The organism is Pseudomonas sp. MWU13-2105 (assembly GCF_023242315.1).
Lineage (GTDB): Bacteria > Pseudomonadota > Gammaproteobacteria > Pseudomonadales > Pseudomonadaceae > Aquipseudomonas.
Genome location: NZ_JALLIY010000008.1, coordinates 1 through 56,523, shown reverse-complemented (window position 1 = coordinate 56,523; position 56,523 = coordinate 1). Strand labels below are relative to the sequence as shown.

General features: G+C 61.1%; 53 protein-coding genes, 1 tRNA gene and 1 pseudogene. 12 read left to right on the top strand and 43 right to left on the bottom strand.

The features are described 5' to 3' along the window. Positions 1–55: 55 nt before the first annotated feature. The 5 genes from lon to cmoB all read left to right on the top strand — a co-directional run bounded on the left by lon (position 56) and on the right by cmoB (position 5,664). Positions 56–2,488 carry an endopeptidase La gene (lon, locus tag M5B96_RS13230; RefSeq protein WP_248797128.1) on the top strand — a complete coding sequence of 811 codons (2,433 nt, stop codon included), beginning with the start codon at positions 56–58 and terminating at the stop codon, positions 2,486–2,488. A gap of 176 nt (positions 2,489–2,664) precedes the next feature. Further along, the gene (locus M5B96_RS13225) at positions 2,665–3,057 is read left to right on the top strand and encodes a protease inhibitor I42 family protein (RefSeq protein WP_248797127.1); all 393 of its coding nucleotides are present in this window, start codon (positions 2,665–2,667) and stop codon (positions 3,055–3,057) included. A 1-nt stretch (position 3,058) separates the two neighbouring features. Further along, positions 3,059–3,694: a lysoplasmalogenase gene (locus M5B96_RS13220; RefSeq protein WP_248797126.1), complete on the top strand. Its 636-nt coding sequence runs from the start codon at positions 3,059–3,061 to the stop codon at positions 3,692–3,694. Between the two features lie 240 nt (positions 3,695–3,934). After that, entirely contained in the window at positions 3,935–4,711 is a 777-nt protein-coding gene (gene cmoA / locus M5B96_RS13215) for a carboxy-S-adenosyl-L-methionine synthase CmoA (RefSeq protein WP_248797316.1), read from the top strand. Then, positions 4,708–5,664 carry a tRNA 5-methoxyuridine(34)/uridine 5-oxyacetic acid(34) synthase CmoB gene (cmoB, locus tag M5B96_RS13210; RefSeq protein WP_248797125.1) on the top strand — a complete coding sequence of 319 codons (957 nt, stop codon included), beginning with the start codon at positions 4,708–4,710 and terminating at the stop codon, positions 5,662–5,664. The genes cmoA and cmoB overlap by 4 nt, the downstream gene beginning before the upstream one ends. 12 nt (positions 5,665–5,676) lie before the next feature. Here cmoB and tadA read toward each other — a convergent pair whose 3' ends face one another. The 7 genes from tadA to treP form a co-directional block, all read right to left on the bottom strand. Then, positions 5,677–6,168, bottom strand: a complete 492-nt coding sequence (tadA, locus tag M5B96_RS13205) for a tRNA adenosine(34) deaminase TadA (RefSeq protein WP_248797124.1) — start codon at positions 6,166–6,168, stop codon at positions 5,677–5,679. Further along, positions 6,168–7,544, bottom strand: coding sequence for a multicopper oxidase family protein (locus tag M5B96_RS13200; protein ID WP_248797123.1), 1,377 nt, complete (start codon positions 7,542–7,544; stop codon positions 6,168–6,170). Before M5B96_RS13200 ends, tadA begins: the two co-directional genes overlap by 1 nt. A gap of 88 nt (positions 7,545–7,632) precedes the next feature. After that, positions 7,633–7,923, bottom strand: a complete 291-nt coding sequence (locus M5B96_RS13195) for a PTS transporter subunit EIIB (protein WP_248797122.1) — start codon at positions 7,921–7,923, stop codon at positions 7,633–7,635. A gap of 2 nt (positions 7,924–7,925) precedes the next feature. Beyond that, positions 7,926–10,463, bottom strand: coding sequence for a phosphoenolpyruvate--protein phosphotransferase (ptsP, locus tag M5B96_RS13190; RefSeq protein ID WP_248797121.1), 2,538 nt, complete (start codon positions 10,461–10,463; stop codon positions 7,926–7,928). Between the two features lie 63 nt (positions 10,464–10,526). Next, positions 10,527–11,750 (bottom strand): maltoporin, encoded by a 1,224-nt coding sequence (locus M5B96_RS13185; protein ID WP_248797120.1) that lies wholly within the window; start codon positions 11,748–11,750, stop codon positions 10,527–10,529. Positions 11,751–11,850: 100 nt separating this feature from the next. Next, entirely contained in the window at positions 11,851–13,500 is a 1,650-nt protein-coding gene (gene treC, locus M5B96_RS13180) for an alpha,alpha-phosphotrehalase (protein WP_248797119.1), read from the bottom strand. Positions 13,501–13,582: 82 nt separating this feature from the next. Further along, positions 13,583–15,025, bottom strand: a complete 1,443-nt coding sequence (gene treP, locus M5B96_RS13175) for a PTS system trehalose-specific EIIBC component (RefSeq protein WP_248797118.1) — start codon at positions 15,023–15,025, stop codon at positions 13,583–13,585. Between the two features lie 225 nt (positions 15,026–15,250). Here treP and treR point away from each other — a divergent pair, with 225 nt between their 5' ends. After that, positions 15,251–15,955 (top strand): trehalose operon repressor, encoded by a 705-nt coding sequence (gene treR / locus M5B96_RS13170; RefSeq protein WP_248797117.1) that lies wholly within the window; start codon positions 15,251–15,253, stop codon positions 15,953–15,955. A 19-nt stretch (positions 15,956–15,974) separates the two neighbouring features. Here the strand turns inward: treR and M5B96_RS13165 are convergent, their stop codons facing one another. The 6 genes and pseudogenes from M5B96_RS13165 to M5B96_RS13140 all read right to left on the bottom strand — a co-directional run bounded on the left by M5B96_RS13165 (position 15,975) and on the right by M5B96_RS13140 (position 21,655). After that, positions 15,975–16,493: a helix-turn-helix transcriptional regulator gene (locus M5B96_RS13165; protein WP_248797116.1), complete on the bottom strand. Its 519-nt coding sequence runs from the start codon at positions 16,491–16,493 to the stop codon at positions 15,975–15,977. Between the two features lie 4 nt (positions 16,494–16,497). Next, positions 16,498–16,781: pseudogene (locus M5B96_RS13160) on the bottom strand (hypothetical protein). 268 nt (positions 16,782–17,049) lie between these two features. Next, positions 17,050–18,627 (bottom strand): glutamine-hydrolyzing GMP synthase, encoded by a 1,578-nt coding sequence (guaA, locus tag M5B96_RS13155; protein WP_248797115.1) that lies wholly within the window; start codon positions 18,625–18,627, stop codon positions 17,050–17,052. A 105-nt stretch (positions 18,628–18,732) separates the two neighbouring features. Further along, positions 18,733–20,202: an IMP dehydrogenase gene (gene guaB, locus M5B96_RS13150; protein ID WP_248797114.1), complete on the bottom strand. Its 1,470-nt coding sequence runs from the start codon at positions 20,200–20,202 to the stop codon at positions 18,733–18,735. 82 nt (positions 20,203–20,284) lie between these two features. Beyond that, positions 20,285–20,833, bottom strand: coding sequence for a sugar ABC transporter ATPase (locus M5B96_RS13145; protein ID WP_103498528.1), 549 nt, complete (start codon positions 20,831–20,833; stop codon positions 20,285–20,287). Positions 20,834–20,887: 54 nt separating this feature from the next. Next, entirely contained in the window at positions 20,888–21,655 is a 768-nt protein-coding gene (locus M5B96_RS13140) for a sulfite exporter TauE/SafE family protein (protein ID WP_248797113.1), read from the bottom strand. Positions 21,656–21,755: 100 nt separating this feature from the next. Here M5B96_RS13140 and M5B96_RS13135 point away from each other — a divergent pair, with 100 nt between their 5' ends. The 4 genes from M5B96_RS13135 (at position 21,756) to leuA (ending at position 27,199) form a co-directional block, all read left to right on the top strand. Then, positions 21,756–22,655 (top strand): LysR family transcriptional regulator, encoded by a 900-nt coding sequence (locus M5B96_RS13135; protein WP_248797112.1) that lies wholly within the window; start codon positions 21,756–21,758, stop codon positions 22,653–22,655. Between the two features lie 187 nt (positions 22,656–22,842). Beyond that, positions 22,843–24,222, top strand: a complete 1,380-nt coding sequence (xseA, locus tag M5B96_RS13130; protein ID WP_248797111.1) for an exodeoxyribonuclease VII large subunit — start codon at positions 22,843–22,845, stop codon at positions 24,220–24,222. 19 nt (positions 24,223–24,241) lie between these two features. Then, positions 24,242–25,063, top strand: a complete 822-nt coding sequence (locus M5B96_RS13125) for a peptidoglycan DD-metalloendopeptidase family protein (RefSeq protein ID WP_248797110.1) — start codon at positions 24,242–24,244, stop codon at positions 25,061–25,063. Between the two features lie 453 nt (positions 25,064–25,516). Continuing rightward, entirely contained in the window at positions 25,517–27,199 is a 1,683-nt protein-coding gene (leuA, locus tag M5B96_RS13120) for a 2-isopropylmalate synthase (RefSeq protein ID WP_248797109.1), read from the top strand. Positions 27,200–27,304: 105 nt separating this feature from the next. Here the strand turns inward: leuA and M5B96_RS13115 are convergent, their stop codons facing one another. The 21 genes from M5B96_RS13115 to trmJ form a co-directional block, all read right to left on the bottom strand. Next, positions 27,305–28,099: an amidohydrolase gene (locus M5B96_RS13115; protein WP_248797108.1), complete on the bottom strand. Its 795-nt coding sequence runs from the start codon at positions 28,097–28,099 to the stop codon at positions 27,305–27,307. Then, complete coding sequence (locus tag M5B96_RS13110; protein WP_248797107.1) at positions 28,087–29,235, bottom strand: pyridoxal phosphate-dependent aminotransferase; 1,149 nt, start codon at positions 29,233–29,235, stop codon at positions 28,087–28,089. The genes M5B96_RS13115 and M5B96_RS13110 overlap by 13 nt, the downstream gene beginning before the upstream one ends. A gap of 112 nt (positions 29,236–29,347) precedes the next feature. Further along, complete coding sequence (gene der / locus M5B96_RS13105) at positions 29,348–30,823, bottom strand: ribosome biogenesis GTPase Der (RefSeq protein ID WP_248797106.1); 1,476 nt, start codon at positions 30,821–30,823, stop codon at positions 29,348–29,350. Positions 30,824–31,104: 281 nt separating this feature from the next. After that, positions 31,105–32,256, bottom strand: coding sequence for an outer membrane protein assembly factor BamB (bamB, locus tag M5B96_RS13100; protein ID WP_248797105.1), 1,152 nt, complete (start codon positions 32,254–32,256; stop codon positions 31,105–31,107). Further along, entirely contained in the window at positions 32,249–32,890 is a 642-nt protein-coding gene (locus M5B96_RS13095) for a tetratricopeptide repeat protein (protein WP_248797104.1), read from the bottom strand. Before M5B96_RS13095 ends, bamB begins: the two co-directional genes overlap by 8 nt. Positions 32,891–32,930: 40 nt before the next feature. Beyond that, positions 32,931–34,220 (bottom strand): histidine--tRNA ligase, encoded by a 1,290-nt coding sequence (hisS, locus tag M5B96_RS13090; protein WP_248797103.1) that lies wholly within the window; start codon positions 34,218–34,220, stop codon positions 32,931–32,933. A gap of 22 nt (positions 34,221–34,242) precedes the next feature. Beyond that, positions 34,243–35,352: a flavodoxin-dependent (E)-4-hydroxy-3-methylbut-2-enyl-diphosphate synthase gene (gene ispG / locus M5B96_RS13085; protein ID WP_248797102.1), complete on the bottom strand. Its 1,110-nt coding sequence runs from the start codon at positions 35,350–35,352 to the stop codon at positions 34,243–34,245. Between the two features lie 3 nt (positions 35,353–35,355). After that, a complete protein-coding gene (locus M5B96_RS13080; RefSeq protein WP_248797101.1) occupies positions 35,356–36,342 on the bottom strand; it encodes a helix-turn-helix domain-containing protein in 987 nt (328 codons plus the stop codon). Next, the gene (gene pilW, locus M5B96_RS13075; RefSeq protein ID WP_248797100.1) at positions 36,339–37,100 is read right to left on the bottom strand and encodes a type IV pilus biogenesis/stability protein PilW; all 762 of its coding nucleotides are present in this window, start codon (positions 37,098–37,100) and stop codon (positions 36,339–36,341) included. Before pilW ends, M5B96_RS13080 begins: the two co-directional genes overlap by 4 nt. A gap of 12 nt (positions 37,101–37,112) precedes the next feature. Continuing rightward, positions 37,113–38,261 carry a 23S rRNA (adenine(2503)-C(2))-methyltransferase RlmN gene (rlmN, locus tag M5B96_RS13070; RefSeq protein WP_248797099.1) on the bottom strand — a complete coding sequence of 383 codons (1,149 nt, stop codon included), beginning with the start codon at positions 38,259–38,261 and terminating at the stop codon, positions 37,113–37,115. 28 nt (positions 38,262–38,289) lie between these two features. Beyond that, complete coding sequence (gene ndk / locus M5B96_RS13065; protein WP_191486007.1) at positions 38,290–38,715, bottom strand: nucleoside-diphosphate kinase; 426 nt, start codon at positions 38,713–38,715, stop codon at positions 38,290–38,292. Between the two features lie 88 nt (positions 38,716–38,803). Continuing rightward, entirely contained in the window at positions 38,804–39,004 is a 201-nt protein-coding gene (iscX, locus tag M5B96_RS13060; protein ID WP_248797098.1) for a Fe-S cluster assembly protein IscX, read from the bottom strand. Positions 39,005–39,018: 14 nt separating this feature from the next. Next, complete coding sequence (gene fdx, locus M5B96_RS13055) at positions 39,019–39,360, bottom strand: ISC system 2Fe-2S type ferredoxin (RefSeq protein ID WP_248797097.1); 342 nt, start codon at positions 39,358–39,360, stop codon at positions 39,019–39,021. Between the two features lie 2 nt (positions 39,361–39,362). After that, positions 39,363–41,225 (bottom strand): Fe-S protein assembly chaperone HscA, encoded by a 1,863-nt coding sequence (gene hscA / locus M5B96_RS13050; RefSeq protein ID WP_248797096.1) that lies wholly within the window; start codon positions 41,223–41,225, stop codon positions 39,363–39,365. Positions 41,226–41,276: 51 nt separating this feature from the next. Continuing rightward, complete coding sequence (gene hscB / locus M5B96_RS13045) at positions 41,277–41,798, bottom strand: co-chaperone HscB (RefSeq protein ID WP_248797095.1); 522 nt, start codon at positions 41,796–41,798, stop codon at positions 41,277–41,279. Between the two features lie 8 nt (positions 41,799–41,806). After that, a complete protein-coding gene (gene iscA / locus M5B96_RS13040; RefSeq protein WP_010565230.1) occupies positions 41,807–42,130 on the bottom strand; it encodes an iron-sulfur cluster assembly protein IscA in 324 nt (107 codons plus the stop codon). 45 nt (positions 42,131–42,175) lie between these two features. Further along, the gene (gene iscU, locus M5B96_RS13035) at positions 42,176–42,562 is read right to left on the bottom strand and encodes a Fe-S cluster assembly scaffold IscU (protein WP_007929523.1); all 387 of its coding nucleotides are present in this window, start codon (positions 42,560–42,562) and stop codon (positions 42,176–42,178) included. A gap of 99 nt (positions 42,563–42,661) precedes the next feature. Next, entirely contained in the window at positions 42,662–43,876 is a 1,215-nt protein-coding gene (locus M5B96_RS13030) for an IscS subfamily cysteine desulfurase (RefSeq protein ID WP_248797094.1), read from the bottom strand. 50 nt (positions 43,877–43,926) lie between these two features. After that, positions 43,927–44,418 (bottom strand): Fe-S cluster assembly transcriptional regulator IscR, encoded by a 492-nt coding sequence (gene iscR, locus M5B96_RS13025; protein WP_248797093.1) that lies wholly within the window; start codon positions 44,416–44,418, stop codon positions 43,927–43,929. Positions 44,419–44,628: 210 nt separating this feature from the next. Then, a complete protein-coding gene (gene cysE / locus M5B96_RS13020; RefSeq protein ID WP_248797092.1) occupies positions 44,629–45,405 on the bottom strand; it encodes a serine O-acetyltransferase in 777 nt (258 codons plus the stop codon). After that, complete coding sequence (trmJ, locus tag M5B96_RS13015) at positions 45,405–46,178, bottom strand: tRNA (cytosine(32)/uridine(32)-2'-O)-methyltransferase TrmJ (protein WP_248797091.1); 774 nt, start codon at positions 46,176–46,178, stop codon at positions 45,405–45,407. Before trmJ ends, cysE begins: the two co-directional genes overlap by 1 nt. Before the next feature lie 144 nt (positions 46,179–46,322). Between trmJ and suhB the strand changes: the two genes are divergently transcribed. Continuing rightward, entirely contained in the window at positions 46,323–47,138 is an 816-nt protein-coding gene (suhB, locus tag M5B96_RS13010) for an inositol-phosphate phosphatase (protein WP_191486016.1), read from the top strand. 70 nt (positions 47,139–47,208) lie between these two features. Here suhB and M5B96_RS13005 read toward each other — a convergent pair whose 3' ends face one another. The 6 genes from M5B96_RS13005 to queA form a co-directional block, all read right to left on the bottom strand. Then, on the bottom strand, positions 47,209–47,775 hold the full coding sequence (locus M5B96_RS13005; protein WP_248797090.1) for a glycine zipper 2TM domain-containing protein: 567 nt from the start codon (positions 47,773–47,775) through the stop codon (positions 47,209–47,211). Between the two features lie 120 nt (positions 47,776–47,895). Then, positions 47,896–48,810 carry a protein translocase subunit SecF gene (gene secF / locus M5B96_RS13000; RefSeq protein ID WP_248797089.1) on the bottom strand — a complete coding sequence of 305 codons (915 nt, stop codon included), beginning with the start codon at positions 48,808–48,810 and terminating at the stop codon, positions 47,896–47,898. Positions 48,811–48,819: 9 nt separating this feature from the next. Continuing rightward, the gene (secD, locus tag M5B96_RS12995; RefSeq protein WP_248797088.1) at positions 48,820–50,688 is read right to left on the bottom strand and encodes a protein translocase subunit SecD; all 1,869 of its coding nucleotides are present in this window, start codon (positions 50,686–50,688) and stop codon (positions 48,820–48,822) included. Between the two features lie 62 nt (positions 50,689–50,750). Then, positions 50,751–51,092 (bottom strand): preprotein translocase subunit YajC, encoded by a 342-nt coding sequence (gene yajC / locus M5B96_RS12990; RefSeq protein WP_248797087.1) that lies wholly within the window; start codon positions 51,090–51,092, stop codon positions 50,751–50,753. A 36-nt stretch (positions 51,093–51,128) separates the two neighbouring features. Beyond that, complete coding sequence (tgt, locus tag M5B96_RS12985) at positions 51,129–52,244, bottom strand: tRNA guanosine(34) transglycosylase Tgt (RefSeq protein WP_248797315.1); 1,116 nt, start codon at positions 52,242–52,244, stop codon at positions 51,129–51,131. Positions 52,245–52,258: 14 nt separating this feature from the next. Beyond that, positions 52,259–53,323 (bottom strand): tRNA preQ1(34) S-adenosylmethionine ribosyltransferase-isomerase QueA, encoded by a 1,065-nt coding sequence (gene queA, locus M5B96_RS12980; protein ID WP_248797086.1) that lies wholly within the window; start codon positions 53,321–53,323, stop codon positions 52,259–52,261. Between the two features lie 108 nt (positions 53,324–53,431). On the opposite strand from queA, the gene M5B96_RS12975 reads away from it, so the two are divergent. Then, a tRNA-Leu gene (locus tag M5B96_RS12975) sits at positions 53,432–53,516 on the top strand. Between the two features lie 165 nt (positions 53,517–53,681). Here M5B96_RS12975 and M5B96_RS12970 read toward each other — a convergent pair. The 3 genes from M5B96_RS12970 to M5B96_RS12960 all read right to left on the bottom strand — a co-directional run bounded on the left by M5B96_RS12970 (position 53,682) and on the right by M5B96_RS12960 (position 56,470). Beyond that, the gene (locus M5B96_RS12970; protein WP_248797085.1) at positions 53,682–53,960 is read right to left on the bottom strand and encodes a DUF3077 domain-containing protein; all 279 of its coding nucleotides are present in this window, start codon (positions 53,958–53,960) and stop codon (positions 53,682–53,684) included. Between the two features lie 600 nt (positions 53,961–54,560). Continuing rightward, positions 54,561–55,445 (bottom strand): SIR2 family protein, encoded by an 885-nt coding sequence (locus M5B96_RS12965; RefSeq protein WP_248797084.1) that lies wholly within the window; start codon positions 55,443–55,445, stop codon positions 54,561–54,563. Beyond that, on the bottom strand, positions 55,442–56,470 hold the full coding sequence (locus tag M5B96_RS12960) for a ParA family protein (RefSeq protein ID WP_263859565.1): 1,029 nt from the start codon (positions 56,468–56,470) through the stop codon (positions 55,442–55,444). Before M5B96_RS12960 ends, M5B96_RS12965 begins: the two co-directional genes overlap by 4 nt. Positions 56,471–56,523 lie beyond the last annotated feature (53 nt).

Genomic DNA, 56,523 nt, shown 5'->3' with positions numbered 1-56,523 from the left:
AAACAACAAGCGGCTCGCCCCATCTAACTGGCATATCCCATTGTGCAGGTGCCCCATGAGCGAGCAGCAGGAATTCCCTGAACATCCGACCCTAGAGGCCGACACCGAACACACCGTTGACGACGCCCACGCCACAAGCGCCTCCGGCACCGGCCTGGCACTGCCCGGACAGAACCTGCCGGACAAGGTCTATATCATCCCGATCCACAACCGCCCGTTCTTCCCGGCCCAGGTGCTGCCGGTGATCGTCAATGAAGAACCCTGGGCCGAAACCCTGGAACTGGTGAGCAAGTCCGACCACCACTCCCTGGCGCTGTTCTTCATGGACGCGCCCAACGAAGACACCCGCCATTTCGACACCAAGGCCCTGCCCGAGTACGGCACCCTGGTGAAGGTCCACCATGCCAGTCGCGAAGGCGGCAAATTGCAGTTTGTCGCCCAGGGCCTGACCCGGGTGCGCATTCGTACCTGGCTCAAGCACCATCGCCCGCCGTACCTGGTGGAAGTCGAATACCCGCACCAGCCAAGCGATCCGACCGACGAGGTCAAGGCCTACGGCATGGCGCTGATCAATGCGATCAAGGAGCTGTTGCCGCTCAATCCGCTGTACAGCGAAGAACTGAAGAACTATCTCAACCGCTTCAGCCCCAACGACCCGTCGCCGCTGACCGACTTCGCCGCCGCCCTCACGTCGGCCACCGGCAACGAGTTGCAGGAAGTGCTCGACTGCGTGCCGATACTCAAGCGCATGGAAAAAGTCCTGCCGATGCTGCGCAAGGAAGTCGAAGTCGCGCGGCTGCAAAAGGAAATTTCCGCCGAGGTGAATCGCAAGATCGGCGAGCACCAGCGCGAGTTCTTCCTCAAGGAGCAACTCAAGGTCATCCAGCAGGAGCTTGGCCTGACCAAGGACGACCGCAGCGCCGATATCGAACAGTTCGAGCAGCGCTTGCAGGGCAAGGTCCTGCCGGCCCAGGCGCAGAAGCGCATCAGCGAGGAAATGAACAAGCTGTCGATCCTCGAGACCGGTTCGCCGGAGTACGCCGTCACCCGCAACTACCTGGAATGGGCCACCGCCCTGCCCTGGGGCGTGTATGGCGAAGACAAGCTCGACCTCCAGCATGCGCGCAAGGTGCTCGACCAGCATCATGCCGGCCTGGATGACATCAAGGCGCGGATCCTCGAATTCCTCGCGGTGGGTGCCTACAAAGGCGAGATCAGCGGTTCCATCGTCCTGCTGGTAGGGCCGCCGGGCGTGGGCAAGACCAGCGTCGGCAAATCCATCGCCGAATCCCTCGGCCGGCCGTTCTATCGTTTCAGCGTCGGCGGCATGCGCGACGAGGCGGAGATCAAGGGCCATCGCCGCACCTACATCGGCGCCCAACCGGGCAAGCTGGTGCAGGCCTTGAAAGAGGTCGAGGTGATGAACCCGGTGATCATGCTCGACGAGATCGACAAGATGGGCCAGAGCTTCCAGGGCGACCCGGCATCGGCGCTGCTGGAAACCCTCGACCCGGAACAGAACGTGGATTTCCTCGACCACTACCTGGACCTGCGCCTGGACCTGTCGAAAGTCCTGTTCATCTGCACCGCCAACACCCTGGACTCGATCCCCGGACCGTTGCTGGACCGGATGGAAGTGATTCGCCTGTCGGGCTATATCACCGAGGAAAAACTCGCCATCGCCAAGCGCCACCTGTGGCCGAAGCAATTGGAAAAGGCCGGCGTCAACAAAAACCGCCTGAGCATCAGCGACGGTGCCTTGCGCGCGGTGATCGACGGTTACGCCCGGGAAGCCGGGGTCCGTCAGTTGGAGAAACAACTGGGCAAACTGGTGCGCAAGGCGGTGGTCAAGTTGCTGGATGCGCCGGACACGGCGATCAAGATCGGCAACAAGGACCTTGAGGCCTCGCTGGGCATGCCGGTGTTCCGCAACGAGCAGGTGCTCTCCGGCGTCGGCGTGATCACCGGCCTGGCCTGGACCAGCATGGGCGGCGCCACCTTGCCGATCGAGGCGACCCGCATCCATACGCTCAACCGGGGGTTCAAGCTCACCGGGCAGTTGGGTGACGTGATGAAGGAATCGGCGGAGATCGCCTACAGCTACATCAGCTCGCACCTGAAGCAGTTTGGTGGCGATCCGGAGTTTTTCGATAAAGCCTTCGTGCATCTGCATGTGCCGGAGGGCGCCACGCCGAAAGACGGCCCCAGCGCCGGGGTGACCATGGCCAGTGCGCTGCTGTCCCTGGCACGCAACCAGCCGCCGAAAAAAGGCGTGGCCATGACCGGCGAACTGACCTTGACCGGGCATGTGCTGCCGATTGGCGGGGTGCGCGAAAAGGTGATTGCGGCGCGGCGGCAGAAGCTCTTCGAACTGATCCTGCCGGAAGCCAACCGGGGGCATTTCGAGGAATTGCCGGATTACTTGAAGGAGGGTATCACGGTGCATTTCGCCAAGCGCTTTTCAGATGCGGCGAAGATTCTGTTCTAAACAATGGGAGCGGGGATTTCCCACGAAGCTTTTGGTGGCCTGGAGATCCCCTTCGCGGGCGAGCTCCGCTCCTACAAGGTATGCGTTCGACTTAATAGAGCATCAAACTCCAGGCATTAGTGCAACGCCAGCTCCACAGGTTATGCTCGGTCATCGCTGTAATAACTGGAGACACTATGACCCCGACTCGCCTGCTGCTGCCGTTAAGCCTCGCCTTGCTCGCCGCCTGTGCCCAGCAACCGCGCCAGAACGTGACGCTGGAAAAACAAAGTGACTGCCCGATGCAACTCAAGACCGGGCAGAACATGATTCTCAGCCTGCCCAGCAACCCCACCACCGGCTACCGCTGGGCCATCCAGGACTCGGCCGGCGGCGTGCTGAAAAGCCTCGGCCCTGAGGTCTACCACAACCCCGACGACAGTGGCCTGGTGGGCAGCGGTGGACAATCGAGCTGGCGCTTCCAGGCCTTCGCCGCCGGCACCGGGCGCTTGCGCCTGACCTACCAGCAACCCTGGGAACCGGAAGCGACGCCGGCACAAAGTTTCGACTGCCCGATCACGGTGAACTGAGATGCCCTGGCTGATCCTCGCCCTGATGGGGGCTGCCGCGTTCCTCTACGGCGTGAGCATCGAGCTGCCGATGCTGTGCCTGCTGACCAAGCCGGTGCCGGTGCTGGTCCTGCTCGGCTGGCTGCACGATGCGCCGGTGACCGAGTATCGCCGCTGGATCGGCCTGGGTTTGATCTTTTCCCTGCTGGGGGATGTGCTGTTGGCCTGGCCGGGCGACCTGTTCGTGTTCGGCCTGGGCGCCTTCCTCGTGGCGCACCTGGCGTACCTCAAGGCCTACCTGGGCGACTGCCGTCGGCTGGCGCCATTGCCGTTGTTGCTGGCGCTGCTGATCGGCGCCGGGTTGCTCGGCATCCTGATGTCCAAGGGTCTGGGTGACCTGCTGATCCCGGTCACGGTGTATGCACTGGCCATCAGCGCCATGCTCTGGCGCGCCCTGGCCCGCCTGGGCACCGATGTACCCAAGCGCTCCGCGCTGTTGGCGGCTGTCGGCGCACTGACCTTCGCCTTCTCCGACAGCCTGATCGGCATCGATCGTTTCGTGGTCAAGTTCGCCGCCGCGCCCTACCTGATCATCGTTGCCTACTGGCTGGGACAGTGGGGCATCGCGGCCTCGGCTTTCAGCCAGAAGCCACGCTGAACCCGGCCTATAAAAGTGTGTTGCGACGACTTTGCAACAGGCAGGGCGACGCGCGCTCTGGGACGCGAAGCGTCAGTGTGGGAGCGGAGCTTGCCCACGAAGCTTTTGGCGGCCTCAAGGCCCCCTTCACGAGCAAGCTCTACGAGCACATGGAGGGTGTTCGGCCTTAACTGGATAGCATTACGACCGCCTTGGCGTTTTATCCGACAAGGCGCGCATCGCGGCGCCAACTTGGCTAAAATGCCGGCCTTTTCAGCATCCGCCGGAACCGCCGTGAGCAAAGAACCCGATCGCCTTTTCGCCCAGCCCCTGGCCCAGGTGCCGGACTTCGCCTTCAACGAAGACGTGGTGCGGGTCTTCCCGGACATGATCAAGCGCTCGGTGCCCGGCTACCCGACCATTGTCGAGAACCTCGGCGTGCTGGCGGCGCAGTTCGCCCAGCCGCACAGCGTACTCTACGACCTCGGCAGTTCCCTCGGCGCGGTGACCCAGGCCTTGCGCCGTCACGTGCGCAGCGACGGTTGCAAGGTCATCGCGGTGGATAACTCCGCGGCCATGGTCGAACGCTGCCGCCAGTACCTCAACGGCCAGGACTCGATGTTCCAGGAGCTGCTGCCGGTGGAGGTGATCGAGGGCGATATCCTCGCCCTGGAATTCCAGCCGGCCTCGGTGGTGGCGCTGAACTTCACCCTGCAATTCATCGCCCCGGAACAGCGCCGGGCCTTGCTCGGACGCATCCGCCAGGCCTTGCTGCCGGGTGGCGCGCTGATCCTCTCGGAGAAGCTGCGCTTCAATGACCTCGAAGAACACGCGCTGCTCACCGATCTGCACGTCGCCTTCAAGCGCGCCAATGGCTACAGCGAACTGGAAATTGCCCAGAAGCGCAGCGCCATCGAAAACGTCATGAAACCCGACAGCCTCGAAGAACACCGCGAACGCCTGCTGGCCGCGGGCTTCTCGAAAGTCGTGCCCTGGTTCCAATGCCTTAACTTTGCCTCGTTGATTGCCCTGCCATGATTGATCTGTCCCCCCTCGCCCGCCACCTGGCGGGCAGCCCTCTGGCCGAATGGGCCAATGGTCTGCAAGCACAACTCGATGCCCGCATGAAAAAGGGTCATGGCGACCTGGAACGTTGGCAGAGTGCGCTCGATGCGCTACCGAAGATCCAGCCGACACAAGTCGATCTGCTCAATGGCCTGACTCTGGACACTGACTGCGACGACGCCACCCGCGCGCAGATGCGCACGGCGCTGATGGGCTTGTGCCCGTGGCGCAAGGGCCCGTTCGATCTGTTCGGCGTGCATGTCGACACCGAATGGCGCTCGGACTGGAAATGGTCGCGGGTCGCCCCGCACCTGGACCTCAAGGGCAAGCGCATTCTCGATGTCGGTTGCGGCAACGGCTACTACATGTGGCGCATGCTCGGGGCCGGCGCGGACACGGTGATCGGCGTCGATCCGAATTGGCTGTTCTTCTGTCAGTTCCAGGCGGTGCAGCGTTATTTGTCAGCGCCGTCGGCCTGGCACCTGCCGTTCCCCTTCGAGGACCTGCCGGCCGAGCTGGAAGGTTTCGACACGGTGTTTTCCATGGGTGTGTTCTACCATCGGCGCTCGCCCATCGAGCATTTGCTGGCGCTCAAGGACTGCCTGGTCAAGGGTGGCGAACTGGTGCTGGAAACCCTGGTGGTGGAAGGTGACGAACATCAGGTGCTGATGCCGGAGGACCGCTACGCGCAGATGCGCAATGTCTGGTTCCTGCCGTCGGTGCCGGCGCTGGAGCGCTGGTTGCGCCGCGCCGGATTCAGCGATGTGCGCTGTGTCGATGTGAGCGTGACCACGGTGCGGGAACAGCGCGGGACCGAATGGATGAAGTACCAATCGTTGAGTGACTTCCTCGATCCGGAGGATCACAGCAAGACCATCGAAGGGCTGCCGGCGCCGATGCGGGCGGTGATGGTCGCCCGCAAGTAAGGCAGGCCCGACTCAGGACTTGCTTCTGCGGGCCTTGAAGAACTCGCTGAGAATCGCCCCGCACTCCTCGGCCAGCACCCCACCTTCGAACAACACCCGGTGATTGAGAAAGTCCTGGGTAAAGAACTGCCCCTGGCTCTGCACTATCCCGGCCTTGGGCTCCAGCGCGCCATAGACCACCCGTGCAATCCGCGAATGCACGATCAACCCGGCGCACATGCTGCACGGCTCCAGGGTCACATACAACGTGCTGCCCGGCAGCCGATAGTTGTCGAGCGCCTGGGCGGCGGCACGGATGGCGACCATCTCGGCATGAGCGCTCGGATCGCTGCCACTGATCGGGCAATTGAAGCCACGCCCGATGATCTCGCCGTCCCGCACCAGCACCGCGCCCACCGGCACCTCGCCCAGCAACGCGCCCTGGGCGGCCAGCGCCAGGGCTTCACGCATGAAGTCCTGGTCGCGACTGCGGTCGATGATCGGCGCGGGGCGTATCTGACGCATCAAGCCACCTCGATGGCGGCCATCAGGCCGGTTTCCATATGGTCGATCACATGGCAATGGAACATCCACACCCCCGGGTTATCCGCGACCAGCGCCACCCGTGCCCGCTCATTCTTGCCCAGCAGGTAGGTGTCGGTGAAGTACGGCATGATCGCCTTGCGGTTCGAGGCGATGACCTTGAAGCTCATGCCGTGCAAGTGGATCGGATGTTGATACTGGGTCATGTTTTTCAATTCAAAAATATAGCTCTTGCCCTTCACCAGCTTGGCGATGGGCCGGTCGGCGCAGGTCTTGTCGGTGATGTCCCAGGCCTTGCCGTTGATCTGCCAGAGGCTCGGCGGGCGGCCATTATCGACGTTCACGGAAACCGAGCCAACCCATTCGAAATTGAAGTTGAGCTTTTGCGCATTGGCCAGGTCCGGCTCGGCCACCGGGTTGGCCGGCAAGGCCTTCGGCCAGTCCCCCGGCGTGTCGCTGGCGGCCACGGAGCGCAAGGTCGCCAGGCGCACGGGGCCGTTGCGCAGGGACAATTCCTCACCGGCCGGTGGCGCCTTGATCGCCAGGCAGATGCGCATCCCCGGCCCCAGCCAGTATTCCTTGCCCAGCGGCCGCGGCTCGACCGGATTGCCATCCAGTGCATAGATCCGCGCTTCGACACCGGGGATATTGAGGCGATAGGTCAGGGTGTTGTCGAGGTTGAGCAGACGCACCCGGGTAATCTGCCCGGCCGGCAACTCGACCACCGCCTGCGGCACGCCATTGACGGTCGACAGGCGCCCCGCCGTCCCGCCACGAGCGGCTTCACGGGGAATGCTGAACGGCACGAAGGCCCCCTCATCATCGACGTGCCAGCTTTTCAGGCTCAAGGTGCGTTCGTGCTGGAAACCGGTGGGCTCGCGTTCTTCGACGATCAACGGACCGACCAGGCCACGACCCAGTTCCTCGCTGCTGTTGACGTGAGGGTGATACCAATAGCTGCCAGCATCCGGGACGCGGAACCTGTAGTCGAAATACTCGCCGGGCAACACCGGTAGTTGCGACACGTAGGGCACGCCGTCCATTTCCAGCGGCAGGCGGATACCGTGCCAATGAATAGTGGTAGCCACCGGCAACTGATTGATAAAGCGTACCCGCAACCACTCGCCCTGGCGCACCCGCAACTCGGTGCCCGGCGCCGACGGGCCGAAGGCCCAGGCCGGGGTTTGATGTCCGGCCACCAGCTCGACGTCAAGGGGCGCGGCGATCAGCTCATAGTCATGGCCGGCATCGGCGTCGGCCATTTTCCCCAACCAGTAACGCGATGCACCGCCGGCGCCAACGCCGACCACTGCAAGACCGGCCAGTCCACCGAGTATCTGTCGACGGGTAAAGGACATGAACGCAACCACCTCACCTATTCAGCCGCGCACCAGGACGCGCAAAAGGCGAATACGATACACCCGCAGTTGCGAAACGCTAAGGAAATCAGTCCAGACCCAGCAACAAATGGGTCACGCCACCGGCCAGGATCATCACCCCGGCGACACCCGCCGCCCGCAGCGCCGACTGATCGACCCGGGTGCTGTCATTCAATGCCACGCGCAGGCGCGTCAGTGCCACGCGCTGGTGAGACTTGAGATTGCCCGCGCCGCCCAGGGCCGCGACGATCTCCGCGGGCAAGGCCGCCTCTGCGGTGGCAACCGGCGCACTCGGTTGATCCGCCACCAGGTCCGGTGTCAGGGCTTTCCAGAACGCCCGCTGAAATTTCTCGAACATGTTCAGTTCTCCAGGACCCGCGGCTGCAGCGCCGTGGTGTGTTGATGAGCGAGCAAGGCTTCACGCACCTGCCCGGCGTTTTCCAAGCCAAGAATCCGTTGCGCCAGCAGCTGGCACTCGGTCAACTCGACCTCGCGCACCGCGGCCTTGATCGCCGGAATCAGCGGCACGCTGACCGACAGTTCGTCCACGCCCAGGCCCAGCAGCACCGGCACCGCCAGCGCCTCGGAGGCCAGCGCGCCACACACGCTGACCGGCTTGCCATGGGCATGGGCGGCTTTCACGGTGGTGGCGATCAAGCGCAATACCGCCGGGTGCAGGCTGTCGGCCTGGCTCGCCAGTTGCGGGTGGTCGCGGTCCATGGCCAGGGTGTACTGGGTCAGGTCATTGGTGCCGATGGAAAAGAAGTCCACCTCGGGGGCGAACAGGTCGGCCATCAAGGCCGCCGCCGGCACTTCGATCATGATCCCCAGTTTCGGCAGGGCCTTGAGCCCCAGCGCCAGGGCTTCATCCTCGAGAAACTGCCGTGCCTGCCGCAACTCGGACAGTTGGGTGATCATCGGCAGCATGATGTGCAGTTGAGTCAGCCCGGCACAGGCGAGAATCCCGCGCAATTGCTGGCGCAACAGCTCCGGGCGTTGCAGGCACAGGCGAATCCCGCGCATGCCGAGGAAGGGGTTGGCTTCAGTCTCCATCGGCACGTAGGCCAGGGGCTTGTCGCCACCGACGTCGAGGGTGCGGACCACCAGGTTGCGCTGTAGCCCCAGCGCGCGGGCAATGGCCGAATAGGTCGCCGCCTGCTCCTCGACACTCGGCGCGCTCTGGCGCTCCAGATAGAGAAACTCGGAACGCAGCAGGCCGACCCCTTCGCCGCCCAGGGTCAGGGACTGCTCCACCTCTTGCAAAGAGGCGACGTTGGCGGTGACCTCGAAATGATGACCGTCACGGGTGCGCGCCGCCTCGGATGCCTGCTCCGTCTCGCGCTGGTGACGCTGGCGTTGCTCCTGGCGCTTGACCAGCAGGCGTTGCACATCCGCCTCTTCCGGCATCAGGTGCAGGCGCCCGAGGTCGGCATCGAGCAACACCTGGGTACCGGCGGGCACCTTCAGGACCTCGGCGGGCAAACCGCAGAGTGCCGGCAAACCGAATGCCCGGGCCAGGATCGCCACATGGCTGGTCGCCCCACCACCGACGGTGACGAAGCCGAGGACCCGACGGGTATCGAGTGCGGCCGTTTGCGACGGGGTCAGTTGCTCGGCAATCAGGATCGCGTCGTCCGGCATCTCGGTGACCCGCTCCTCGACCCCGAGAATCAGCCGCAGCACGCGCTGGCCGACGTCCTTCAAATCCAGCGCGCGCTCCGCCAGCAAGCTGCTGCCCAGGCGTTCGAACAGCGCGCAGGTGTCCTCGGTGACCTGGCGCCAGGCGAACGCCGCGCTTTTACCCTGGGCGAGCAGAACCCGGGCCTGCTCCAGCAGGCTCGGGTCTTCCAGCAATTCCTGATGCGCGCGGAAAATCTGCGCCTGGGCGCTGCCCTCGGTGTTGTCCCGCAGCCGCCGCAAGGCCTGGGTCGCTTCGTCCAGAGCCCGTTCGAGCGATGCGCGCTCATGGGGCTCGTCGGAACCGAATTCCGGAACTTCCAGCCGCTGTTCGGCCACCTGCACCACCCGACCGAACGCCGAACCCGGCGAAGCACAAACGCCGCGCAACAGGGTCGGCGAAGACGCCTCGACCACCACGGGAATATCGATCACCGCCGCAGGCTCGACCGACTCACCACACCCCTCGGCCAGCAAGGCCGCCAGCGCGTCGATGGCGGCCTGGGCATCCTCGCCCACCGCACTGACCTGCAACACATCGCCACGCACCGTCTGCAAGGCCATGATCGCCACCAGGGACTTGGCATTCGCGCTGTCCTGGCGCCGATGCACCACGATGCTCGCGGCAAAACCCTTGGCCGCCTGGGCCAGCACCGCCGCCGGGCGGGCGTGCAGGCCGTTGGCGTTGGGCAAGGTCACGGGGCTTGAGAACAACGCCTCGCCTTCCTCTTCCACCACCGGGCCCGCCGATGCGCCGTTGTGCTTGATCCGCAACAGTGGAGCGCCGCTTTCAATCAAACCACTGGCCGGTGCCAGCCGGGCAAATGTCTCGCCACTGACCACCAACACCAGGGTCAGCAGGCTGCGGGCGTGCAAGGCGATGTAGTCGACATCGAACTCGATCAACGCCTGTCCGGCCGTCACCCGCTCACCTTCGCGGACCAGGGCGGTGAAGCCCTTGCCCTGAAGCTGCACGGTGTCCAGGCCGATATGCATCAGCACCTGCACACCCTGGTCATCGGTAATGCTGATGGCATGGCCGCTGGCCTGGACATTGCTCACCACCCCGGCCAACGGTGCGCAGAGCACCGAAGACGTCGGGTCGATGCACAGGCCGTCGCCGATCATGCGACTGGAGAACACCGGATCAGGCACCTGATCCAGTTCGATCAGCACCCCGGACAGGGGCGCGAGCAGTTCCAGGGAAGGGGTTGCGGTCATGACATCACCTTTATCATTGTTCTTTGAAGCGCCGGCGCGGCGAAGGCCACGCCAGCATAGGACTTATTCCCACCAATACTCGACCTGCACACCGAAATTGGAGCCATGCAGCGCGCTGCCGAAACTACCGGTATCGGACAACGCCGACCCCGCATCGAACTGATTGGCCGCACGCTGGGCCGCCGCGTTCCAACTGGCATAGGTGTAGTAGAGGCGTATCTCGGGCCGAGTCCAGAAATCCGGACCTCTGGGTGACCAGGTAGGGGCGAAGGTAAACTTGCTGAGTTTGCGGGTGCCGCCCGGCGCCTCGATCTGGTCATGGCCCAGTTCGGTCACCAACTTGAACTGCTCGGTAATGGCGTAGGTCGGACGTACCCCCAGGGAGATCCAGTTCTGGCCCTGGCCGTCGGGACGAATATCCTTCTGGTACACGGCCTCGATCTGCCCGCCGAATTGTCGGGTGATCTGCCAGTCGAAAAACTCGACCGCGCGGTAGCTCTTGTTGCTGGTGTCCAGGGTCGGATCGCCGGTGTAGCCCAGCCCGGTACCCGGTCCCTCGCCGTATTGCAGGGCGAACTTGTTCTTGCCGCCGAGGAAGTTCTTCTGCACATGCTGCGCGGTGATGGCCCAACCCTGATGGGTGTCGCGGCGATTCGGTGCATCGAGGTAACTGGCACCGAGCTCCACTTCGCCATCGGTATTGCTCTTGAAGCCGGCGACGTTGAAGTCGTGACGATTGATATAGTCCTTCTGGTACAGGTTGTCCTTGCGCGAGAAGGCATAGCTGTATTTCAGGTCGCCGATCTTCACATTCTCGATACCACCGCCCGTGGCGCTCTGGTTCCAGTAGTAGAAGTCGGAGATATGGATGTCGTTACGCTTGTAGTAACGCCGCCCGGCCCACACCGAGCCGCCATTGAGCGAGGGCAGGTTCGACCACTTGGCGAACATCTGCGGCATCCGCACCGTGCCGTTGTCACCGTCGAAACTGGGATTGTGATCGTACTTGTTGTACAGCGACGCCATCCCGTCGACGCTGACCACCGACCCGTCATCGAGTTTCAGCACGTCCTGGCGCAACTCAAGTTCCCCGTACTGTTCACACTCGTTACCCAGGCGATACTTGGATTGCGCACCAGGCAAATGGAAACAGCTTTGCGAGCCGCCGCCGGTCGAACCGCCCAGGCCGCTACGCAAGTAACCGGCGAACTCCAGGGCCTGGGCCGAGAAGGGCAACCCCAGGCATACGCAAGACACCACAAGACCGCGATTTATTGTTGTTTTCATTGGCTCCCCCATTATTTTTATTGTGTAGTGCTTGTTGATTATCGGGCGCGGCTCTCCCGCGCACGATTTGATGCGAACGGCATTTAATGAATGAAACGTCTTACTTTTCTGACAGGTGCAATACAAAAGATTCGTAAGGTTTCAGCGACAGATATCGGCTACGCGGCATATCGTCGATGTAGTTGCCGATCACCAGACGCTGGCTCTGGCCGTCGATGAAAACGCCTTCGGGCAACGCCACTTCGCAAGGCTCGGCATAGAAGTTGTTCACCACCAACAGTCGCTCGCCCTGCCCTTCCCGCACATAGGCCCAGACCCGTGGATGATCGGGCAACAACTGGCGGTAGACGCCGTCCACCATCAGCGCTTCGCTGCGCCGTAAACCGACCAGGGCGCGGTAGTGATGCAGCACCGAGCCGGCATCGTCGAACTGCTTGTCGACGTTGATCCAGGCCGCATTCGGCGGCACATCGATCCAGGGTTGGGCAGTGCTGAAACCGGCATTCGGCTGTGCATTCCATTGCATCGGCGTGCGACTGTTGTCGCGGGATTTCTGCATGATCGCCGCCATGCTCCGGGCTTCGGACTCGCCGGCCTCGCGCTTGAGCCGGTAGATGTTGAGGGTCTCGACATCGCGGTACTGCTCGATGGACTCGAAACCCGGATTGGTCATGCCCAGCTCTTCGCCTTGATAGATGTACGGCGTGCCCTGGAGGAAATGCAACGCGGTGGCGAGCATCTTCGCCGACACGTCCCGGTATTCACCGTCATGACCGAAGCGCGAGACCACCCGCGGCTGGTCGTGGTTACACCAGAACAGCGCATTCCAGCCACCACCGGCCTGCATGCCGGTCTGCCAGTCGGAGAGGATGCGCTTGAGTTCGAGGAAATCGAAATCGGCGCGAACCCATTTTTCCATGTTCGGATAATCGACCTTCAGGTGATGGAAATTGAAGGTCATCGACAGCTCGCGGGACTGCGGATGCGAATAGCGGATGCAGTGCGCAAGGCTGGTGGAGGACATTTCGCCGACGTTGATCAGGTCATGGCCTTCGAAGACTTCGCGATGCATTTCCTGCAGGTAGTCATGCACGTTCGGACCGTCGGTGTAGAAGCGACGGCCGTCGCTGGCATCCTCGGGGAAGTCGGCGGGCTTGGAGATCAGGTTGATCACGTCCAGGCGGAAACCGCCGACGCCCTTGTCGCGCCAGAAGCGCATCATCTTGAACACTTCCTGGCGCACCTGGGGATTGTCCCAGTTCAGGTCGGCCTGGGTGTGGTCGAACAGGTGCAGGTAATACTGTCCGGTCTGGGCTTCGTACTCCCAGGCATTGCCGCCGAACTTCGACTCCCAGTTGTTCGGCTGGTCGCGCCAGATGTAGAAGTCCCGGTACGGGTTGTCGAGGCTGCTGCGGGCCTGGCGGAACCATTCGTGCTCGATGGAGGTGTGGTTGACCACGATATCGAGCATCAGCGTTATGCCACGCTTGCCGGCTTCGGCGATCAGCAGGTCGCAGTCGGCCATGGTCCCGTAGCTCGGGTCGATGGCGTAGTAGTCGCTGATGTCGTAGCCGTTGTCACGCTGCGGCGAACGCAGGAACGGCGTGATCCACAGGCAATCGACGCCCAGCCACTTGAGGTAGTCGAGCTTGTCGACCACCCCCAGCAGATCGCCGGTGGCCTGGCCTGAGTGGCTGTAGAAACTTTTCGGATAGATCTGGTAGATCACCGAACGCTGCCAGTCTTGCATGGGGATTCCTTGGTAGTGCCAGTGGTAGCCGTGTTGTGTTTTGCGGCGCCAGCGCGAGCACCCTCGCGCTGACGCTGCCGGATCAGGCGACGCGGTAGCCGGGCCGGACGATTTTCAGGCTCAACCCGCAGGTCAGCACGAACGGCACGACCATGGCGATGACCATGCCGACGATGAACATCGGGATGTATTGCGGAATGATCGAGATGAAGCCCGGCAAGCCGCCGACGCCGATGGCCGAGGCCTGGATCTTGTTCAGCGAGAGGAAGATGCTGCCCAGCGCCGAACCGATCAGCGCGGCATAGAACGGAAACTTGTAACGCAGGTTGACGCCGAACATCGCAGGCTCAGTGATGCCGAAGTAGGCGGAAATCGCCGAGGTCGACGCCATGCTGCGGTCCCGCGCATTGCGGCTCATGTAGAACACCGCCAGTGCCGCGCTGCCCTGGGCCAGGTTGGACATGACGATCATCGGCCAGATAAAGGTGCCGCCCTGGGTAGCGATCAGTTGCAGGTCCACCGCGAGGAACATGTGGTGCATGCCGGTGATCACCAAGGGCGCATAGAGCAGGCCGAAGATCGCGCCGCCCAGCGCCGGCGCCACGTTGAACAGCATGACCACACCTTCGGTGATCAGGATACCCAGGTGACGGGTCACCGGACCGATGACCGCCAGGGCCAGCACGCCAGTGACAACGATGGTGGTAATAGGCACCACCAGCAACTGGATGGCATTCGGCACCCGCGCCCGCAGCCATTTCTCGATGACGCTCATGACATAGGCGGCCATCAGGATCGGCAGGATCTGCCCCTGGTAGCCGACCTTCTCAATCCGGAACCAGCCGAAGATATCGAAGTACGGCAGGCTCTGGCCGTCCAGGCCGGCGACCGCCTTGCCGTAGTTCCAGGCATTGAGCAGGTCGGGGTGCACCAGCATCAGGCCGAGCACGATGCCGAGGATTTCACTGCCGCCAAAACGCTTGGCCGCCGACCAGCCCACCAGGGCCGGAAGGAACACGAAGGAAGTGTTGGCCATCAGGTTGATCAGGCTCCACACGCCGTCCAGCGACGGATAGGCCTCGAGCAAGGTCTTGCCGTCGATGAACATGCCCTTGGCGCCCATGAGGTTGTTCACCCCCATCAGCAGGCCGGCAATGATCAGCGCCGGCAGGATCGGCATGAACACATCGGAGAACACCCGCACCAGACGCTGTACCGCGTTGATCTTGTCGGCGCTCTTCTGCTTGACGTCGGCGATGGTCGAGGCGGCCAGCCCGGTGATTTCGCGCAGGGCGGCGTAGACACGCTCAACCTCCCCCGGACCGATGACGATCTGGAACAAACCGCCGGTAAAGAAAGTGCCTTTCACCAGGTCGATATTGGCCAGCGCGGCCTTGTCGACCAGGCTCGGGTCCTTGAGGGCCAGGCGCAGACGGGTGACACAGTGAGCGGCCTGCTCGAGGTTTTCAGCGCCACCGAGGCCTTGCAGCAGCTCGCGGGCGATATTCGGATAGTCGTGGCTCATGCTTTTCTTCCACTGTTTCTTGTTATTGGAGGGTGTTGGCAGCACACAGGAATGAAAAATACTCGTCTGTACGAGTTAAAGCAACAACTCGTACAGACGAGTTTGAGGGTTATCGGTAAAAGATCCGACAAATGGACAAAATTTCGACCTGCCCTTAAGGTTCAGGATCCCAGACATCGCGTCGGCTACCCTGTTGGCGAGTACTTTCGATCCAGAGCGACCAGCATGAGCAAATACAACCAGATCTACAGTGATCTGCTTGCCAGCATTACCACAGAGCAATTGGAAAAAGGCGCCCGGTTGCCGTCGGAAACCGAGCTGATGGACAGCTACCAGGCCAGCCGCGGCACCGTGCGCAAGGCCATCGAGCAATTGCAGGAGCGCGGTTTCGCGCAGAAGATCCATGGCAAGGGCACCTTCGTGCTGTCCCGCAGCCCGATCGAGTTTCAATTGGGCGGCATCGTCAGCTTCCAGGAAGCCCACTCCAGCCTTGGCAGCAATATCGGCACCGAAGTGGTGGAGTTCAGCGAGATCCCCCTTGAGGGCTCGCTCCAGGAGCGCCTGGATGCCGAGCCGGGCAGCCCGGTGATTCGCATCAAGCGGGTGCGGCGCATCGACGGCAAGCGGATCATCCTCGACATCAACTATTTCGTCGCCGACCGGATCCCCGGCCTGACCCGGGAGATCGCCGAACAGTCGATCTATGCCTATATCGAGAAAACCCTGCAACTGAGCATCAGCTTTGCCCAGCGCACCATCGAGGCGGCCCGCTGCAGCCGCGACGACCTGCTGCACCTGGATCTGGACGGGGCCAGCCATGTGATCGTGGTGAAGAACCAGACGTTCCTGCAGGATGGTCGGCAATTCGAATACACCGAGTCGCGGCACACCCTGGACAAGTTCTACTTTTCGGATGTGGCAAGGCGCTGAGCCGCTGGCACCAGCCGACTCACAGCACCAGCGCCAGCCACTCGGGATTGACCACGCCGAGCTTGCTGGTGGCTTTCGTGAGATTGATATCCTGGGCAGCCTGCGCGGTTTCAATCATTCGGGGCTCAAGGTCATAGCCGCGGCCTTCGAGCCAGCCCAGGACTTCCGCCAGGTGCCAGACGGAAGCGCTGCCTTCGTGGACCGCCAACGGGAATGACGCACCGTGCCCCAGCATGAGCTTGCGCATGTTCTGCCGCGAAACACCGACGATCTCGGCGATATCCGAAAGGCCGACCAGATCAGGTACAACTTCGATAAGGCGAGCATCGGGGATGGCGCGCTTGACGTCCTGCAAGGCACTGAGCAATGCCTGGGCGGCGCTGTCGGCATCCCGGGAGAACTTCAGCGCCAGCCTTCCAGGGATTCCGCAGCCGATCAGCGAATCATCGCAACCGCACTCGAACAAGCGCTCAATCAATACATCCGGATCGTTGTTCTGCTCCGATAGCTGGTACCTCAGGGTGAATTCATACTCCATGGTTCTACTCCTTGGGAGAAGCGATCAGGGGATCGCCGTTAGCGTGGTTGATGACACAATCATCAACCACCCGCTGCAAATTGCGGGCATGACTGATCAGGTCTCGCGGCGTACTCCATATGCTGGTGATACAGTGATCCTGGCAACGGCACAGCCCACAGTTAAGCGGGCAGTACATCCTGCCCCAGGCATGCGAACCACCGACTTTGATTCGCCAGCCAAATTAAATTCCTCTGCATGACGCAGTACGCTCTCGATCTCCTTGATCGGGTGTCTTGTTCTAGCCATCCATAGCCTCCAGTCTTGCGCCATGCGCAAAGGTTGTCAATCGACAACCAATTCCGTTTATTTACGAAAAATGACTCGATCAGCACCTCGATCCGGTGCTGGCTTATTGAGTGTAGGGAGACAAAAAACCTCGGTAGATCAATGTGTTTTCGGGGTATTTCGAGGGTAGGTGAGGTAACTTTTCCTAGGATCTGAAACGACAAAGGCGGTCGATACCGAGGTATCGACCGCCTTTGCTTCAACGCTTGAGGCTTACATCACGCGGGAATCATTCCCACTCGATCGTCGCCGGCGGCTTGCTCGACACGTCGTAGGTGACGCGGGAGATGCCTTCGATCTCGTTGATGATCCGGCCGCTGACGGTTTCCAGCAGCTCGTACGGCAGGTGCGCCCAACGGGCGGTCATGAAGTCGATGGTTTCCACCGCACGCAGGGCCACGACCCAGGCGTAACGCCGGCCGTCACCGACCACACCGACCGATTTCACCGGCTGGAACACCACGAACGCCTGGCTGACCTTGTGATACCAGTCGGCCTTGCGCAGTTCTTCGATGAAGATATGGTCGGCGCGCCGCAGCAGGTCGGCGTATTCCTTCTTCACTTCACCGAGGATCCGCACACCCAGGCCCGGGCCCGGGAACGGGTGACGGTAGACCATGTCGTACGGCAGGCCGAGTTCCAGGCCAAGACGACGGACCTCGTCCTTGAACAGCTCACGCAGCGGCTCGACCAGCTTGAGGTTCATCTCTTCCGGCAGGCCACCGACGTTGTGGTGGGACTTGATCACATGGGCCTTGCCGCTTTTCGCGCCAGCCGACTCGATCACGTCCGGGTAGATGGTGCCCTGGGCCAGGTACTTGATGTTGTCCAGCTTGCACGACTCGGCATCGAACACGTCGATAAAGGTGCGGCCGATGATCTTGCGCTTCTTCTCTGGATCGGACTCGCCAGCCAGGTTGTTCAGGAACTGATCCTCGGCGTTGGCGCGGATCACCTTGACGCCCATGTTCTCGGCGAACATGGCCATCACTTGCTCGCCTTCGTGCAAGCGCAGCAGACCGTTGTCGACGAAGACGCAGGTCAGTTGGTCGCCGATGGCCTTGTGCAGCAGTGCCGCAACCACCGAGGAGTCCACACCGCCGGACAGGCCCAGGAGGACGTTGTCGGTGCCGACCTGGGCACGGATGTTGGCGATGGCGTCTTCAGCGATCTTCGACGGCGTCCACAGTGCTTCGCAGCCGCAGATGTCGAGGATGAAACGCGACAGGATCCGACCGCCCTGCTTGGTGTGGGTCACTTCCGGGTGGAACTGCACGCCGTAGTAACGCAGGTCGTCGTTGAACATGCCGGCAATCGGGCAGCTCGGGGTGCTGGCCAGGACATGGAAGTCGGCCGGCATCCGGGTGACCTTGTCACCGTGGCTCATCCAGACGTCGAGGCCGAACAGGCCGTCGGCGTCGACGTGGTCTTCGATGCCATCCAGCAGGCGGCTCTTGCCGACCACATCGACACGGGCGTAACCGAACTCACGCAACTCGGAACCTTCGACCTTGCCACCCAACTGCTCGGCCATGGTCTGCATGCCGTAGCAGATACCGAAGACTGGAACCCCCAGGTCAAACACGGCTTGCGGGCAGCGCGGGCTGTCGGCTTCGTGCACGGACTCGGGACCGCCGGCGAGGATGACGCCTTTGGGAGCGAATTCGCGAATCGCTTCATCGTCCATGTCGAACGGATGCAGTTCGCAGTACACGCCGATTTCACGCACGCGGCGGGCAATCAGCTGGGTGTACTGGGAACCGAAGTCGAGGATCAGGATGCGGTGGGCGTGAATGTCGAGGGCCATGAGTCATTCTCGTCTGTGAAATCAGAAACAACACGGGGCTGTCATCAACAGCCCCGGTTCAAATTCGTCAATCGCCTCCCGACCTCGGCCAGGAGGCGATCACTATCAACCTACGCGATAGTTTGGAGCTTCCTTGGTGATCTGCACGTCGTGAACGTGAGATTCAGCCATGCCGGCACCGGTGATACGCACGAATTCAGGCTTGGTGCGCATTTCTTCGATGTCGGCACTGCCGGTGTAGCCCATCGAGGAACGCAGGCCGCCCATCAGTTGATGGACGATGGCGGTCAGGCTGCCCTTGTAGGGTACGCGCCCTTCGATGCCTTCCGGTACCAGCTTCTCGGCACCCGCGGAGGAGTCCTGGAAGTAGCGGTCGGAGGAACCCTGGGACTGCGACATCGCACCCAGCGAGCCCATGCCGCGGTAAGCCTTGTAGGAACGGCCCTGGAACAGTTCGATTTCGCCTGGTGCTTCTTCGGTACCGGCGAACATCGAGCCCATCATCACGCAGGAAGCACCGGCGACGATGGCCTTGGACAGGTCACCGGAGAAACGGATACCGCCGTCGGCGATCAGAGGCACACCGGTACCTTCAAGGGCGGCGGCGACGTTGGCGATGGCGCTGATTTGCGGCACACCGACACCGGCGACGATCCGGGTGGTGCAGATCGAGCCCGGGCCGATACCGACCTTGACCGCATCCGCGCCCGCTTCGGCCAGGGCCTTGGCGGCGGCGCCGGTGGCGATGTTGCCGCCGATCACCTGGACTTCAGGGAAGTTCTGCTTGACCCAGCGCACGCGGTCGATCACACCCTTGGAGTGACCGTGGGCGGTGTCGACCACCACCACGTCGACACCGGCATTGACCAGCGCGGCAACGCGATCAGCGGTGTCCTTGCCGGTACCGACCGCGGCGCCGACACGCAGACGACCTTGGTCGTCCTTGCTGGCCAGCGGGTAGGCCTTGGACTTTTCGATGTCCTTGACGGTCATCATGCCCTTGAGGGCGAACTTGTCGTCGACGATCAGGACTTTTTCCAGACGGTGCTTGTGCAGCAACTCGCGGACTTCGTTCTTGTTGGCGCCTTCGCGGACAGTGACCAGGCGCTCTTTCGGCGTCATCACTTCACGAACCGGGACATCCATGCGGGTTTCGAAACGCACGTCACGGGAGGTGACGATACCGACCAGGTCGCCGTCATGCAGCACCGGCACGCCGGAGATGTTGTGCATGCGGGTCAGTTCGAGCAGCTCACGCACCGTGGCATCGGCCTCGATGGTGATCGGGTCCTTGACCACGCCGGCTTCGAACTTCTTGACCTTGCGCACTTCGGCAGCTTGCTGCTCGATGGTCATGTTCTTGTGGATGATACCGATACCGCCTTCCTGGGCCATGGCAATGGCCAGACGGGCTTCGGTCACGGTATCCATGGCGGCGGAAACCAGCGGAATATTCAGCTCGATGCCACGGGTAAGGCGGGTCTTGAGGCTGACTTCGTTAGGGAGCACCTCGGAATAACCGGGCACTAGGAGAATGTCGTCGAAGGTCAGAGCTTCTTGGCTGATACGCAGCATCGCGGGGGCTCCCGAGCGGGAAAATGGAAGCGCGCCATTATACTCAGATGGCCCCCTGGGCTCAATGTAAACCTTGGCTTATTTAAAGCTCCACTTTTACCCAGGCGACGGGCTGATCCAGCCAGTCGGCGAACTCGTCGAGAAAGCTCTGCTTGAAGCCGGCTTCAGCCCAGTTATTGAAGATAAATCCGAGGTTGGAAAAGGCGCATTCCTGCAGGAACAGAAAACCGTTGATATCGTCTTCATGGCCGCACAGCGGGCAGATGAAGTTCTCGGTGCGCCCCGGCATCCACTCTTCGAGGCTGTCGAACAACGCCTCGCCGACTTCCTTGCGGCACTCGGCGCAGCCGGCCTCTTCGAGAAAGCCCTTGGCCGGGGTATAGATGCAGCGCTTGGTGACGATCTCCAGACCGTTGATCGGCTCATTGAACGGCAGCGCGTCGGGGTGCAGGACCACGCTGGCGGCGCCCGGGGCGATGGCATGGGCCATGCGGTTGCCGGTGCGACCGCAGGTGCTCAGTTGCTCCTCGATGATGTTCTTGCGCACCAGCCAGCGCACGACGGCCCGGGCCCGGGGTTCATGGACCGGCAAGGTGGAAATCTTCGGGACGATGATGCTTTGCGAATTCATGGGGACGGCCTGGAGCGTTTGCGACCCGGCAGCTTAATCCCTGAAACCCCGAGGTCAAGTGCTGAAGTAACGGGTGATCAGGGCAATTCCACTGGCCAGCACCAACCAGGTCACCAGGCGCACGAAGGCCTCACGCGATAGCCGGCGGGTCAAACGCCTGCCGATCCAGAGACCCAGCGCCATTGCCGGCAGCAAACAGACCGCCAACATCAATAAGGGTAGCTCGGCATAGACCCCGGCGATCACGAATAGCGACAGACGCACCACCGTGCTGCAACTGATCAACGCACTTTGGGTGGCGCGGGCCGCGTCCTTGGGCAAGCGGCTGTTGAGGTAGATCGCGTAAAGAAAGCCGCCGCTGCCAAACAGCGCGCCGAACATTCCGCCCACCGTGCCCATGGGCACCGCCCAACCCGCCGCCAGTTGGGTCGGTCGCGCCTTGACCAACAGGCTGTAGACCGCATAGGCGCTGATAAACAAACCCATCAGCAGCAACAGGATGTCGGACTTGAGATTCAACAGGAAGATCACCCCCAGGGTGCAGCCCACCGCCATGCACGGCAACAACCGCAGCAACTCGGGTTTGGCGACATCCTTGCGCGACGGCAACAGATTGCCGAAGGCCGCGATGAAATCCAGCAGCACCAGCAGGGGCACGATCTTCGACAGGGGCATAAACAGGATCAGGATCGGCCCCGCCACCAGCGCCGTGCCGAAACCGGCCACGCCGAAGACGATATAGGCCAGCGCCACGCCCAACTCCACCACCAGCCAATCGGTGGCGCTGAACGGCCACTGGTCCAACAGCGTAACAAGACTCATGAAGAACACTTCCACAATGGGTTCGATTGACTTTAGCCAGTGCCGAGTCTTGCGACTAATATATTCAAAGCCCGTTATCCATCTCGAAAAGGCATGACTCGTGATTTCCACCCGCCAATTGCGCTACTTCGTCGAGATCGCCGAATCCGGTAGTTTCAGCGCCGCCGCCGAACGCCTGTTTATCGCGCAGTCGGCCTTGAGCCGGCAGATCAAGGAACTGGAAAACCATTTGCAGACGCCCTTGTTCGAACGTACGGCGCGCCAGCCAAGACTGACCGCGGCAGGCGAGGCGTTTTATCCGCGGGCAAGAAATCTGTTGAGCGAACTGAACAAGGCCAGCGAGTTGGCGACCCAGGTGGGCAAAGGACAACTGGGCACCTTGCGCCTGAGTCATTCCAGCACGGTGCCGATGAGCGGTCGATTGCTGCGGGCGATCGGTCATTTTCTGGAGCAGAGCCCCGGGGCGTCGATGGATATCGTCAAGCTCTCCTCCGAAGCCCAGCTCGAAGAACTCGCCGAGGGCCGGCTGGATATCGGCCTGTTGCGCCTTCCGGTACTGCGCCAACGCGAAGGCGTGCAGATCCTGCCGCTGTTCAGCGAGCGCCTGCTGCTGGCGGTGCCGCCGAGTCATCCGTTGGCGGGCTCGACCGGGGCTGTCGACCTGGCGGTGTTGAAGGACGAAGCCTTTATTTCCATTCCACATCCGCAACGGGGTGGCTTGAGTTATCTCTCGGCCGAGTTGTGCATGCGCCAGGGTTTCTTTCCTCGGGCGGCGCGGGTGGTGTCGCGCAAGACCACCCAGTTGCAGTTGATCCAGGCCGGATTCGGCATTGCGCTGCTGCCTGAGTCGATGCGGGAGATTGCCCCGACGAACATCCATTTCCTGGCCCTCAAGGACCCGGACTGCCAGAGCACCCTGGCCCTGGCTTGCCGCCAGGCCCCGACGCCACTGGTGGCGCAGTTTGTCGAACGCTTCGGCGAAGACCTGTTGCGCCCCTGAAAACACCGCGAAACCTGTAGGAGCGGAGCTTGTGTGGGAGCGGAGCTCGCCCGCGAAGCTTTTAGCGCCCTCACAGCCGCCTTCGCGAGCAAGCTCTGCTCCCACAATAGATTCGGGCTGCTCACAAAATCCGCGTTCGACGACATAACCTAGAGATTGCCAGTCGAATGCCTTTATCATGCCGCCCATGATTAAAGATCCCTTTTCACGCCTGGGCCTCGACCGCGAAGTCCTCACTGTCAGCCAGCTCAACGGCCGCGCCCGGGTGTTGCTCGAAGACGTGTTCAGCAATATCTGGGTCGAAGGCGAAATCTCCAACCTCGCCCGCCCGGCGTCCGGCCATATCTACTTCACCCTCAAGGACAGCGGCGCCCAGGTGCGTTGCGCACTGTTCCGGCAGAACGCCGCCCGCGTGCGCCAGGCACTGAAAGACGGCCTGGCGGTCAAGGTCCGTGGCAAGGTCTCGCTGTTCGAAGGCCGTGGCGACTACCAGCTGATTCTCGACACCGTGGAACCGGCTGGCGATGGCGCCTTGCGCCTGGCCTTCGAGGCACTGAAGGAAAAGCTCAGCGCCGAAGGCCTGTTCAGCGCCGAGCGCAAGGTCCCGCTGCCCGCGCATCCGCAACGTATCGGCATTATCAGCTCGCCCACCGGAGCGGTGATCCGCGACATCATCAGCGTGTTCCGCCGCCGCGCACCGCAGGTCGAGCTGACACTGATCCCCACCGCCGTACAGGGGCGCGAAGCCATCACGCAAATCGTCCGCGCTCTGAAGCTGGCCGATGCCAAGGGCTTCGACGCGCTGATCCTGGCCCGTGGCGGCGGTTCGCTGGAAGACCTCTGGTGCTTCAACGAAGAAGCCGTGGCCCGGGCCGTGGATGCCTGTGTCACGCCGATCGTCAGCGCCATCGGCCATGAAACCGATGTGTCCATCAGTGACTTTGTCGCCGACGTCCGCGCCCCGACCCCGTCCGCCGCCGCCGAACTGCTGGCCCCGGACGCAAGCGACCTGCAACGCCGGGTCGAGAGCCTGCATCGGCGCCTGGTGATGCGTATCCGCGACCGCCTGATGCGCGACCGCCTGCGTCTCGACGGCCTGGCCCGACGCCTGCGCCACCCCGGTGAAAGACTGCGTCAACAGGCTCAGCGCCTGGATGACCTGGATATGCGCCTGCGCCGGGCCTTCGAGCGCCAGCTCAATAGCCGCCGGGAAAAACTCATCCGCCTGGAAACCCGCCTCGCCGGACAACACCCGGGACGTCAGTTGGCCCTGCTGCGCCAACGCCTGGACAGCCTCGCCGAACGCCTGCCCCGGGCCATGCGCGAAGGCCTGAAAGCCCGGCGCCTGCAACTGCAAAGCCAGATGCAGACACTTCATGTAGTCAGTCCCCTGGCCACCCTCGGCCGAGGCTACAGTATCCTGCTGGATGAACGCGGCCAGGCGATCCGCAGTGCCGAACAGACCCACACCGGCCAGCGCCTGAAGGCGAAACTCGGCGAGGGGGAATTGCAAGTACGGGTCGAGGACAATCACCTGACACCGGTCACGCTTTCTTTACTGGACTAAAACTCAAAGGGATTAGCCCATGCTACGTGTTCTTGCTGCCCTGCTGTTGCTCGGCCTCGCCGCCAACGCCCACGCCGACAGCTATCTCACCCGCCTGCTGAACAAGCCGGTGCCCGGCGGCGTGGCCGTGGTCGATCTCGGCCCGAATGCCCAGGCGCCCAAGGCCAGCTACCAGGGCAAGCCGGTACTGGTGGTCAAGGAACAGAACAACTGGCTGGCGATTGTCGGTATTCCCCTGACGGTGAAACCGGGCAGCCAGCAGATCAGCTCGGCCGGACGCAACCTGAGTTTCAGCGTCGGCAGCAAGAAGTACCCGGAACAACACATCACCTTGAAGAACACCCGGCAGGTCAACCCGAACCCGGCCGACCTCAAGCGCATCGATGAGGAACTGGCCGTACAGATTCGCGCCTATCGCAGCTTCAGCCCCGGTACGCCAAGCAACCTGCTGCTGGACAAGCCGGTCAACGGCCCGCTGTCGAGCAAGTTCGGCGTGCGCCGCTTCTTCAATGGCGAGGAGCGCAACCCCCACGCCGGGCTGGACTTCGCGGTGCCGGCGGGCACCCCGATCAAGACCCCGGCAGCGGGCAAGGTGATCCTGATCGGCAATTACTTCTTCAACGGCAACACCGTGTTCGTCGACCACGGCCAGGGCTTTATCAGCATGTTCTGCCATATGTCGAAGATCGACGTACAGGTGGGTCAGTCCCTGGCGCGCGGTACCGTGGTGGGCAAGGTCGGCGCCACGGGGCGGGCGACCGGCCCCCATATGCACTGGAATATCAGCCTGAATGACGCGCGGGTCGATCCGGCGATCTTTATCGGCGCATTCCAGCCCTGAGCCGTCTTGCCCCTGACTCGCGCTACCGGTCGACGCGCTTCGTGCAGGAGCCGGCAAGCCGGTTCCTACAGGGTCGTATTTCAACACAAGACAGCGTCGAGCCGAGATGCCGAGATGGCGTAGTCAGCCTCGGCAAAGATTGCGCAGGTCCAAAATAGTGCGCAATTGTTCTAGACTTTCCGTGGACTCAGCAGAATAAAATCTCGCGAAAGCCGATTTTACGAGTATTCCTCTCAATTTTTTCCACAGGCTTGCCATCTTTCACCCCAGTGGTTAGGGTTGAAGACATGAAAACTTCTCACACCCTCATCCAGCGACGTCAACATCGCAGCCTCTGCCTAGTCAGCGCACGACTGCCAGGCTGAATCGCACGACCTCGCCCGCGGTTTTCTCCCTGATAACACGTTACTGGCCGGCCGCCTTTTTTCGGCCCTGACCCCAAGGAATTTTCCCATGAGCATGCTCAAAGACCCGTCTTCGAAATACCGTGCGTTCCCGACCATCGACCTCCCGGACCGCACCTGGCCGTCGAAAACCATCACCAGCGCGCCGATCTGGTGCAGCTCCGACCTGCGCGACGGCAACCAGTCGCTGATCGAGCCGATGGACGCGGTGAAAAAACTGCGTTTCTGGAAAACCCTGGTCAGCGTCGGTGTGAAGGAAATCGAAGCCTCCTTCCCGGCCGCTTCGCAAACCGACTTCGACTTCGTGCGCACCCTGATCGAAGACAACCACATCCCCGAGGACACCACCATCCAGGTGCTGACCCAGGGCCGTGAAGACCTGATCGCCCGCACCTTCGAATCGCTGCGCGGGGCGAAAAAAGCCATCGTGCACCTGTACAACGCCACCTCGCCGTCCTTCCGCCGCATTGTCTTCAACCAGGACAAGGACGGGGTCAAGGCCATCGCCGTCAACGCCGCCAAGCTGTTCGTCAAATATGCCGCGCAGCAGCCGGAAACCCAGTGGCAGTTCGAATATTCCCCGGAAACCTTCAGCGCCACCGAGCTGGAGTTCGCCAAGGAAGTCTGCGACGCGGTGATCGAAGTCTGGAATCCGACGCCCGAGCACAAGGTGATCCTCAACCTGCCGGCAACGGTCGAGTGTGCCACCCCGAACATCTACGCCGACCAGATCGAGTGGTTCGGCCGCCATATCAACCGTCGTGACAGCGTGATCATCAGCCTGCACACCCACAACGACCGTGGCACCGGCGTGGCCGCCACCGAGCTGGGCCTGATGGCCGGCGCCGACCGCGTCGAAGGCTGCCTGTTCGGCAACGGCGAGCGTACCGGTAACGTCGACCTGGTCACCGTGGCCCTGAACATGTACACCCAGGGTCTCGACCCACAGCTGGACTTCTCCGATATCGACGGCGTGCGCAAGGTCGTCGAGGAATGCAACCAGATTCCGGTGCACCCACGTCACCCGTATGTCGGCGACCTGGTGCACACCGCCTTCTCCGGTTCCCACCAGGACGCGATCCGCAAGGGCTTCGCCCAGCAGCAAGCGGACGCTCTGTGGGAAGTGCCGTACCTGCCGATCGACCCGGCCGATATCGGTCGCAGCTACGAGGCGGTGATCCGCGTCAACAGCCAGTCCGGCAAGGGCGGTATCGCCTACCTGCTGGAGCAGGAATACGGCATCAGCCTGCCACGGCGCATGCAGATCGAATTCAGCCAGGTGGTGCAGCGTGAAACCGACCGCCTTGGCCTGGAAATGACCGCGCAGCAGATCCATGCCCTGCTGCACAGCGAGTACCTGCAAGCCAACACCCCGTATGCGCTGGTCAGCCATCGCCTGCAGGAAGAAAACGGCAACAGTGCCGTGGAAGTGGAAGTGTCCGGCAAGGGCCAGGGCGAGACCAACCTGCACTGGCGCGGCAAGGGCAACGGCGCCCTGGAAGCCCTGGTGGCCGGTCTGCCAGTACCAGTAGAAATCATGGACTACAACGAGCACGCCATCGGTGCAGGGACCAACGCCAAGGCCGCGGCCTATATCGAGCTGCGGGTCAACGGCGAACGTGCGGTGCACGGTGTCGGGATCGATGAAAACATCACCACTGCCAGCTTCAAGGCGCTGTTCAGTGCACTGAACCGCTCGCTGAGCCAGGTGGATACCAGCAAGGCGGCGTAAGCCTCGGCTGCAATGAAAAGGCCCCGGTGGTGTGAACCCCGGGGCCTTTTTTCTGCGTTTGAGTCCGCCATCGCCGGCAAGCCGGCGATGAACGATAACGCGGTGTTACTGCTGCAACTCGAAGCTGTCGGCATCCAGGTAGGCCGGAAACCGCGTCCGGTAGGCCGCCAGTTCCGCAGCGCTCAAGGTGACCTGGAACACGCCATCGGCCTCCCCTGCCCCCAGCAACGATTCGCCCTGGAAATCCAGTACCTGGCTGTCGCCGGTATAGGCGAAGCCCTTGCCGTCGATACCGATCCGGTTCACCGCCGCCACATAACACAGGTTTTCAATCGCCCGCGCCGGCAACAAGCGGTTCCAGTGCAGCCGTCGTGCCCCCGGCCAGTTGGCGGTGTACAGCAGCAAGTCGGTGTCCAGGGCATCGCGGCTCCACACCGGGAAACGCAGGTCGTAGCAGATCAGCGGGCGCACCCGCCAGCCCTTGAGCTCGAACTGCATCTGCCGCTCGCCCGGGGTGTAGTGATTGTGCTCACCGGCCATGCGGAACAGGTGGCGCTTGTCATAGTGCAGCATTTCACCATCCGGCCGCGCCCACAACAGACGGTTGCGATGGCTGCCATCGGCGGCGCGGACGATCACACTGCCGGTGACCACCGCATCGAGCTTTTTCGCCTGCTTGCGCAGCCAATCGCTGGTCGGGCCATTTTCGGCTTCGGCCAGGGTCTGCGACTCCATGGAGAAACCGGTGGTGAACATCTCCGGCAGGATCACCAGGTCAGCGCCCACGGCCTGCTCCAGCAGCACATCAAAATGCTCCAGGTTGGCCTGGCGGTCATGCCAGGCCAGGGTGGTCTGCACCAACGCGACTTTCAGGTCCGGCAAGGCACTCAAATCACGCATAGTTTTGCCGCCGCTTCACGCAGCGTCTCCTCGCGCTTGGCGAAACACAGCCGCACCAGGCGCTGCCCTTCCGGCGGGTTCTGGTAGAACACCGACACCGGAATGCTCGCCACGCCATGTTCGCGGGTCATCCACACGGCCATGTCGACGTCGTTCAGGTCCGGGCGGATCTGCGAGTAGTCGACCAGCTGGAAATAGGTCCCCGCCGCCCGTTTGAAGCTGAACCGCGACTCGCCCAGCAGGTCGCAGAACAGATCGCGCTTCTCCTGATAGAACGCCGGCAGTTCCTCGACATGCTCCGGACGCATCGCCATGAAATCAGCCAACGCATACTGCAACGGCGTCACGCCGCAGAAACTGACGTACTGGTGGACCTTGCGCAGTTCGGCGGTGAGGGCCGGTGGCGCCACCACATAACCGGTTTTCCAACCAGTGACGTGGTAGGTCTTGCCGAACGAGCTGACCACGAAGGCGCGCTGATACAACGCTTCGTGGGTCAGGACGCTGGTATGGGGCACGCCGTCGAACACCAGGTGCTCGTAGACTTCATCGCTGACCAGGTAGATATCGCGGTCGGCGATCAACTTCGCCAACTGGTCCAGCTCGGCATGGGTAATCAACGCGCCGCTGGGGTTATGCGGGCTGTTGAGGATGATCATGCGGGTGCGTGGGCTCAGCGCATCGGTGAGCTTCTGCCAATCGATGGAGAAGTCTTCCAAACCGAGCTGCACATGCACGCAACGACCACCGGCCAGTTCCACCGATGGTTCGTAGCTGTCGTAGCAGGGATCAAAGACGATCACTTCGTCGCCGGGGTGGATCACCGCCTGGATCGCGCAGAAGATCGCCTGGGTCGCACCGGGGGTGATGGTGATCTCGGCGTCGGCGTTGACATGCACGCCGTAGCTGCGGGAGATCTTCGTCGCCACCTGCTGGCGCAGCGCGGGCAGCCCGGTCATGGGCGCATACTGGTTGTGGCCGCTGTTCACATGCCGGCCAACGGCATCGCGCAGGGCCTGCGGCCCCTCGAAATCAGGGAACCCCTGGGACAGGTTCAGCGCGCCGGTTTCCGCCGCGAGCGCAGACATACGGGTAAAGATGGTGGTGCCGACATTCGGCAGCTTGCTGGTGATCATGGGGTCGTTTTCCCTGCTGAACACCCGGCTCTACAGGGCACGGGGGTTTCGAGGATAACGTAAACGCCAGGCATGAAAAAGGGCGCCGAAGCGCCCGTTTTCCAGACCTGCATCAACGTTTCTTGTCGCGACGCTTTTTATCGGCCTGCTTGTGGTGCGACATCATCCGACGCTTCTTGTTGACCTGGCGGTCGGTCAGCGCGGTCTTCTTGCCTTCGTACGGGTTCTCGCCGCCCTTGAACTCGATGCGGATCGGCGTCCCCACCAACTTCAACACGCGTCGATAGGTGTTTTCCAGGTAGCGAACATAGGACTTCGGCACCTTCTCCACCTGGTTGCCGTGGATCACGATCAACGGCGGGTTGGCCCCGCCCAGGTGCGCGTAGCGCAGCTTGATCCGACGGCTGTTGACCATCGGCGGTGCGTGCTCGCTCACGGCGTCTTCGAGAATCTGGGTCAGGCGGCTGGTCGGCCAGCGGGTGACCGCCGACTTGAAGGAGTTCTGCACCGATTGATACAGGTTGCCCACGCCCGTGCCATGCAAGGCCGAGATGAAGTGAATGTCGGCGAAGTCGACGAAGAACAGCCGACGCTCCAGCTCGATCTTGACGAAATCGCGCTCGCCCGGGGTCATGCCATCCCATTTGTTCAGGGCGATCACCAAGGCGCGACCCGACTCCAGGGCAAACCCGAGCAGGTTGAGGTCGTGGTCGACCACCCCTTCGCGGGCGTCCATGACGAAGATCACGACGTTGGCGTCCTTGATCGCCTGCAAGGTTTTCACCACGGAGAATTTTTCGACTTCCTCGTGGATCTTGCCGCGCTTACGCACACCGGCGGTATCGATCAGCGTGTACTTCTCGTCGTTACGTTCGAACGGGATGTAGATACTGTCGCGGGTGGTGCCGGGCTCGTCATAGACGATGACACGGTCTTCACCGAGCATGCGGTTGACCAGGGTCGACTTGCCGACATTCGGGCGACCGATGATGGCGATCTTGATGCCATCTTTTTCGCTCGGGCCAGGAATGCGCTTGGCTTCTTCACCTTCGGCAACGTCTTCGATCTCACCGTCTTCCGGCTCGTCTTCGTCGTCTTTCGGGAAGTCGCTCAGGGCGATTTCCAGCATCTGGGTGATGCCGCGACCATGGGCGCCGGCGATCGGGATCGCGTCGCCCAGGCCCATCGGGCTGAATTCGGCGCGAGCCATATCCGGGTCGATATTGTCGACCTTGTTGGCGACCACGTAGGAACGCTTGTTACGTTTGCGCAGGTGCTCACCAATCATCTGGTCAGCGGCGGTGAAGCCGGCCTTGGCATCCACCAGGAACAGCACGACATCGGCTTCTTCAATGGCCAGCAGCGACTGCTCGGCCATTTTTTCATCCATGCCATGCTCGTCGCCGGAAATACCGCCGGTGTCGATCAGGATATAGGTGCGCCCCTGCCACTTTGCCTCACCGTATTGGCGATCACGGGTCAGACCGGACAAGTCGCCGACAATGGCGTCGCGAGTCCTGGTCAGGCGGTTGAACAGGGTGGACTTGCCGACGTTCGGTCGGCCCACCAGGGCGATTACGGGAACCATGCGGCTCTCCACTTCGTTATTTCAGAAAATACAAAAGCCGCTGCAAGGCAGCGGCTGGTGCTCGGGGCAGCACCGGGAGGTGCCGCAAACCTTGCCGGGGCAAGGCCGCTTGGGGGTACCCCCAAGCATAGTCAAACCTGTCTTTTTGCACCTGAAGTGCCTGCACCCGATCATGCTGCGTTGAAGATCAGTTCGCAATGCTCATTGACCAACGTCAACTCCGCTTGCCCACTGATCTTCGCCTTGCCTGATCTTCGCTCGGCGACTTCAGGAGCTAAAAACTACTTGATGGTCAGGGCTTCCAGTTTGCCGCTGTTGCCATACACGTAGATCATGTCGCCCACCACCAGCGGACGGGCCCGCAGGCCGTCGCTGTCGATGCGCTCGCGACCGACGAAGCGACCGTCCACCTGGCTCAGCAGGTGCAGGTAGCCTTCGAAGTCGCCCACCGCAACGTAGCTGGAGAACACTTCCGGTGCCGACAGCTGACGGCGAGCCAGGGCATCGTTGCTCCAGATCGCCGTGGTGGAACGTTCGTCGACGCCTTCAACCGTGCCGGACGCCAAGGCGACATAGACACTGCCGAAACCCTGGGCCACACCCGAGTAGCTGGAAGCATCACGCTGCCAGAGCACTCGACCGCTTTCCAGGTCCAGTGCCGCCATGCGGCCCTGGTAGCTGGCGACATACAGGCTGCCGCCGGACAACAGCAGGCCGCCGTCGATGTCGACCACGCGCTCCAGTTCCGAACGCCCTTGCGGGATGGCCACGCGGGTTTCCCACGCCGGCACGCCGTTCTGGGTATCCAGGGCGACCACTTTACCCGTCGACAGACCCGCCACCGCCAGGCGGTTGGTCACGATCGGCGCACCGGTGCCACGCAGGGTCAGGACCGCCGGGCTGCTGTCATACAACCAGCGCTGGTGACCGGTGTCGGCATCGAGGCCGATCACACGGTCATCCTGGGTCTGCACAACCACCACGTCACCGTTGGTGGCCGGCGGTGCCAGCACTTCGCTGGTGACCTGGGCGCGCCATTTCTGTTCGCCGCTGCTGGCATCCAGGGCAATCACTTCACCCTTGAGCGTCCCCATCAGCACCAGGCCATAGCCGACGCCGATCGCACCGGAAACCGGCAGCTCCAGGTCCTTCTTCCACTTCACGTCGCCGTTCATGCGGTCCATGGCGATCACTACACCGGTCGCATCGGCCGCATAAATGGTATCGCCGTCAATCGCCGGCACCAGCATGTTGTAGATCTTGCCCTGGCCGTCACCGACGGAACGGCTCCACTGCTTCTGCAGAACCACCTCTTCCTTGAAGGAAGTCAGTTCGGCCGGTGGCAGTTCTTTCTTGCTGTTGCTGCTGCAACCCGCGGCCAGAATGGCCAGAGCCAGCAATGCTGCATGTTTCCAACGGATCACGTCACGCATCCCCTTTGGCCAGGTCGTCCAGCTTGATTTGTAAGCCACCGACCGCTGCTTCATCAGACAGCGCCGCCTTGGCCTTTTGGTACGCGGCATGGGCTTCATCGGTCCGACCCAGTTGAACCAACAGGTCCCCCTTGAGTTCTTCGCGACTGGCCAGGAACGCCTTGTCAGCATCGCCGTCGAGCAGTTTCAGTGCGTCGTCGACCTTGTTCTGTGCCGCCAGCACCTGGGCCAGGCGCTGACGCGCGACTTCGCCCAGGGTGATGTTGGCCGGTTTGTCGATAATGCCTTTCAGCTCACGGGCAGCGTCGTCCAGCTTACCGGTATCGACCGCGACTTTCGCCACGAACAGGCTGCCGTATTGCGCATAGGCGCTACCGGCAAAGTCGGTATTGAGCTTGTTGGCCAGGTCCGCCACGCGCCCAGGGTCGGGCTTGCCGTCCGGCGTCAGGGTGGTTTCCAGCAATTGCTGATAGAGCACCGAGGCGCCTTGCGCCTGGTTGCTCTGGTATTTGTGCCAGGCCTGCCAGCCGAACACCACTACCAGGGCCAGCAAGCCGCCAGTGACCAGGGGTTTGCCGTTACGCTGCCACCAGTCCTTCAACTCCGCCAAGTGATCATCTTCGGTACTCGACACCCCAATACTCCTTATTCTCTAAATCGGCTGTTTTACAGCTTCAACCCTGCACGACGCAGGTGGCCAAGTGCTCGGAAAGAGCCTCCCAGGCAATGCTTTGTTGCTCGCCCTGGCCACGCAGGGGTTTGAAACCTACCACTTGCTGGGCCAATTCGTCGTCTCCGAGGATCAAGGCGTACAGCGCACCACTTTTGTCAGCTTTCTTGAACTGGCTCTTGAAGCTGCCGGCACCGGCGTTGACCTGCAGGCGCAGGTTCGGCAACTGGTCACGGACTTTCTCGCTCAGGGCCAGGGCCGCGAGTTCAGCGGCCTCGCCGAAGGCGCAGAGGTAGACGTCGACCTGACGGGCGATTTCTTCCGGCACCTGCCCCAGGGTTTCCAGCAGCAGGATCAGCCGCTCGATACCCATGGCAAAACCCACGCCCGGAGTCGGCTTGCCGCCCATCTGCTCCACCAGGCCATCGTAGCGGCCACCGGCACAGACCGTGCCCTGGGCGCCCAATTGGTCGGTGACCCACTCGAAAACGGTCTTGCTGTAGTAATCCAGCCCGCGCACCAGCTTGGGATTGATCACGTAGGGAATACCGGCGGCATCGAGACGGGCCTTGAGGCCGTCAAAGTGCACGCGCGATTCTTCGTCGAGGTAGTCGGCGAGTTTCGGCGCATCCACCAGCACGGCCTGGGTTTCCGGGTTCTTGGTGTCGAGCACCCGCAGCGGATTGGTCTTCAGGCGGCGCTGGCTGTCTTCGTCCAGCAGTTCGAGACGCGCGCCGAGGAACTCCACCAGGGCCTCGCGATAACGCCCGCGGGACTCGCTGGTGCCCAGGCTGTTGAGTTCGAGCTTGACCGCGTTGCGGATGCCCAGCAGGCCCCACAGGCGCCAGGTCAGCACGATCAGCTCGGCGTCGATATCCGGGCCGTCGATATTGAAGACTTCGCAGCCGATCTGGTGGAACTGGCGATAACGGCCTTTCTGCGGCCGCTCGTGGCGGAACATCGGGCCGATGTACCAGAGTTTCTGCGGCTGGCCGCCACCGGTGATGCCGTGCTCCAGCACAGCACGCACGCAGGCCGCAGTACCTTCCGGACGCAGGGTCAGGGAATCGCCGTTGCGGTCCTCGAAGGTGTACATCTCTTTTTCGACGATATCGGTCACTTCACCGATGGAGCGCTTGAACAGCTCGGTGAACTCGACGATCGGCATGCGGATCTGCTTGTAACCGTAGTTATCCAGCAGACGCGCAACGCTGCCCTCGAAATAACGCCACAGGGGAGTCTGCTCGGGCAGGATGTCGTTCATGCCACGAATGGCTTGCAAAGACTTGCTCACAAAATATCCTTAAATTCTTCGATCAGCCGCGGGCGATCAGCGCCGCGTCGGCTTCGACCTTTTCGGCCGCCTTCTGCCGGATCAGCCTTTCGAGCTCATCCACCAGATTGTCATTCGTCAGTTTCTGTGCCGGCTTGCCATCGATGTAGATCAGGTTCGGCGTCCCACCGGTCAGGCCGATATGGGCCTCTTTGGCCTCACCCGGTCCGTTGACCACGCACCCGATCACCGCCACATCCAGCGGCACCAGCAGGTCTTCCAGGCGCCCTTCCAGCTCGTTCATGGTCTTGACCACATCGAAGTTCTGTCGCGAGCAGCTCGGGCAGGCGATGAAGTTGATGCCACGGGAACGCAGGTGCAGGGACTTGAGGATGTCGTAGCCGACTTTCACTTCCTCGACCGGGTCGGCCGCCAACGAGATGCGGATAGTATCGCCAATCCCTTCGGCCAGCAGCATACCGAGGCCGACGGCGGATTTCACCGTGCCTGAACGCAAACCACCGGCTTCGGTGATCCCCAGGTGCAGCGGCTGGACGATTTCCTTGGCCAGCAGGCGGTAGGCGGCTACCGCCATGAACACGTCGGAAGCCTTTACGCTGACCTTGAAGTCCTGGAAGTTCAGGCGTTCCAGGTGCTCGACATGGCGCAGGGCGGACTCGACCAACGCCTCTGGCGTAGGCTCGCCGTACTTTTTCTGCAGGTCTTTTTCCAGGGACCCGGCGTTGACGCCGATACGGATCGGAATCCCACGATCACGGGCGGCATCGACCACCGCGCGTACACGGTCTTCGCGACCGATATTGCCCGGGTTGATACGCAGGCAGTCGACACCCAGTTCGGCCACGCGCAGGGCGATCCGGTAGTCGAAGTGGATATCGGCGACCAGCGGCACCTTGACCAACTGCTTGATCCGACCGAAAGCCTCGGCGGCGTCCATATCCGGCACGGAAATCCGCACGATATCGACGCCCGCGGCTTCCAGGCGATTGATCTGCGCCACGGTGGCCGCGACGTCATTGGTGTCGCTGTTGGTCATGCTCTGCACCGCGATCGGCGCATCGCCGCCTACTGGTACCGAGCCGACCCAGATTTTACGGGATTCGCGACGCTTGATAGGAGATTGGCCGTGCATGACTTATTGACCTAGCTTCAGGCGAGCGGTCTCGCCACTGGTGAACGGGGCGATATCGACCGGCTGACCGTTGTATGTGATCTGTGCACCACGGGCATAGCCCAGGCGCACGGCAAAAGGTGGCTTGCCGCTGAGCTCAAGGTTCTCGCCCTTGCGCTTGAGACCGCTGACCAGGACCTTGCCATTGCCGTCGGTGACCTGGGTCCAGCAATCGGCGACGAAGGTCAGGCGGACCTGGCCGGCACCGGCCACGGGCTCGGCGGCAGCCGGGGCGCCATTGACCGGGGCGCCTGGCGCGACCGTCGACATCGGCGCCGGAGCAGCCGTCGGGGCCACCACCAGGGTCTGCGCCGAATGCGGCACAGGCACCACCGCCGGGGTTGCCGGGGCGCTGGCCGCCGGGACTGCGGGCTGGGCCTCGGTCGCGCCTTCAGGTGCCGGCGCCTCGGAGGCCGCCTGGTTTTCGCTCACCGCCTGGTCTTCCGGCTCGTCGATCGGATGAATCTGCGTGGTGCCGTCGGCGCTTTCGACTTCGACGTGCTCCATGCTGATCGTCGCCTGGTCCTTGGAGCGCAGGCTGGCCTGGTCCTGCCACCAGACGAAGCCACCGCCGATCACGGCGATCAGCAACAGCAGGCTGACAATGCGCAGGAGGGTGTGGGAAAACCGTACCGGCTCCTCGATACGTCCCAGGGCCTGGACGCTGCTGCCCTGGGAGTCAGTGCCGGTGCTCTGGTCGAACTGCTGGACCAGGACGGCCTGGTCCATGCCGAGCAACTTGGCGTAGGCGCGGATATAACCCCGGGCAAAGGTATGCCCCGGCAGCTTGTCGAAGGCACCGGTTTCCAGGTTGCTCAGGGACGACACCGTGAGGTTGAGCTTCACGGCCACCTCGGCCAGCGTCCAACCATTGCTCTCGCGGGCCTGACGCAGGGTCTCACCGGGGTTGACGCGAGTCGCTGCTACAAATTCGGGTTGCGCCGCTTTCATCTTTGCTCCGACAGGTATTGCTGATATTCCGGCGTACCGGGATAGAGTCGTTTTAGTTGCAAGCCGTAACTGGCGGCCTTGTCACGATCTTCGTAGATTTTCGCCAGGCGGATACCGAGCAATAGACTACGTGCATTTTGCTCGCTCAGCAGGCTGAAACGCGCGTAATAATCGCGTGCGGGCACATAATGCCTGTCTTCGTAAGACAACTCAGCCATTTCCAGCAAAGCACGTGGCTGTTGACGGTTCAGGCGCAGGGATTTGTCGAAATGTTGCAGGGCCAGGTCGCGTTGGCCGAGGGCCAGGGCGGTCAGGCCGAGGTTTTCGAAAACCCGCGAGCGTTCGGTGTAGAGGCTGTCGGCGGCGGCCTGCTCGAAACGCTCGTAGGCGTCCTTGTAACGCTTGAGTTCGAACAGGAAGCTGCCGTAATTGTTGAGCGTGCGCGCGTCGTTCGGACGCGACGACAGGGCCTTGTGGAAGTGCTCCTCGGCCAGTTGCGTTTCGCCTTCGGCCTGGAACACCAGCGCCAGGGCGGCGTTGGCATCCGGATCGGAGCTGTTCATCTCCAGGGCTTTCTTGAGCGGCACCTTGGCCTGTTCGGTCTGGCCTTGCTGCAGATAACCGATGCCCAGTTGCACATAGGCCGCGCGCGCTTCATCGCGCCCCTTGCTGGTACTCAACGGGTCGACATTACCCGTGGAAACGCAGCCGGCCAACAGGCCGACGAATACTACAAGGAGCGCAGCGCGCAGGGTCATGGAGGTCCTCTCTCAGTTTCGGTTCGCGGCGCTTTGCGGACTTTCGGCATCGGCACTCAGCTCACGTACGGCGATGTAGCGTTCGCTGCGACGGGTGCGATCCAGCACCTGCCCCACCAGTTGACCACAAGCCGCGTCGATGTCTTCACCGCGGGTGGTGCGTACCGTGACGTTGTAGCCGGCCTGATGCAACAGATCCTGGAAACGCCGGATCGCATTGTTGCTCGGGCGCTCGTAGCCCGAATGCGGGAACGGGTTGAACGGAATCAGGTTGATCTTGCACGGCGTGTCCTTGAGCAGCTCGATCATCTCGACGGCGTGCTCGACCTGGTCGTTGACATCCTTGAGCAGGGTGTACTCGATGGTCAGGACGCGCTTCTCGCCGAGGGTCGCCATGTAGCGACGGCACGACTCAAGCAGCATCTTAAGCGGATATTTCTTGTTGATCGGCACCAATTGGTTACGCAATGCGTCATTCGGTGCGTGCAGCGACAGTGCCAGGGAGACGTCGATGTGCTCGGCGAGCACGTCGATCATCGGTACCACGCCGGAGGTCGACAGGGTCACGCGGCGCTTGGAGATGCCGTAGCCCAGGTCGTCCATCATCAGGTGCATGGCCGCGATGACGTTGTCGAAGTTCAGCAGCGGCTCACCCATGCCCATCATCACCACGTTGGTGATGGCACGGTCGACGGTCGCCGGGACGCTGCCAAAGGATTTGTTGGCAATCCACACCTGGCCGATGACTTCGGCGGCGGTGAGGTTGCTGTTGAAGCCTTGCTTGCCGGTGGAGCAGAAACTGCAGTCCAGGGCACAGCCCGCCTGGGACGAAACACACAAGGTGCCGCGCTTGCCCTGGGGAATGTAGACGGTCTCGACGCAGCTGCCGGACGCCACGCGCACCACCCATTTACGGGTGCCGTCGGTGGAAATGTCCTCGCTGACCACTTCCGGACCACGCACCTCAGCAACAGCCTTGAGCTTTTCGCGCAAGGCCTTGCTGACGTTCGTCATGGCATCGAAATCATCGACGCCAAAGTGGTGAATCCATTTCATTACCTGACCGGCACGGAAACGCTTCTCCCCGATTGAGTCGAAGAATTTTTCCATTTCCGGTTGAGTCAGCCCCAACAGGTTTGTCTTGCCAGTCGATGTCGTCATGGTTTCACCTTCACTCATAAGCCTGTGCTTAGCGAGCGGTTACTTCGGTAGCAGCGAAGAAGTAAGCAATTTCGCGAGCAGCGGCAGCTTCGGAGTCCGAACCGTGTACGGCGTTGGCGTCGATGGACTCGGCGAAATCGGCGCGGATGGTACCGGCAGCGGCTTCTTTAGGGTTGGTAGCGCCCATCAGCTCACGGTTGCGAGCGATAGCGTTTTCACCTTCCAGCACCTGGACAACCACCGGACCGGAAGTCATGAAGGCAACCAGTTCGCCGAAGAAACCGCGAGCGCTGTGCTCAGCGTAGAAGCCTTCGGCTTCAGCTTTGGACAGTTGCTTCATTTTCGAAGCGACAACGCGCAGGCCAGCGTCTTCAAAACGGGAAACGATCTTGCCGATCACGTTTTTTGCAACGGCGTCAGGCTTGATGATGGAGAAAGTACGTTGAACAGCCATGGTGTAACTCCAGAAACAGTGATTTGCCAAAAATTAAACCCGCGAATTATACGCGGGTTCCTGGGTATTGCCTAACCTGCTGCATTGCTCAGTCGCGTTCTTCGATCCAGTGGGCCTGAATGGCCTCCAGAATCTTCTCGCCGCAGTGCTCAGGCTTGTCATCGAACTCGGGTAATGCCATCACCCACTTCTGCAGATCGACGAAGTTGACCGACATTGGATCAACTTCCGGCTTGGTTTCAGCCAGTTGAATCGCGATTTCCAGCACATCAACCCATTTCAGGCTCATGACAGCTCCTTGAATCAATGCGGCGCTTCGGCGGCGTGGTTGAGCGAGTACTTCGGAATCTCGACGGTCAGGTCCTCGGTCCCGACTTTGGCCTGACAAGCCAGGCGCGACTGGGCTTCCAGCCCCCAAGCCTTATCAAGGTAGTCTTCTTCCAGCTCATCGGCCTCTTCCAGCGAGTCGAAACCTTCGCGAATCAGGCAATGACAGGTGGTACAGGCGCAAACACCACCACAGGCACTTTCCATTTCGATGTGGTTCTCGTGAGCCAGTTCGAGGATCGAGACCCCCGTCTCAGCCTCTACGACCAAGCCCTCGGGGCAAAACTTTTCGTGTGGCAGAAAAATCACCTGCGGCATCGTTATTCCCCAATCTCATTCAGGTTGCGCCCCGCAAGGGCGGCCTTGACCGTCGAATCCAGGCGGCGGGCGGCAAAGGCGTCGGTCACTTGCGACAGACGCTTGGTCTGCTGCTCGATGGCGTAACCATCGGTGCCTTTCATCAGTTCGGTCAGTTCCCGCACCTGCAGGTCAATGACCATGCGCTCGTCGGCATCCAGCAAGCGCTCGCCATCGGCTTCCAAAGCCGCCTGCACGGCCTCGACCAGACGCTGGGCGTCGACCTGCTGCTCACGCAGCACACGGGCGACCTTGTCGTCACCGGCGTACTGGAACGAATCCTTGAGCATCCTGGCGATTTCGCCGTCGGTCAGGCCGTAGGACGGCTTGACCTGGATGCTCGCCTCGACACCCGAACCCAGTTCGCGGGCCGAGACATCGAGCAAGCCGTCGGCATCGACCTGGAAGGTCACGCGGATCTTCGCCGCGCCCGCAACCATGGCCGGAATGCCGCGCAATTCGAAGCGCGCCAGGGAGCGGCAGTCGCTGATCAGCTCACGTTCGCCCTGCAGGACGTGGATCATCATGGCCGACTGGCCATCTTTATAAGTGGTGAAGTCCTGGGCCCGGGCGACAGGGATGGTGGTGTTGCGCGGAATCACCTTCTCCATCAGGCCGCCCATGGTCTCCAGCCCCAAGGACAACGGAATCACGTCCAACAGCAGCAACTCGCCACCATCGCGCTTGTTGCCGGCCAGGGTATCGGCCTGGATCGCGGCACCGATGGCCACCACCTGATCGGGATCGATCTCGGTCAACGGCTGGCGACCGAACATCTCGGCGACCGCCTCGCGAACACGCGGCACACGGGTCGAACCACCGACCATGACCACGGCCTGGACCTCGTCGAGCTCCACGTTCGAGTCACGCACGGCGCGTCGGCAAGCCTTGAGGCTGCGCGCAACCATGGGCTCGATCAGCGCATCGAAGGTTTCGCGGGTCAATACCGCCCGCCAGTCGCCATACACCACCTCGACCGAAGCCGTATCGGTCAGGGCTTCCTTGGCGGCACAGGCGGTTTGCAGCAGATGACGCTGCGCCCCCGGATCGAGATCGGCGGACAAACCCGCCTGCTCAATGATCCAGCCGGCAATCGCATGGTCGAAATCATCGCCGCCCAGGGCACTGTCGCCACCGGTGGCCAGCACTTCGAAGACGCCACGGGTCAGGCGCAGGATGGAAATATCGAAGGTCCCGCCACCCAGGTCATAGATGGCGACCACGCCTTCGGCATTCTGATCCAGGCCGTAAGCCACCGCAGCAGCGGTCGGCTCGTTGAGCAGGCGCAGCACGTTGAGCCCGGCAAGCCGGGCCGCATCCTTGGTCGCCTGGCGCTGGGGCTCATCGAAATAAGCCGGCACGGTGATCACCGCCCCCACCAGTTCGCCGCCCAGGCTCGACTCGGCGCGCTGACGCAGCACCTTGAGGATTTCCGCGGACACTTCCACCGGGCTTTTCGGCCCCTGCACAGTGTCGATGAACGGCATGTGCGACTCACCGCCGACAAAGCGGTAGGGCAGTTGCTCGCCCAACTGCTTGACGTCCGCCAGGCCGCGGCCCATCAGGCGCTTCACCGACAACACGGTATTGAACGGATCACCGGCGGCGGCCAGCTTGGCCGACTGGCCGACTTCAATGCGGTCGGCGTGATAGCGCACCGCGGACGGCAGGATCACCTGCCCGTCGGCATCGGGCAACGGCTCGGAAAGACCACTGCGCAATGCAGCGACCAGCGAATTGGTAGTGCCCAAGTCGATCCCCACAGCCAGGCGACGCTGGTGCGGTTGAGGACTCTGGCCGGGTTCGGCGATCTGCAGTAGGGCCATCGTTATCTGGACTTATCTGAATATCAGGCGTGCGACCGAGGCGGCACTGGGTTAATCGTCGAGGCGCTCTTCTAACTGGCGCACTTCGTAGGTGAGCTTGTCGAGAAACTGCATGCGCCGCATCAGGCGTTCGGCCTGTTCGCGTTGCGCGGCATCGTTCCAACAGGCTGCGAAGCTGTCGTTCAATTGATCCTGGGCGACTTTCAAGCGGCGCTTGAACGTGGCGATACCGGGCAGGTCCGCCTCGTCCTGCAACTCCTCGAGTTCCTCGCGCCACTGCATCTGCTGCATGAGGAAATCCGGATCGTGCACCGTGACCTCCAGCGGCAACTCGCGACCGCCCATGGCGAGCAGGTAGCGCGCACGCTTGGGAGGACTCTTGAGGGTCTGGTAGGCCTCGTTGAGGCTGGCGGACTGCTCCAGGGCCAGGCGTTGCTCACGCTCGGAAGCGTCGGCAAAGCGGTCCGGGTGCACAGCGCGCGCCAGTTCTCGATAGCGCGCGGCCAACTGTTCGAGATCCAGCGTAAAGCTCGGCTGCAACTCGAATAAAGCGAAATGACAAGGAGTACCCACAAGAAGCCTCAGATGTTGAAGCTTTCGCCGCAGCCACATTCACCGCGCACGTTGGGGTTGTTGAACTTGAAGCCTTCGTTCAACCCTTCCTTGACGAAATCCAGCTCGGTGCCGTCCAGGTAGGTGAGGCTTTTCGGGTCGATGATCACTTTCTCGCCGTGACTCTCGAACACCTGGTCTTCCGCCACCACCTCGTCGACGAACTCCAGCACGTAGGCCAGGCCGGAACAGCCTGTGGTGCGAACACCCAGACGAATCCCTTCACCTTTGCCGCGCCCGTCAAGGGAGCGTCGCACGTGTCGAGCAGCCGCTTCTGTCATGCTGATAGCCATCGGTGACTCCTTACTATATCGCCCAAGTCTTCAACGCCGGATCGTTCAGATCAGGCCTTTCTTCTGCTTGTAATCGCGAACGGCGGCCTTGATGGCATCTTCGGCGAGTACCGAGCAGTGGATTTTCACTGGCGGCAGGGCCAGCTCTTCAGCCAGCTGAGTGTTCTTGATGGTCTCCGCTTCATCCAGAGTCTTGCCCTTCATCCACTCGGTAGCCAGGGAGCTGGAGGCGATAGCCGAACCGCAACCATAGGTCTTGAACTTGGCATCTTCGATGATGCCTTGTTCGTTGACCTTGATCTGCAGGCGCATCACGTCGCCGCACGCCGGGGCGCCGACCATGCCGGTGCCGACATCCGGGTCTTCCGCGTTCATCTTGCCGACGTTACGCGGGTTTTCGTAGTGGTCGATGACCTTTTCGCTGTAAGCCATGGTACTAATCCTCACTCATCAGGGCCGCTCTCGGTCCCGTGCTGCGCCAGCCGTTGCTTGCCGCGTCGCTACAGGACCCGTATGTGGCGGCTTCTTTATTTAGTGTGCCGCCCACTCGATCTTCGAGATATCGACGCCGTCTTTGAACATGTCCCACAGCGGCGACAAAGCGCGCAGCTTGGTGACGGCCTCGCAGACTTTCTGCGCGGCATAATCGATTTCTTCTTCGGTGGTGAAGCGGCCGAAGGTGAAGCGGATCGAGCTGTGCGCCAGTTCGTCGTTACGGCCCAGGGCACGCAGTACGTACGAAGGCTCCAGCGAAGCCGAGGTGCAAGCGGAACCGGAGGAAACCGCCAGATCCTTGAGCGCCATGATCAGCGACTCGCCTTCGACGTAGTTGAAGCTCAGGTTCAGGTTGTGCGGTACGCGGGCGCTCATGCTGCCGTTGATGTACAGCTCTTCCAGATGCTCGACCTGCTTGTAGAAGCGCTCGCTCAGGGCCTTGATGCGCAGGTTCTCGGCCGCCATGTCTTCCTTGGCCACACGGAACGCTTCGCCCATGCCGACGATCTGGTGGGTCGCCAGGGTGCCGGAACGCATGCCACGCTCATGACCGCCGCCATGCATGGTCGCCTCGAGGCGAACCCGCGGCTTGCGGCTGACGTACAGCGCGCCGATGCCTTTGGGACCGTAGGTCTTGTGGGCCGAGAAGGACATCAGGTCGACTTTCAGTTGCTGCAGGTCGATGTCGACCTTGCCGGTGGACTGAGCCGCATCCACATGGAACAGCACGCCGCGCGAGCGGGTCAGCTCGCCGATGGCGGCGATGTCGTTAATGGTGCCGATCTCGTTGTTCACGTGCATGATCGAGACCAGGATGGTGTCGTCGCGCAGGGCGGCCTCGACCATGGCCGGAGTGATCAGGCCGTCTTCACGAGGCTCGATGTAGGTGACTTCGAAACCTTCGCGCTCCAGTTGGCGCATGGTGTCGAGGACAGCCTTGTGTTCGATCTTGCTGGTGATCAGGTGCTTGCCCTTGCTGGCATAGAAGTGTGCGACACCCTTGATCGCCAGGTTGTCGGACTCGGTGGCACCGGAGGTCCAGACGATTTCGCGCGGGTCGGCATTGACCAGGTCGGCCACCTGGCGGCGCGCATTTTCCACGGACTCTTCGGCTTTCCAGCCAAACACGTGGGAACGGGACGCCGGGTTACCGAAGTTTCCGTCGACCAGCAGGCATTCACTCATTTTCTGGGCGACACGCGGATCAACCGGGGTCGTCGCTGAGTAATCAAGGTAAATCGGCAATTTCATGGACACTCTCCTAAATCAGGCTGGCTGGCGCACCGCGGGCTCTTTGGCTGTCATTCGACGGCGGACGCTTCGATCTTGTCCAGGTGTAGCGCCCTGTTATTACCGCGGCGCTGATCCTGACGCTGGGCGACTTCTTGCACTTCACGGCGAGTGACAAGGTCCGCCAAGCTGATACCGCTGAGAAATTCGTGGATCTGCAGGCTGAGGTCGCACCACAGATGGTGGGTCAGGCAGGTATCGCCGCCGTGGCAATCGCCCAGCCCCTGGCATTTGGTGGCATCGACCGATTCATTCACGGCATCGATCACCTGGGCGACCTGGATCCCCTGCATCTCGCGCGACAGCTGGTAGCCGCCGCCGGGACCACGCACGCTGGACACCAGGTTGCTGCGGCGCAACTTGGCGAAAAGCTGTTCGAGGTAGGACAGGGAGATGCCTTGGCGCTCGGAGATATCGGCCAGAGACACCGGCCCGCGCTGCGCGTGCAACGCCAGGTCGAGCATGGCGGTCACGGCGTATCGGCCTTTTGTAGTCAGTCGCATGGACAGGTACCACGGAGTTACGGGATCGGGATGGGGAAGAGTATGCTATTCCCGAGTATTTAAGTCAACTATAAGACCTAGTGCTTTAGTCGGGTTTACCGCTAAAACCGCGCGCGAATTGTAGCAAAGTCCGGGGCGTAATGGCATTGCGCTGGATCGATGGTTTTTTACGGCCTTCAAAGGCCTCTTCGCGGGCAAGCCCGACGAAGATCAGCCCGCCTTGGCCTCGTTCTCGCCCTTCACCTCAACAAACCCATCACACTGCAACTCCGGCAACTCCTTGGCGCAATAGCTGCTACCCAGGTCCTTCAGCGCCCCGCACATCCCCTCCAGACGCCCATCCACCGCCTGCAAGTGATCAAGCAACTGACCAATGGCCCGCGCCACCGGGTCCGGCATGTCTTCGCTGACGCCATAGGCATCGAAACCGATCTTCTCCGCCATCGCCTTGCGCTTGGCTTCGACCTGATCGTCAGCCTTCATGATGATCCGCCCCGGAATACCGACCACCGTCGCCCCCGGAGGCACCGCCTTGGTCACCACCGCATTGGAACCGACCTTGGCCCCGGCGCCGACGGTAAACGGCCCCAGCACCTTGGCGCCGGCACCCACCACCACGCCATCCTCCAACGTCGGGTGACGCTTGCCCTTGTTCCAACTGGTGCCACCCAGGGTCACCCCCTGATAAATCGTCACGTCATCGCCGATCTCGGCGGTTTCGCCGATCACGATACCCATGCCATGGTCGATAAAGAACCGCCGCCCGACCTTGGCCCCGGGATGGATCTCGATACCGGTCAACCAGCGACCGAAGTTCGACACCACTCGCGCCAGCCACTTCCAGCCCATGCCCCACAACGCATGACCCAGGCGATGCAGCCAGATGGCATGCAGGCCCGGATAGCAGGTCAGCACTTCAAAGGCATTGCGCGCCGCCGGGTCACGATGGAATACGCTCTGGATATCTTCTCGCAAACGCTCGAACATCACTGATCCTTCCGCTTAAGGAGCTCGCCCCGGGCCGCTTTTTCGGTTTCCGTGAGGATGCCCCGCAAAATATTCATCTCGGCGCGACTGACCGAACTGCGCCCGTACAGGCGACGCAACCGAGCCATCAGATGGCGCGGCTTTTCGGGGTCGAGGAAGTCGATGGCCACCAGGGTCTGCTCCAGATGGCCGTAGAACCGCTCCATCTCATCCATGGTCGCCAGCTCTTCGCTGCGCGTCGACGCCACTTCCAGCTTCTCTACCTTGCTCGGCTGCCCGACGGCCGCCAGCCAGGACATCCGCACCTCATAAGCCAGCACCTGCACCGCCGTGGCCAGGTTGAGCGAGCTGAAGTCCGGATCGGACGGAATATGCACGTGATAATGACATCGCTGCAGCTCGTCGTTGGTCAGGCCGGAATCCTCGCGCCCGAACACCAGCGCGATCTCGGCACCCTGCCCGGCCTCCTCGACCACCTTCACCCCGGATTCGCGAGGATCGAGCAGCGGCCAGGGAATCCGGCGGTCACGGGCGCTGGTGCCAAACACCAGGTTGCAGCCGTTCAACGCCTCTTCCAAGGTGGCGACGACTTGCGCGTTTTCAAGGATATCGGTGGCACCGGAAGCCCGCGCATCGGCTTCAGCGGACGGAAAGATCCGCGGCTCCACCAATACCAGGCGCGACAGCCCCATGTTCTTCATGGCCCGCGCGGCCCCGCCGATATTGCCCGGATGACTGGTATTGACCAGGACAACACGAATATTTTGCAGCACGAGAGACACTCTCAGACTCGGCGAAGGGGAGCAAATCTTACAGAAGCACTGGGGATTGCGCCACGAGCGCCAACGTCGTCCTTCTCCCCCGGGACTTTTCTGGTAGAATGTTCGGCTTTCTTTAACACTCTAGGTGAAATGTCCATGCAGCCCATGCTGAATATCGCGCTGCGCGCCGCCCGCAGCGCCAGTGAATTGATTTTCCGCTCCATCGAGCGCCTGGATACCATCAAGGTCGACGAAAAAGACGCCAAGGACTATGTGTCCGAAGTGGATCGCGCCGCCGAACAGAAAATTATCGACGCGCTGCGCAAGGCCTATCCGACCCACGGCATCCGTGGCGAAGAAACCGGCTTCCACGCCGGCAGCGGCGAAGGCGAAGAATACCTGTGGATCATCGACCCCCTCGATGGCACCACCAACTTCCTGCGCGGCATCCCGCACTTCGCGGTCAGCATCGCCTGCAAATACCGTGGTCGCCTCGAGCACGCCGTGGTCCTCGACCCGGTCCGCCAGGAAGAATTCACCGCCTCCCGTGGCCGTGGCGCCCAGCTCAACGGTCGGCGCCTGCGCGTCAGCGGCCGCACCAGCCTGGACGGCGCCCTGCTGGGTACCGGCTTCCCGTTCCGTGACGACCAGATGGACAACCTGGACAACTACCTGGGCATGTTCCGCGCCCTGGTCGGCCAGACCGCCGGCATCCGCCGCGCCGGTGCCGCGAGCCTCGACCTGGCCTATGTGGCCGCCGGTCGCTTCGATGCGTTCTGGGAGTCGGGCCTGTCCGAGTGGGACATGGCGGCAGGCGCCCTGCTGATCCAAGAGGCCGGCGGCCTGGTGAGCGACTTCACCGGCGGTCACGACTTCCTGGAAAAAGGCCATATCGTTGCCGGCAACACCAAGTGCTTCAAGGCCGTGCTGACGGCGATCCAGCCGCACCTGCCGGCCTCGCTGAAGCGCTAGGCTTTCGCCGAACAAAAAAATGCCCCGTATCTTGCGATACGGGGCATTTTTTATGTCTCTACGGAAGGCCTTACTGGCCCGGCTGCTGGGCTGGCTGCCCCTGGTTCTGGCTGAGGACCAGATGACCGTCCTTGTCCACCGGGATCTGGTTGCCCGGATCGCGATCCATGCGGATCTTGCCTTCCTTGCCGCCCAACTGGTAACGCACGTCGTAGCCGACAACCCTGTCGCTGACGTCGTTGACCGTGTTGCAGCGCTTCTGGGTCGTGGTGTAGGTGTCACGCTCCTGCATGCCCTCCTGCACCTTGTTACCCGCGTAACCGCCACCGACCGCACCGACCACGGTGGCCAGGGTCTTGCCGCGACCGCCACCGACCAGGCTGCCGAGCAAGCCACCGCCCACCGCACCCAGTGCGGTACCGGCCAGCCGGTGCTCATCCTGGACCGGCTTCTGCCGGGTGACCGCGACATCTTCACAAACCTGGCGCGGGGTCTTGATTTGAGTCTTGACCGGCTCTACCGCCAATACTTGCGCATACTCAGGGCCGCTTTTTACCAGGCTATAGGTGGCAACAGCACCCCCGGCAGTCACACCGACAGCACCCAATACCGCACCCACCAGCAACGACTTGTTCATGTGAATCTCCTGACCATCACAAGCGGATCAATGCCCGCGCTCTCCTAGCCTTGGAGTACAAAAAAAGGCGCGAGTTCAACACTCGCGCCTTTCAGCTGACAACCAGGGGAGCGATTCGCGTCAAGGACGGTCGTCGACTTCCTTCTGGGTATTGGCCGGAGGAATCAAATCCTCGCTGTTCAGATTCAGCCAGATCAGCACCACGTTGGCGATGTAGATCGACGAGTAGGTACCCGCCAACACCCCGACGAACAGGGCAATGGAGAAGCCGAACAGGTTGTCGCCACCAAAGAACAGCAGCGCGGTAATCGCCAACAGGGTGGAGATCGACGTCGCCATGGTCCGCAGCAGGGTCTGGGTGGTCGAGACGTTGATGTTCTCGATCAGGCTGGCCTTGCGCAGCACCCGGAAGTTCTCGCGCACCCGGTCGAAGACCACGATGGTGTCGTTGAGCGAGTAACCGATGATCGCCAGTACCGCCGCCAGCACCGTCAGGTCGAAGGTGACCTGGAAGAACGAGAGGATACCCACGGTCACCACCACGTCGTGGATCAGCGAGACGATGGCACCGACCGCGAATTTCCACTGGAAGCGGAACGCCAGGTAGATCAGGACGCCGCCCAGCGCCATGAGCATGCCGAGGCCGCCCTGGTCGCGCAGCTCTTCACCGACCTGCGGACCGACGAACTCGACGCGCTTGATCTGCGCCGGGTTATCGCCGCCGACCTTCTGCAGCGCCTCGGCCACCTGATGGCCCAGCTGCGGGTCCGCCCCCGGCATCCGCACCAGCAGGTCGGTGGTCGCGCCAAAACTCTGCACGATCGCCTCGTGATAACCGGACTCACTCAGCTGCTCGCGCACCTTGGAGACATCCGCCGCATGCTCGTAGGTCAGCTCGATGAGCGTACCGCCGGTAAAGTCCAGGCCGTAGTTCATGCCCTTGTGGAAGCAGCTGAACAAGGCCAATGCAGTGAGGAACAGGGTGAAGCCGAACGCAACGTTGCGAACACCCATGAAGTTGATAGTACGTAACATGGCAGCCCCTTAAATCCACAACTTCTTGAAGTCACGACCGCCGAAGATCAGGTTGACCATCGCGCGGGTCACCAGAATGGCCGTGAACATCGAGGTAAAGATCCCGAGGGACATGGTCACCGCAAAGCCTTTGACCGGGCCGGTGCCCATGGCAAAGAGGATGCCGCCCACCAGCAAGGTGGTCAGGTTGGCGTCGACAATCGCCGTGAACGCACGACCAAAGCCTTCGTTGATCGCTCGCTGCACCGTCATTCCCGCGGCAATCTCTTCACGTATCCGCGAGAAAATCAGCACGTTGGCGTCCACCGCCATGCCCATGGTCAGGACGATACCGGCGATGCCCGGCAGGGTCAGCGTCGCCCCCAGCAGGGACATCAGCGCCAGCAAGGCAACCATGTTGAAAGCCAGCGCCACGGTGGCAATGACGCCGAAGAAGCGGTAGATGGCGATGATGAACAGCGAGACGAACAGCATGCCCCACAGCGACGCATCGATACCCTTGGTGATGTTGTCGGCACCCAGGCTCGGGCCGATGGTACGTTCTTCAGCGAAGTACATCGGCGCGGCCAGACCACCGGCACGCAGCAGCAGCGCCAGTTCCGAGGACTCGCCCTGGCCGTTCAGGCCGGTGATGCGGAACTGACTGCCCAGCGGCGACTGGATGGTCGCCAGGCTGATGATCTTCTTCTCTTCCTTGAAGGTCTGCACCGGCACGTCTTTCTCGACGCCGTTGACGACCTGCTTGGTGTAGGTGGTGATCGGCTTCTGCTCGATGAAGATCACCGCCATGCTGCGACCGACGTTGCTACGGGTCGCCCGGCTCATCAGCTCGCCACCGTGACCATCAAGCTTGATGTTCACCTGTGGACGACCGTGCTCGTCGAAGCCGGCCTTGGCATCGGTCACCTGGTCACCGGTGATGATCAGGCCACGCTCGATCTGCGCCGGAGGACGATTGCCTTCACGGAACTCGAACTCCTCGGAGGTCGCCTTCGAAGCCCCCGGCTCGGCGGCCAGACGGAACTCCAGGTTGGCGGTCTTGCCGAGGATCCGCTTGGCTTCAGCGGTGTCCTGTACGCCCGGCAGCTCGACCACGATGCGGTTGGCACCCTGACGCTGTACCAGTGGCTCGGCCACACCCAGCTCGTTGACGCGGTTACGGACCGTGGTCAAGTTCTGCTTGATGGAGTATTCGCGGATTTCCGCCAGCTTGGCCGGGGTCATCGCCAGACGCAGTACCGGCTGATCGTTGAGATCGGCCGTTACAATGTCGAAATCGTTGAAGTTCTTGCGGACCAATGCACGGGCCTGCTCGCGGGTATCCGTGTCAGCAAAGCCCAACTGGATGGCGCCATTGAATGGCGGCAGGGTGCGATAACGCACACGCTCCTTGCGCAGCAGGCTCTTGACGTCGCCGTCATAGACTTTCAGGCGGGCGTCAACGGCTTTTTCCATGTCCACTTCCAGCAGGAAGTGCACACCACCGGACAAGTCCAGGCCCAGCTTCATCGGGTGCGCGCCGAGGCTGCGCAGCCATTGCGGAGTGGTCTGTGCCAGGTTCAGGGCCACGACATAGTCGTCGCCAAGGGCTTTGCGTACCACGTCCTTGGCCGGCAGTTGGTCTTCCTGCTTGGTCAAACGGACCAGGCCGCCTTTGCCGCCGGCAGCCAGGGTGGCGCCCTTGACGGCGATCCCGGCGTCGGTGAGCGCCTTGCTCACGCGGTCCAGATCGACCTGGGTGACCTGCAGTGCAGTACTTGCGCCGCTGACCTGGATCGCCGGATCGTCAGGATAGAGATTGGGAGCGGAATAAATAAAACCGACCGCCAGCACCGCCAGGATCAGTAGGTATTTCCACAGAGGGTATTTGTTCAGCATCACGCCGCCCGCTTATGACGCGGGGCGCCTTGCGCGCCCCGTCGATTGTTAAGAGTTGAAACCTAGATCGCTTTCAGCGTGCCTTTAGGCAGGGTGGCCGCGATGGCGCCCTTCTGAAACTTCATTTCGACGGTGTCGGACACTTCCAGCACCACGAAATCGTCGCTGACCTTGGTGATCTTGCCGGCGATACCACCAGTGGTGACCACTTCGTCGCCCTTGGCCAGGTTGCCCAGCAGGTTCTTCTGCTCCTTGGCGCGCTTGGCCTGTGGACGCCAGATCATCAGGTAGAAGATGACCAGGAAGCCGACCAGGAAAATCCATTCGAAACCACCGCCCATCGGACCGGCGGCAGCAGCCGGTGCGGCACCGTCCGCGAACGCGTTAGAGATGAAAAAGCTCATTTAGCACTCCAGTTGCAAGAATTCAGTTCTGAAAATTCAGTCCAAAGGCGGTACGGGAAGCCCGCGTTTGGCGTAGAAGGCATCGACAAAGGCGGCCAATGTACCCTGTTGAATAGCCTCGCGCAAACCAGCCATCAGGCGCTGGTAATGGCGCAAATTGTGGATCGTATTCAACATGCTCCCCAGCATTTCGCCGCACTTGTCCAAATGATGCAGATAAGCACGGGAGAAGTTCTGGCAGGTGTAGCAGTCGCAGGTCGGATCCAGCGGCGATTCATCATGGCGATGGAACGCGTTGCGGATCTTCAGCACGCCGGTATCGATGAACAGGTGCCCATTGCGGGCATTACGGGTTGGCATCACGCAATCGAACATGTCCACCCCGCGGCGCACACCCTCTACGAGATCTTCCGGCTTGCCAACGCCCATAAGGTAACGAGGTTTGTCAGCAGGCATCAGGCCGGGCAGGTAATCCAGTACCTTGATCATCTCGTGCTTGGGCTCGCCCACCGACAGGCCGCCGATGGCCAGGCCGTCGAAGCCGATCTGGTCGAGGCCTTCGAGGGAGCGCTTGCGCAGATTCTCGTGCATGCCGCCCTGGACGATGCCGAACAATGCGGCGGTGTTGTCGCCGTGGGCGTTTTTCGAGCGCTGGGCCCAGCGCAGCGACAGCTCCATGGACACCCGGGCGACGTCTTCGTCAGCCGGGTACGGGGTGCACTCGTCAAAAATCATCACGATGTCCGAGCCCAGGTCGCGCTGGACCTGCATCGACTCCTCCGGGCCCATGAACACCTTGGCGCCGTCGACCGGCGAGGCGAAGGTCACGCCCTCCTCCTTGATCTTGCGCATGGCGCCCAGGCTGAACACCTGGAAGCCGCCGGAGTCGGTGAGGATCGGGCCTTTCCACTGCATGAAGTCGTGCAGGTCGCCGTGCTCCTTGATCACCTCGGTGCCCGGGCGCAGCCACAGGTGGAAGGTGTTGCCGAGGATGATCTCGGCGCCGGTGGCGACGATATCCCGTGGCAGCATGCCCTTGACCGTGCCGTAGGTGCCCACCGGCATGAAGGCCGGGGTTTCGACGGTACCGCGGGGGAAGGTCAGGCGACCGCGACGAGCCTTGCCATCAGTGGCGAGCAGCTCGAACGACATACGACAGGTGCGACTCATGCTTGATCCTCTGGGGCCCGATCCTTGGGTGCGGCAGGCGCCGGGTTGCGGGTGATGAACATCGCATCACCGTAGCTGAAGAAGCGGTAGCCGTTGTCCACGGCGGCCTTGTAGGCGGCCATGGTCTCGGGGTAACCGGCGAAGGCCGAAACCAGCATCAGCAGCGTGGATTCGGGCAGGTGGAAATTGGTTACCAGGGCGTCGACCACATGGAAGGGACGGCCCGGGAAGATAAAGATGTCGGTGTCGCCGCTGAAGGGCTTGAGCACGCCGTCGCGGGCGGCGCTTTCCAGCGAACGGACGCTGGTGGTGCCGACGGCGATCACCCGCCCGCCACGCGCGCGGCAGGCAGCGACGGCGTCGACCACTTCCTGGCTGACTTCCAGCCATTCGTGGTGCATGTGGTGGTCTTCGAGACGTTCCACACGAACTGGCTGGAAGGTTCCGGCGCCGACGTGCAGGGTGACAAAAGCGCTTTCGACGCCCTTGGCGGCAATGGCATCGAGCAGCGGCTGATCGAAATGCAGCCCGGCGGTAGGTGCGGCCACGGCGCCGAGGCGCTCGGCGTAGACGGTCTGATAGCGCTCGCGGTCGGCGCCTTCATCGGGGCGGTCTATATAAGGAGGCAACGGCATATGGCCGACGCGCTCCAGCAGCGGCAGCACTTCCTCGGCGAAGCCCAGTTCGAAGAGCGTGTCGTGGCGGGCGAGCATCTCGGCTTCGCCACCGCCGTCGATAAGGATCTTCGAGCCGGGTTTCGGCGACTTGCTGGAGCGCACATGGGCCAGCACGCGGTGGGTATCGAGGACCCTTTCCACGAGGATTTCCAACTTGCCGCCGGAGGCTTTCTGGCCGAACAGGCGGGCTGGAATGACCCGGGTATTGTTGAACACCATCAGATCGCCAGGGCGTAAATGCTCAAGCAAATCAGTGAATTGACGGTGTGCGAGCGCACCGCTGGGGCCGTCGAGGGTCAGCAGGCGACTGAGGCGTCGCTCGGCCAGGGGATGGCGAGCGATCAGGGAATCGGGGAGCTCGAAAGTAAAGTCAGCGACGCGCATGATGGGGTTCGTTCAGCAGGGCCGGGAAGTTTAGCGGAAATCGTAAAAATTGACCACGAAAGCCGATTGACCAACGGTAAACACGTCTCTATACTTCGCCGCCATTGAGCCCTGATGGCGGAATTGGTAGACGCGGCGGATTCAAAATCCGTTTTCGAAAGGAGTGGGAGTTCGAGTCTCCCTCGGGGCACCATCTTAAAAAAAGACCTTGAATTTCAAGGTCTTTTTTTTCGCCTACAGAAAAGCGAAAGGCACCACGATCCCTGTAGGAGCCGAGCTTGCTCGCGAAGAACGATAACGCGGTGAGCCTGCCGTGCGCCGCCGCCAATCCCGACATCAATCGAGGATCGCCCGGTCCTTAACCCCTCTCCCCGCGCAACATTCCCTGAGTCAAATCGTCGATGACGGCCTTACCCATCTCGCCCAGGTAATGCGATGCCCAGGCGTAGCGTTCGCCGTCGCTTTCCAGGGCGGCATCGAGGGAGAGTGCTTTGGCGCAATAGAGCAGGAGGGAGGCGTGCTCCATGGCTTCCAGAATGGGGACGCCGGGGTTTACGCGAAATAGTTCACGTCCTTGGGAGCCACACTGGGAAAAGGTGATGACGCCTAGGGTTTTGCTTGTGGGTGGATTGCTCATTGGGCACCTCCAGCGAATGCGTGGATGCTGGAGACTTGAAGCTGAAGCTCTTGAGTCGAAACGTTCATGCGCTACTCCTACCGTAGAAGAAAGCGCCAGCAATCTAATCGATGATGGCGCCTATGCGCCTATCTTCTGTTCCACGGGTTTCCAGGCCCTGTCGCTGAGTTGGCAGCGACAGGGAAAAGGTAGCGCGCACAGTAGGGAGCCGCAATGTGAGTGGCGGAGGTATGTAAGTCGAAAAATTTCAGTCGGTATAGAAGATCGTTCACAGCCCCAAGCTAGATGGCGATCTACCCGAAGTGCATTACGATCATTCAGGGATGACGTCTTGGGCTGCGACCAAAATAAATCCGTCACCATTTCCGTATAAAGCCTCCCAGCAGGCAACTATTTACTCGCCGGCGCAGTAATCTTTTCTGGATAGGCCGCGTCGCCAACTCGTGAGCACGCGGCAATTTCTCCGTCATTCGCTGCAATGATCGCACTCATGATTCTTATGCCAATCACAGCTTCAGCTTACTATTTCATAGTTGGCGGGGTGCTCACGAAATACTAATCCAGGCACGAACAACTGTAGCCCTATATTAACTAAAACCATTATTCCCTGGACCGAAGCGCAGCAAGGTTCATTTCCCTGCGTCGTGAATCTACCTCGCTAACAATTCTTTCAAAAAGGGTTGTCAATTCACCGTGATCTGGCGTTTTTTTGTATGGGACTATGAATATCCGCCGAAGGTCTTTATTTATTTGAACAAAGGTCTCTGACTGATTACCGGCTAGAAAAATATAATGTGGGCGAGCTTGTGGTAGGTGGTGCGCGTAATTTTCAATTATCTGTGAAATGGCCGGATCTGCAAGCGAGAATCCGACAAAAATTACGGTGTGTGTTAAAAGAATGGTTTCAATGAATTTTGAATATGCCCAATTTCCATAAGCCTTGTCTGAATACTCTTTTTTTGTAAAAATCATGCTATCAAGATCATCAATCGATCCGTGAATTTTTATAATGTATTCATCAGAGTCTCTGAAGGCATGAAGAGCGTTCGAGTCTAATTTTTTAAGAATTTTTGGGTTGTGGGTCGAATCTGAATTAACTTCATCCCAGGCCTTTTCCAAGAATAAATCGAAATTCGTTGTTAAAATAATTCTCTGTTTTAGCTGCATAATCAGCTTTTGAAGAGAACTGGGTTGAGCACGTTGATTATATTCCGTAGTTAGCGCTGCCTCCCAGGCTTTATCGCCCAATCCTCGGCTAATTAGCTCGCACGCCATCAGGTAGTCGGCATTTCTGATTAGTTCGAGGGCTTGCTTTTTAATGGCGCGATCAGTTAATTTTTCTGCATTTTCTTTCAGGAATGCATCCCAGACCTTCAGTCTCCCACCGCTACGAGTTGTCACGCCTGCGCTGACCCCTGCTCCAACAAAGATCACTGTTCGCCGTTCAGCTAAATCATTTATAAGGTCGGGATTGATGACAGTCATTTTTGGGCCGCCAACAGATCAATGTTTTCAAAAAACCTTAATGCTAACGCCTGATAAATTTCCCTCGCTTGTTTTCTAGAAACCGTGAAACTTCCTTTCGCTTTTACGCTAATCATAGGCTGGTGTAGCGTTTGAGATTTCGGAGCAAGGCTAGCGAGATGCTTGATAACTCCTAGGTGAGGATTCATGGATGTTGGATAGAAAATATTTAACTGCTGCTTCACTACTGCTGGCAATTTTTTACTAATTTCCTCATAGGCCTCTACAATTCTTGCACTGCCGTCACGACTACGCTCTTTATGTTGCTGAGTGACATAGCCTACAAATTTTAAGTTTTTCTTTGCAAAGCTAGGTACTTCCGACGGGAATTCCGAGTTAGAAAGTCCGTAAGCCAAGTCTTTCTCCCAGAGCTTGACGGCCTCGCCAATATTTTTTAGCGCCCAACTTGAAAATATATCGATTGCCATGGGTACGACAAAATAGTCTACCGCGAGCAATATTGCTCGGTTGATCGCCCCAAGGGATGGCCCCATATCGAAAAATATATAATCGTAATTTTTTCTAGCTTGAAGGATTACATTGTGAAATACGAGGGTGGTTCTAAGTCCTCTAATACCACCAGCTTTCGCCTCTCGCCAGTCTTGGGCTAGTAAGTCTTCGTGTAAAGCGAGGCGAGGATCGCCAATAATAACATCAATACCAAATTCTTCTACGTGCCGGATTGGTAGATTGGGATTATACCCTTTACCTAATGATAGCGGGCGAATCACGCTGAATATTGTCTCGGGTTCGGCCGGTTTCCTGGAACCTTCGTTATAGTATGCTGCTATGAACTCTTCATCGGGTAAGACATACTGACTTAAGTTACACTGTGGGTCAGCATCTATGATCAGAACTTTTTTGTTATGATTCAAAGAGAGTTCGGCGGCCAAATTAGCTACCAAGGTGGTTTTTCCGACCCCTCCTTTGTTATTAAAAAAACATACTGTTTTGGCTTCTAGAGGAGTTTTTTTTCTGCTGAGCAGGCTTTGCCATTGTGATGTCCTTAGCGTTGGTAGATGCTATGTATCACAGTCTG

Excerpts from the sequence above, each read along its gene's own strand:
- der (WP_248797106.1), bottom strand. The coding sequence starts at position 30,823 with ATGGTTCCCGTAATCGCCCTGGTGGGCCGACCGAACGTCGGCAAGTCC.
- iscX (WP_248797098.1), bottom strand. The coding sequence starts at position 39,004 with ATGAGCCTGAAATGGGTTGATGTGCTGGAAATCGCGATTCAACTGGCT.
- pilW (WP_248797100.1), bottom strand. The coding sequence starts at position 37,100 with ATGACCCTGCGCGCTGCGCTCCTTGTAGTATTCGTCGGCCTGTTGGCC.
- M5B96_RS13185 (WP_248797120.1), bottom strand. The coding sequence starts at position 11,750 with ATGAAAACAACAATAAATCGCGGTCTTGTGGTGTCTTGCGTATGCCTG.
- iscA (WP_010565230.1), bottom strand. The coding sequence starts at position 42,130 with ATGGCTATCAGCATGACAGAAGCGGCTGCTCGACACGTGCGACGCTCC.
- M5B96_RS13195 (WP_248797122.1), bottom strand. The coding sequence starts at position 7,923 with ATGTTCGAGAAATTTCAGCGGGCGTTCTGGAAAGCCCTGACACCGGAC.
- M5B96_RS12970 (WP_248797085.1), bottom strand. The coding sequence starts at position 53,960 with ATGAGCAATCCACCCACAAGCAAAACCCTAGGCGTCATCACCTTTTCC.
- M5B96_RS13200 (WP_248797123.1), bottom strand. The coding sequence starts at position 7,544 with ATGTCCTTTACCCGTCGACAGATACTCGGTGGACTGGCCGGTCTTGCA.
- iscU (WP_007929523.1), bottom strand. The coding sequence starts at position 42,562 with ATGGCTTACAGCGAAAAGGTCATCGACCACTACGAAAACCCGCGTAAC.
- yajC (WP_248797087.1), bottom strand. The coding sequence starts at position 51,092 with ATGAGCTTTTTCATCTCTAACGCGTTCGCGGACGGTGCCGCACCGGCT.
- leuA (WP_248797109.1), top strand. The coding sequence starts at position 25,517 with ATGAGCATGCTCAAAGACCCGTCTTCGAAATACCGTGCGTTCCCGACC.
- M5B96_RS13225 (WP_248797127.1), top strand. The coding sequence starts at position 2,665 with ATGACCCCGACTCGCCTGCTGCTGCCGTTAAGCCTCGCCTTGCTCGCC.
- tgt (WP_248797315.1), bottom strand. The coding sequence starts at position 52,244 with ATGTCGTTCGAGCTGCTCGCCACTGATGGCAAGGCTCGTCGCGGTCGC.
- treR (WP_248797117.1), top strand. The coding sequence starts at position 15,251 with ATGAGCAAATACAACCAGATCTACAGTGATCTGCTTGCCAGCATTACC.
- M5B96_RS13005 (WP_248797090.1), bottom strand. The coding sequence starts at position 47,775 with ATGAACAAGTCGTTGCTGGTGGGTGCGGTATTGGGTGCTGTCGGTGTG.
- M5B96_RS13140 (WP_248797113.1), bottom strand. The coding sequence starts at position 21,655 with ATGAGTCTTGTTACGCTGTTGGACCAGTGGCCGTTCAGCGCCACCGAT.
- M5B96_RS13110 (WP_248797107.1), bottom strand. The coding sequence starts at position 29,235 with ATGATCACCAGCAAGCTGCCGAATGTCGGCACCACCATCTTTACCCGT.
- treC (WP_248797119.1), bottom strand. The coding sequence starts at position 13,500 with ATGCAAGACTGGCAGCGTTCGGTGATCTACCAGATCTATCCGAAAAGT.
- queA (WP_248797086.1), bottom strand. The coding sequence starts at position 53,323 with ATGCGCGTCGCTGACTTTACTTTCGAGCTCCCCGATTCCCTGATCGCT.
- cysE (WP_248797092.1), bottom strand. The coding sequence starts at position 45,405 with ATGTTCGAGCGTTTGCGAGAAGATATCCAGAGCGTATTCCATCGTGAC.
- xseA (WP_248797111.1), top strand. The coding sequence starts at position 22,843 with ATGATTAAAGATCCCTTTTCACGCCTGGGCCTCGACCGCGAAGTCCTC.
- ptsP (WP_248797121.1), bottom strand. The coding sequence starts at position 10,463 with ATGACCGCAACCCCTTCCCTGGAACTGCTCGCGCCCCTGTCCGGGGTG.
- secD (WP_248797088.1), bottom strand. The coding sequence starts at position 50,688 with ATGCTGAACAAATACCCTCTGTGGAAATACCTACTGATCCTGGCGGTG.
- lon (WP_248797128.1), top strand. The coding sequence starts at position 56 with ATGAGCGAGCAGCAGGAATTCCCTGAACATCCGACCCTAGAGGCCGAC.
- M5B96_RS13145 (WP_103498528.1), bottom strand. The coding sequence starts at position 20,833 with ATGAATTCGCAAAGCATCATCGTCCCGAAGATTTCCACCTTGCCGGTC.
- M5B96_RS13165 (WP_248797116.1), bottom strand. The coding sequence starts at position 16,493 with ATGGAGTATGAATTCACCCTGAGGTACCAGCTATCGGAGCAGAACAAC.
- M5B96_RS13220 (WP_248797126.1), top strand. The coding sequence starts at position 3,059 with ATGCCCTGGCTGATCCTCGCCCTGATGGGGGCTGCCGCGTTCCTCTAC.
- guaA (WP_248797115.1), bottom strand. The coding sequence starts at position 18,627 with ATGGCCCTCGACATTCACGCCCACCGCATCCTGATCCTCGACTTCGGT.
- bamB (WP_248797105.1), bottom strand. The coding sequence starts at position 32,256 with ATGCGTGACGTGATCCGTTGGAAACATGCAGCATTGCTGGCTCTGGCC.
- M5B96_RS13080 (WP_248797101.1), bottom strand. The coding sequence starts at position 36,342 with ATGAAAGCGGCGCAACCCGAATTTGTAGCAGCGACTCGCGTCAACCCC.
- iscR (WP_248797093.1), bottom strand. The coding sequence starts at position 44,418 with ATGCGACTGACTACAAAAGGCCGATACGCCGTGACCGCCATGCTCGAC.
- M5B96_RS13030 (WP_248797094.1), bottom strand. The coding sequence starts at position 43,876 with ATGAAATTGCCGATTTACCTTGATTACTCAGCGACGACCCCGGTTGAT.
- M5B96_RS13125 (WP_248797110.1), top strand. The coding sequence starts at position 24,242 with ATGCTACGTGTTCTTGCTGCCCTGCTGTTGCTCGGCCTCGCCGCCAAC.
- suhB (WP_191486016.1), top strand. The coding sequence starts at position 46,323 with ATGCAGCCCATGCTGAATATCGCGCTGCGCGCCGCCCGCAGCGCCAGT.
- M5B96_RS12965 (WP_248797084.1), bottom strand. The coding sequence starts at position 55,445 with ATGACTGTCATCAATCCCGACCTTATAAATGATTTAGCTGAACGGCGA.
- ispG (WP_248797102.1), bottom strand. The coding sequence starts at position 35,352 with ATGCACGGCCAATCTCCTATCAAGCGTCGCGAATCCCGTAAAATCTGG.
- tadA (WP_248797124.1), bottom strand. The coding sequence starts at position 6,168 with ATGCGTCAGATACGCCCCGCGCCGATCATCGACCGCAGTCGCGACCAG.
- treP (WP_248797118.1), bottom strand. The coding sequence starts at position 15,025 with ATGAGCCACGACTATCCGAATATCGCCCGCGAGCTGCTGCAAGGCCTC.
- ndk (WP_191486007.1), bottom strand. The coding sequence starts at position 38,715 with ATGGCTGTTCAACGTACTTTCTCCATCATCAAGCCTGACGCCGTTGCA.
- guaB (WP_248797114.1), bottom strand. The coding sequence starts at position 20,202 with ATGCTGCGTATCAGCCAAGAAGCTCTGACCTTCGACGACATTCTCCTA.
- hscA (WP_248797096.1), bottom strand. The coding sequence starts at position 41,225 with ATGGCCCTACTGCAGATCGCCGAACCCGGCCAGAGTCCTCAACCGCAC.
- cmoB (WP_248797125.1), top strand. The coding sequence starts at position 4,708 with ATGATTGATCTGTCCCCCCTCGCCCGCCACCTGGCGGGCAGCCCTCTG.
- rlmN (WP_248797099.1), bottom strand. The coding sequence starts at position 38,261 with ATGACGACATCGACTGGCAAGACAAACCTGTTGGGGCTGACTCAACCG.
- fdx (WP_248797097.1), bottom strand. The coding sequence starts at position 39,360 with ATGCCGCAGGTGATTTTTCTGCCACACGAAAAGTTTTGCCCCGAGGGC.
- cmoA (WP_248797316.1), top strand. The coding sequence starts at position 3,935 with ATGCCGGCCTTTTCAGCATCCGCCGGAACCGCCGTGAGCAAAGAACCC.
- M5B96_RS13115 (WP_248797108.1), bottom strand. The coding sequence starts at position 28,099 with ATGCGTGATTTGAGTGCCTTGCCGGACCTGAAAGTCGCGTTGGTGCAG.
- secF (WP_248797089.1), bottom strand. The coding sequence starts at position 48,810 with ATGTTACGTACTATCAACTTCATGGGTGTTCGCAACGTTGCGTTCGGC.